The following is a 57,671-nucleotide window of genomic DNA, read 5'->3' as shown; positions in this document are numbered from 1 at the left end:
CGATCCAGAGCTTCGCGCCTTCGGCCTGCGCGCGCAGCCCCTTGCCGGCCAGCGCCTTGACGCGTTTGACCGGTGCATGGGTAATACCGCGCGCTTCGGCCTCGGCGAGGATCGCCCGGGCCAGCGGATGTTCCGAGCGCGCCTCGGCGCCTGCCGCGAGCGCGAGGATTTCCGCCTCGGGCAGGTCGGCGAGCGGCTCGAGATCGGTCAGGGCGGGGTGGCCTTCGGTCAGCGTCCCGGTCTTGTCGAAGCCCACGACCGCGACTTCCGAGAGGCGTTGCAGCGCGTCGCCACGGCGGAAGAGCAGGCCCAGCTCGGCGCCGCGTCCGGTGCCCACGAGGATCGAGACCGGTGTCGCCAGTCCCATCGCGCAGGGGCAGGCGATGATCATCACCGAGATTGCGGCGACGAAGGCGTGCGAGAAACCCATCCCGGCGATCATCCAGATCGCGAAGGTCAGGAGCGACAGCGCCATCACCACGGGCACGAAGACGCGGGTGACTTTGTCGACCAGTGCCTGCACCGGCAGTTTCGCGCCCTGCGCAGCTTCGACCATCGCGATGATCCGCGACAGGACGGTGTCGCCGCCGGTTGCGGTGACGCGGTAGCTCAGCGCGGATTCGCCATTCACCGTTCCGCCGGTGATCGGATCGCCTTCGGATTTCGCGACGGGCACGGGCTCGCCCGTCAGCATGCTCTCGTCGATATGCCCCGCGCCTTCGGCGATTACCCCGTCGAGCGCGACTCGTTCGCCGGGGGCGAGCAGCAGAATGTCGCCGGGCACGAGTTCCTCGATCGGCCGTTCCTCCACCCCGTTTTCGGTCTGCACACGCGCGGTCTTGGGTTGCAGACCGATCAGCCGCGAGATCGCCTCGCCGGCCCGGCCCTTGGCGCGCGCCTCAAGCCAGCGACCCAGCAGGATCAGCGTGACGATGGTCGCCGCCGCCTCGAAATAGACGCCGCGCGCGGCCTCCGGCAGAACGCCGGGGGCAAGCGTGACGAGGGCGGAATAGACAAACGCGGCGAGCGAGCCCATCGCGACGAGCGAATTCATCTCGGGCGCGCCGCGCAGCAGGGCGGGGACGCCGATGCGCAGGAAGACGCGGCCTGGGAAGGCCAGCACCAGCGCGGTAAGGATCATCTGCACCCACCAGCTTGCTTCGATCCCGATCGTGCTGGCGATCAGGTGATGCATGCCGGGGATCATATGCGCGCCCATCGCGAGCACGAAGACCGGGGCGGTCAGCGCGAGCGCGGTCAGGAACTGCCGCCGGAGCTGGCGCGCCTCCTGCAACTGGCGTTCGGCGGCGCTGGGGCCACTGGCCATCTCCTCTTTCAGACGGCCCGGATAGCCGGCCTGATCGAGCGCAGTTTTGAGGCTCTCGAGGTCGGCGGGCCCGTCGAATTCGACATGGGCGCTGCGCGCCATCAGGTTGGCCGAGGCGTTTTGAACGCCGGGTTGTGCCATCAGCGCGCGTTCGACCCGACCGGTGCAGGCCCCGCAATGCATGGCGTCGATTATGAAAGTGGCTTCGCTCATGGGACGTTATCTGATCCCGCGCGGGGCTGCGGTCAAGCGTCGCTAGACATATGCAAGCAATTGAATTTGTCTTGAGGAGATGCTATATTCTGTCTCAACGTAACCTTTTCGTGGAGTACCCTCGAATGAACCTCGACCGTGCGATTTTTGCCTTTGCTGGCGTGATGATCCTGATCTCGCTGCTGCTGGCCGTTTATGTCTCGATGTATTGGCTCTGGTTTACTGCCTTCATCGGCGCGAACCTGCTGCAATCGGCCTTCACCGGTTTCTGCCCGGCTGCAATGATCTTCGGCAAGTTCGGTGTCAAATCGGGCTGCGCTTTCGGTAAGTAATCGACAAAGCGGCAACGATTGGCGCTGGTCTTTTCCGGACCCGAGACCAAATCTTGAGAGGGTGGGGCGGCTTTGCTAGCCTCGCCCTTGGCTTTTCTTGAATGAAGCCACGGGATTTGCAGGAGTTTGAGATGGATCGCCGCGCCTTTCTTCTTTCGTTGGCCGCCTTGCCCTTCGCAAGCCTGCCCGCCTTTGCCGCAACCGAACCCGCGCAAAGCGTCGAGACCGGACCGGCCAAGCGCTGGCCGATCGGCTCGCAATATTACCCGACGAAAGTGGCGGTGAAGCCGGATCTGCCGGTGGGCTCGATCATCATCGTTTCCGACAAGTTCTTCCTCTATCACATCATCGCGCCGGGCGTTGCGATGCGATACGGCGTGGCGGTCGGCAAGGCGGAACTGACATTCCGCGGCAAGGCGACGGTAGCGCGCAAGGTCAAATGGCCGAGCTGGACCCCGACGCCAGAGATGATCGAGCGTAACCCGGCCTACAAGAAATACGCCGACGGCATGAAAGGTGGGCCGGAGAACCCGCTCGGCGCGCGGGCGATGTATCTCTATCAGAATGGGCATGACACGGCGATCCGCATCCACGGCACGACCGAGCCGCGGTCGATCGGGCATGCGGTCTCGAACGGCTGCATCCGGATGGTGAACGATCACGTCATCGAGCTGTTCAACAGCGTTCCCGTCGGCACGCAGGTTACTGTCTACTGATGAAACTTACCTCGATTGCCGAGGTCGCCGCGCTCGATTTCGACACGATCATCGATGTGCGCTCGCCTTCGGAATTCGCCGAGGATCATATCCCCGGCGCCATCAACCTGCCCGTGCTCGACGATGAGGAGCGCGCCCGCGTCGGCACGATCTACAAACAGGTCGCGCCCTTCGACGCGCGCAAGATCGGTGCGGCGCTGGTGGCACAGAACGCAGCCAAACATTTGCAGGGTCCGCTGGCCGACAAGGAAGGCGGCTGGCGTCCGCTGGTCTATTGCTGGCGCGGCGGACAGCGCTCGGGCTCTTTCGCGACGATCCTGAAGCAGGTCGGCTGGCGCGTGGAGCTGGTCGAGGGCGGCTACAAGGCGTTCCGGTCGCTGGTAGTGGAGGCTGGACAGGCGGCGATGCCCTGTCCGGTGGTGGTGCTCGACGGCAATACCGGAACCGCGAAGACCGACATTCTGAAAGCGGCACGGGCACAGGGCGCGCAGGTGATCGATCTGGAGGGGCTGGCCAATCATCGCGGTTCTCTCTTCGGGGCGATGGAGGGCGGGCAGTCGAGCCAGAAGGATTTCGAGACCAGGCTGATCATGGAGATCGCGGCGCTCGACCCGGCGCGACCGGTGCTGCTGGAGGCGGAAAGCTCAAAGATTGGCGATCTCCAACTGCCGAGCGGGATCTGGGCTGCGATCAAGGACGCGCCGCGTGTGCGGATCAGGGCGCCGCTGGCGGAGCGCGCGGAGTATCTGGCGCGGGCCTATGCGGATATCACGGCGGATCCGGATCGGCTGCTTGGGGTGCTCGATCAGTTGCGGCCCTTCCAGCCCGCCGAGCGGGTCGCGGCATGGCAGGCACAGGCGCAGGCCGGTGAATATGCGGCGCTGGCGGGCGAATTGATGCGCGACCATTACGATCCGCGCTACGAGAAACACCGCGCGCGTCATGTGGAGCAGGAGCGGGTGATCGAGGCTGAGAGTCTCGCTCCGGAGGCGATTGAGGGGATAGCTGCGCAGGTGGTAAGAGAGGCGCAGGAGATGGCGGAGCGCTAAGGGGCGTGAGCCCTTGGCACGGGCGACCAGCCTGGGCCGCGCCCGACCCTTCCCCCCGGGAGGGCACATTGGCAATGTCATCGCGAGTAGGCATGTCTTCCGGGCTTGCGAGATAAAGCGCCAAGCCATCTGCCGGTCAAAGCGCCCACCCAAGGGTCGGGCGCGTCCCGTCTCTCACCGCACCCGCAGGAACGCCGGGCCGTCCGCAATCGACCCGATCCGCGCGGCGCGGTAGCCTGCCGCTTCCAGCTTTGCCAACACCTCCGCCGTCTGCGCCTCCGGCACGCTCGCCAGCAAGCCGCCCGAGGTCTGAGGATCGTGCAACAACTCCGTACGCGGCCCCGGCGGCGCGGTCATCCGGCCCGCGCAATTGGCGATGTTTTGCGGCAGGAGCGTCGAGTGTTCGCCCGCTTCCGCCAAAGCTTCGGCGCCCTCCAGCAGCGGGATCGCGTCAAGGTCCAGCTCTGCCGAGACAGCCGACGCCTCGCATAGTCCCAGCAGATGCCCTGCGAGACCAAACCCCGTTACATCCGTCATCGCAGAGGCCACGGGCGCGAGGATCGCGGAGGCGTCGGCGGAACTGCGGGCCATGCTCTCCAGCGCGCCTGCCACCACGTCGCCGGGAGCATGCTTCGCCATCTCGGCGGCGAGGATCACGCCCGTTCCAAGCGCCTTGGTCAGGATCAGTGCCTCACCCGGACGCGCTCGGTCTTGGCCCAGCGGTCGCTCTGCCAGCCCGGTCACGGTGAAGCCGAGTGTCAGCTCCGCGCCCATCGAGGTATGCCCGCCGACGAGATCGCAGCCCGCTTCGCGGAACGCCTCCGACGCGGCACCCAGCATCTCGCGCAGGGCCCGCGCGCCCAGTTCCTCGGACTGGCGAGGCAGTGTGACCTGCGCCAAGGCCGCCTGCGGTGCCGCGCCCATCGCCCAGGCGTCGCTCATCGCATGCAGCGCGACGATCCGGCCCAGAAGCCAGGGATCTTCGGTGAAGGCGCGGACGTGATCGGTGGTGAAGACCTGTGCTTGCGAGCCGCAGGACAGAACGGCGGCATCGTCGCCCGGACCGCTCAGCACATCCGCGCGTGCAGGTGCGGGCAAGTCAGATAGCGCCTCGCGCAGCGCCTGACCGCCCAGCTTCGCGCCGCAGCCGCCGCACATCGGTTTGCTGCCCAGCACCTCCGCGATTCCCTGCGCGTGCTCGCGTGGCAGGGGGGGTGTCGGCATCGCGGGCAGATCGTGGACCTTCGCCATGAACTTGCGGTCAATCCGGTTCTTCCAGTGCCAGAGCCACGCGCCGTTCAACGGCAGCCCCCATTTATCGGCCACCGCCAGCTTGCCGCCTGCGGAGATCAGTTTCAGATAATCGCGCTGCGGCTGATAGGTCTTCATCTCTCCGCCCGAAGCGGCAGCGCGCAGGTTTGCGAACAGCGGCTTGGCCTCGCGCACCGCATAGACCCCTGCCTTGGGACGCGGCGCGTGGCTGAGATGGGCGATGTCGCCTGCGGCGAAGATCGCGGGGTCCGAGCTTTGCAGCGTCGGGCCGACCGTGACGAAACCGTCGGTCAGATCGAGTCCGGTTTCGGGTAGCCAGTCGGCGGGTTTCGTGGACCCCGTGCCGATGATGAAATCGGCCTCGGCTGTGCGGTCGCCTTCCAGAAGGAGCCGTCCTTTTTCCGCCCCGATCAGCGCCGCGTCGGTCTCGATCTTCACGCCGAGCCGTGCGCAGTGTTTCAGCATCGCATTCCGGGCGCCGGTGCCGAGCGCGCGCAACGCCTCGGGGGCGGCCTCATAGACCGTTACCTGGGCCTGTGGCAGACGGTGTGCACAGGCCATTGCAAGCTCCACGCCCGCCACGCCGCCGCCGACCACGGCGATCTTTGGCGACTCGGGCGGATTGGCGGCGAAGGCGTCCCAGGCATCGGCGAAAGCGTCGAGCGGTTTCGCGGGCACGACATGCTCGCGAAATCCCGGCAGCTGCGGCATCTCTGCCGTGATCCCGATATCGATCGAGGCCACGTCGTAGGCGATCGGCGCACGCCCCGGCACTTCGATCAGCCGCCGGGCCCGATCGATTCCCGTCGCGCGCCCCAGAACCAGCCGCGCGCCAGCATGTCTTGCGAGCTTCACCAGATCGAGCTGCAACTCGTCGCGGGTATAATGCCCCGCCACATGGCCCGGCAGCATCCCCGAATAGGCGGCGGAAGGCGCGGGGTTGATCACTGTCAGCCGCACGCCCGGAAGCGGCTTCATCCCCCACATCCGCAGCACCAGCGCGTGGGTATGACCGCCCCCGATCAGAACGATATCGCGTGTCAGGGGCAGGGCAGGGGCGGCGTGCATGGTCTCTCCTTTTCTCCTCCTGCCTAGCCTTTGCGCGCGGCTTCGCCAATTCCCAATATGCCGCAGCGAAATGGGGGCAATTTTCCCGCAAAACGTCCTTGACTGGACGATCCGCTTTGCCTAGTTAGCCCCCCAGTGGCTAGGTAGCTCAGCTGGTTAGAGCACACGACTCATAATCGTGGGGTCGGGGGTTCAAGTCCCCCCCTCGCCACCACTACTCCCCTCTTTCGGGAGAGATGCGAAAAGGGCGCCCCGCGGGGCGCCCTTTGCTTTTGTCTCTGGTTCAACCTTAGTTCGAGGCGGTGCGCAGAAGATCGGTGATCCGGCGCACGACGGCACGGCGGTTGGCTTCCGAGGGGCCTTCGGTCTGCACTTTCAGGTCCTGTTCGCCATAGCCCTGCACCACGAGGTTCTCGGCGGGCACGTCGAAATACTCGCTCAGTGCCAGCGCGACCGATTCCGCGCGACGGTCCGAGAGCGCAAGGTTGTAGGCGGCGCTGCCGACGGCGTCGGTATGGCCTTCCACGAGGAACAACTCACGCGGGTTCTCGTCGATGCGCTGTTGGATCGCCTGTCCCAGAGCCGAGAGGGCCTGCGCTTGATCCGGCTGGATCGCTGCCGAACCAGTCTCGAAGTTGATGTTCTCGACCGTAATTGCGGGCGCGAGTTCGCGGACCGGGGTGATGTTGCGCACCTGCGAAAGCGTGAAGGTACGGTCGACGCCACTCTGGCGGGTCAGCGCTTCGCGCAGTGCCTGTTCGTTGCTGGAAGACACCGTCGCGACGGGCTTGGGCTTGGGGAGCGCCGAGACATCTACAGGGTCTGCGCCCTGCGCGTCATTGACCAGCAGGTATTGCGTCCCGTCGGGCTGGACCAACGTCCGCTTGAGGATTCGGCGCTGCGCGTCATAGACGGTGACGATCTGGCTGCCGTCCGGCTTGGTCACGATCGTGCGCGACGAGCCGTCCGCGTAGTCCTGCGTGCGAATCTTCGACCCAGGCTGACGCAGAAGCGCGTTATCGTCCTTCACCAACTGATAGGATCCGTCGGGCTGCTGCACCACGACGCGGTCGCCCGAATTCACGGCTACTTTCGAACCGTTGTTCAGGATCGCTCCCACGGCGAGCGCACCGAGACCGGAGAGCGCTGCGGTTTCGAGCGTGCTCAGGCCGTCCTTTTTCTTCTTCGTCGAATCGGTCTGGGCCGTGGCCTGCGCCTGTGCGTCGGGCTTGGCGTCGACCGTGGTCGAGAAGTCTTCCGAGGCGCTGCGTGCAGTGTCCTCGGTCACCGTTTCTTCGGTGGCATTGGTGGTGTCGGTGCTGTCGGCCGGTGCGTTGAGCGCCTCGTTCTGCACAGCCTCGCCCTGGATCGCGGCCTTGGTGTCTGTCAGCGCGTTCTCGAGCAGCTTCGTCGCCTCGGCGGTCGAGCTGTCCTGCGTGTTCGCCTGTTGATCCGTTTGCGCCTCGGCACTCGCGTCAGCACTCGCCGCATCGGTGGTGTTCGCGTCGGCGTTCGTCGAATCTGCGGTCGTCGCCTCTTTCGGCTGGACCACCTTCGGCTCGACGTCGGAACCCGATCCGCCATTGCCCTCCTGCACGACCTGAGTGTCGGAGGTGGTATCGGTCGAGGTCTCGCCAGCGGGTTTCGCCTCGGGTTCAGCCGTCGCGGTGCTCTCCGGCTGATCCGCCGAGTTCTGCATGGCGTTTTCGGTGGTGTCGGTCACAGGGGCAGGGGCGTCCTGCGAGGTGGTGTCGGGGCTCATGGTATCCGTCGCCTCGGCATTCGTCTGGCCTTCTGCAGCAGTCGAACCGTCAGCGGTGGCGTCGGTCGAACCGTCAGCCGTCGCGCCGGTCGAGCCATCGGTCGCGGCGGTCGCGGACCCGTCGGTCGTCGCGGTCGTATCGGCTGAAGTCGTGCCCTCGCCGTTCGCGGTCGCGGCCCTGTCGGACTCGGCGGGCGCCGCGGCCTCGGGCTGCGCATCGGTCGATGCGGCGGCGTCGGGCTCGGCAGACGTATCTGCATTCGTGGCCGTATCGGTATCGGTCGTCGCGGCAGCGGCCGCGTCGGCGTTGGCATCGGTGCCCGTGGTCCCGGATTGAGTGGTCACATCCGCGCCGCCTTCGACTGCGGCTTTCGCGCTGGCGCTGGGGGTGTCACTGCTCGCGGCCGGGTCCTGTTCGGAGGGCGGGGCGGCGCCTTCGATCGCCGCTTTCGCAGCCTGATCGGCTTCGCTGTCGGACATCGGCGCATCTGCATTCGCCGGATCGGTGCCTGCGGCGGCTTCGGCGGAGCCGTCGGCATTCGCCGCATTGGCCTCGCAATCGGCTTTCGCCTGCTCCATCGGGGTGCCGTCTGCGACTGCTTTCGCAACGCATTCCGCAGCGGCGGTGTTACTGTCCTGGGCAAGCGCACTGAACGGCAGGATCGCCGGGCTCAGCGCGGCAAGGCCGGCAACGAGCGCAGTGGTCGTCTTCAACGTCTTCATGTCGTCTCCCTTTCATACGGCATCTGGCCGTGTATCGGGGGACCAAACGTTTCACGGAGGCGTGTGTTCCGGCGCGTCACCACCATCGGCGTGAATCAGCGCGGGGCGAGCCTGCAGGCCCGCCCCGTGAATTGAAAACAGAAATGGTTGCCGACCCGGCTCAGTGAGTCTTCTTCACGGCCTTCAACTTGTCGATGCCGAGCATCTTCATCGCGGTCTTCTCGTAGAACGGCTCCGAGGTGCCCTTGCGCAGCTTGCGCAGGAAATATTTCTCGAACCCGATCTTGGCGAGGTGGACCCATTTGCCCTGGCTCGACCAGTTGACGTTTCGCGGCGGAAGCTGAGGTTGGGCCACGAAGGCAATGCCACTGTCACCGAAATCGGCCAGACAGATCGCGTTCCAGGTGCCGGTCTCGTCGGGTTCTTTGCCGCGCACGATATTGCCTAGGTTATGCGCGGTGGCGGTGACCATCGACTCGATCATGAAGCCGGTTTTCGGCACGCCGCAGGGTACCGGGGTCGGCCCCATGGGCGGGATCGCGATGCCGACGCCGATGCCGAAGACGTTCGGATATTTCGGGTTGCGCTGGTGCTTGTCGACGATGACGAAGCCGCGCGGGTTGACGAGACCGTCCAGCCCCATGACCGCCGGGATGCCACGGAAGGGTGGCAGCATCATCGCGTATTTGAACGGCAATTCGTGGGCGGCCTTGATCGAGCCGTCATCGGCGATTTCCTCGACATGCATCACGCCGTCCTCGACCTTCTTCACACGGCTCGAGACCATCCACTTCATGTGCTTGTTGCGCATTTCGGATTCGAGAAGGCCCTTGGTGTCGCCCACACCATCAAGACCGAGATGGCCGACATAGGGCTCGGAGGTGACGAAGGTGATCGGCACCTGATCGCGGATCTTCGCGCGCCGCAGCGCAGTGTCGAGGATGAAGGCGAATTCATAGGCCGGGCCGAAGCACGAGGCCCCCTGCACTGCACCCACGATGATCGGGCCGGGATTTTCGCAGAAGCGTTTGAAGGCGGTGCCGGCCTCCTCGGCGTGATCGATGTGACAGACCGAATGCGTGAAGCCGTCAGGGCCGAGCCCCTCGATCTCGTCGAAGGCCAGTTCCGGGCCGGTGGCGAGGACGATGTAATCGTAGGAAATCTCGCGGCCATCCTCCAGCTCGACCTTGTTGTCATCGGGATGCAGGCGCTTGGCCGCGACCGGGATGAACTTGATGTTCTTTTTCTTCATCGTCGGTTCGAGATCGACGGTGATGTCCTTGCGGTCGCGCCAACCGACGGCGACCCAGGGGTTCGAGGGCACGAAGTGATACTTCGGGTCCTTGGTGATGACGGTGATCTCGTCTTCCTTGCGGACCTGGTCACGCAATTCATAAGCCATGATGGCGCCGCCAAGACCCGCGCCAAGTACCACGATATGTGCCATTGCCTTCCTCCCACTCCCTAACGTCAACCGCTCTATCTACCGATAGATGCAAGTTATTGAATGTGTCAAGTTGCTCGACACTTCAAATTTTGCGCCTGAATCCTGGGGGCGGCAACGATGACGGTCAATGAGAGGGGGGGGAGAGCGGCGCGAGCATGAAAAAAGGGCCGGCGCCTGGCCGACCCTTTCGTCTTTTCGTTCGTGCAATCGCTTACTTCGGCGGTTCCGCGGTAATGCCCTCGACATAGAAGGTCATCGAATGAAGCTGGTCGTCGGTCGCGACATCGCCTGCCTTGAGGAATTCGCTGCCGTCCTGCTTGTTGAGCGGACCCGCGAAGGGATGGACCTTGCCCGAGGCGATGTCGTCCTTGAGCTGCAGCGCCTCTTTCTTGACGTCGTCCGGCACCGCCGAGGAGATCTCGCCGATCTTCACCATGCCGCTGTCGATGCCGCCCCAGGTGGCTTCCGATTTCCAGGTGCCGTCCATGACGGCGCCGACGCGTTCGATGTAATAGGGCGCCCAGTTGTCGATGGTCGAGGAGACGCGCGGCATCGGCGCGAAGGACGACATGTCCGAGGCCTGACCGAAGGTGATGACGTTGCCCGCTTCCTGAGCTTTCGCCTGCGGCGCGGTCGAGTCGGTGTGCTGCAGCAGCACGTCCACCCCATCGGCGATCAGGGCTGCGGCCGCGTCGGCCTCTTTCGCCGGGTCGAACCACGAATAGGCCCAGACGACTTTCATCTCGACGTCCGGGTTCACCTTCTTCGCCGCGAGGTAGGCGGCGTTGATGCCCTGATAGACCTCCGGGATCGGGAAGGAGCCGATATAGCCGATCTTGTTGGTCTTGGTCATGCGACCGCCGATCGTGCCCTGAATGGCGCGACCTTGGTAGAACTTCGCGTCATAGGTCGCGAGGTTGTCGGCGAGCTTGTAGCCGGTGGCGTGCTCGAATTTCACGTCGGGGAATTTCTTGGCGACGTTCACGACCGCGTCCATGAAGCCGAAGGAGGTCGCGAAGATCAGCTTGTTGCCGTCCAGCGCAAGCTGGGTCAGCGCGCGCTCGGCATCGGGACCTTCCGGCACGTTCTCGATGAACGAGGTTTTCACCTTGTCGCCGTATTTCTCTTCGATCGCCTGACGACCCTGGTCGTGCTGGTAGGACCACCCCATGTCGCCGACGGGGCCGACATAGATGAAGCCGACTTTCAGCGGCTCGTCAGCGGCGAAAGCCGGGACGCCTGCGCCCGCGACAACGGCCGTGGCGGCGGTGGTTTTCAAAAAGGATCTGCGGTTCATCGCGTTACTCCAAGTTGGGTGGCGGGCCTCTTGATGGGGCCCTTCGAGATATGCCTCAGCTCGAGGCGTGGAAAGACTTGCCGAGGCTGGCAGGGGCGGCCTGCACGCCGTGGCGGTGAATGGCGGAGAGGATGACCAGCACCACGATGGTGATGACGTAGGGGGCCATCGACAGGATATGCACCGGGATCGCGTAGCCCGCGGCCTGCAGCTGCAATTGCAGCGCAGTGATGCCGCCGAAGAGATAGGCGCCGAGCAGCACGCGCCACGGCCGCCAGCTTGCGAAGACCACGATGGCGAGCGCGATCCAGCCCGCGCCAGCGGTCATGCCTTCGGTCCATTGCGGCACGCGCACGAGGCTGAGATAGGCACCGCCCAGACCGGCCAGCGCCCCGCCGAAGGCCAACGCGGCAAAGCGGACGGCGACGACGCGGTATCCCAACGCGTGTGCTGCGTCATGACTTTCGCCCACCGAGCGCAGGATCAGCCCCATGCGGGTTGAGCGCAGCACGTACCAGACCACGGCGACGAGGATCAGCGAGAGATAAACGATCCAGTCATGCGAGAACAGGATGCGGCCCAGCACCGGAATATCCGAGAGCGGCCCGAAATCGATCTTCGGCGTCGCGGGCGGCCGCACGCCCTCATAGCCCTTTCCGATCAGCGCGCTCAGGCCAAGTCCGAACAGCGTCAGTGCAAGGCCGGTCGCGACCTGGTTCGACAGCAGCTTCTGCGTCAGAAAGGCGAAGAGCGTCGCCAGCAAAGCGCCGGCAATCGCCCCCATCAGGAAGCCCAGAACCGGGCTTCCGGTGGCGACGGCGGCAGCAAAGCCCGCGACCGCGCCCATGATCATCATCCCCTCGACGCCGAGGTTCAGCACGCCCGATTTCTCGGCCACCAATTCTCCGGTGGCCGCTAGCAAAACCGGGGTCGACGCGCCCATCAGAGTCGCCGTCAGGGTGATGATGTCGATGCCGCCCACGATCATAGCGTGCCTCCATGTCCCCAGAACAGAACCGGCCCCCAGGCCAGATAGCCCCCGACGAGGCCGATGACGAGCCCGGCCATCGAGGCGTAACGCTCGCGTCCGTGCAGGGTGGGGCGACGGGGCTCTTCGCTGTCGGGGCGCGCGCCGATGCGGTAGATCACCGCCCGCGACGCGCCAACCGCCAGTTCGAAAACCACCATCATAACCACTCCGATCACGACGAAGGCCCAGAATGCCTGCGCCACGGCGAGCAGATAGTACAGGCCTAGCCCCATCACGACGCCGCCGAGAAAGATGACCGCCAGGCGCAGCGAGGGGAGTTTGCCCGTCATGCCGCGACCCTCCCGAAACGGATGCGGAAGTTGGTCAGCACATCGAAGGCCAGCAGGAAGAACAGCAGCATCCCCTGAAACACCTGGATCGCCGCCGAGGGCAGGCCGAGCATCAACTGCGCCATGTCGCCGCCGATATAGGTCAGCGCCATCAGCAGACCCGCCAGCAGGATGCCGATCGGGTGCAGGCGACCCAAGAAGGCCACGATGATTGCGGTGAAGCCATAGCCCACGTTGAAGCTGTCGGTGATCTGACCCGAGGGACCGGAGACTTCGAACATGCCCGCGAGGCCCGCAAAGGCGCCGCCCATGCCAAGCCCGAGGATCACCAGCCGCGCCGGCATCACGCCTGCGAAGCGGGCGGCGCGCGGGGCCTCGCCTGCGACGCGGATGCGGAAACCGGTGATGTGGCGATGCATCAGCCCATAGGTAAAGATCACCGCGATCAGCGCCGCGACGACGCCCCAATGCATGCCTGTGCCCGCGATCAGCTCGTGGTTGAAGGCAGAGGGGTAGTCCTGCAGGTTGCGCGATCCGGGAAAGCCGAAGCCTTCGGGGTTCTTGAGCGGCCCGAAGGCCATGTAGGCCAGCAGGTTCTCGGCCACGTAGACCAGCATCAGCGAGACGAGAATTTCAGAGGTGCCGAACAACACTTTCAGCACCGCGGGGATCATTGCCCAGAGGAAGCCGCCAAGCGCGCCGAGCACGATCATCACCGGGAACAGCCAGTGGCTTTCGGCCGGGTACATCTTCAGCGCCAGCCACGCCGAGAACAGCGCGCCCATGATGTATTGCCCCTCCGCGCCAATGTTCCAGATGCCCGCGCGAAAGCCCACGGCGAGCCCGCAGGCGATCAGGATCAGCGGCCCGGCCTTGACCAGCAACTGGCCACGGAAATAGGCCGCGTTGCCGCCGAAAAGCGGGTCCCAGAAGATTACGCGGATCGCCTCGACCGGGTGCTTGCCGAGCATCGCGAACAGGATGCCGCCCGCGATCATGGTGGCGATCACGGCGAGGATCGGTGTGGCGTAGGACCAGAAGCGAGACGGGGTGGGGCGCCGGACGAGAGTGATCATACCGCAGCCTCCTGCATCCCGTGCGCGCCACCGAGCATCATGCCGATCTCTTCGATCGTCAGCCCCTGCGTCGGGCGCGAGGCGCTCAGGCGGCCTTCGTTCAGTGCCGAGAAGCGGTCGGAGATTTCCATAAGCTCATCGAGGTCCTGGCTGATCGCGATCACCGCAGCCCCTTTCGCGGCCAGATCGAGCAGCGCTTGCCGAATCGACGCTGCGGCGGCGGCATCGACACCCCATGTCGGCTGGTTCACGACCAACACGGCGGGGTTTTGCAGCACTTCGCGGCCGATCACGTATTTCTGCAGGTTTCCGCCCGACAGCGCCCGGGCGGCCACATGCGCGCCGGGGGTGCGCACGTCGAAGGCTTGAATGATCTCGTCGGCGAAGGTTTTCGCCGCACCCTGATCTACGAAGCCGTTGCGGGTCAGCGGCTTGCGCATTGTCCCGGTGAGAATCGCATTCTCCGTCAGGCTCATCGCGGGAACGGCGGCATGGCCGAGCCTTTCCTCGGGGGCCGCCAGCATCCCCTTCGCGCGGCGTGGATTCGGCCCGAGGCCGGAGATGTCTTCGCCCATCAGGCTGACGGTGCCGGGGGCGGAGGGCCGTTCTCCCGACAGGGTCGCCAGCAATTCCTCCTGACCGTTGCCTGCGACGCCGCCGATGCCAAGCACCTCGCCCGCGCGCAGCTCGAAGCTGAGATCCTTCAGCGACGGACCGAATTGCGACATCGGCGCCAGCGACAGCCCATCGACCTTCAGCACCACATCGCCCAGTTTGCGCTCGGCTCGGTCGGTCACTTTCAACTCCGCACCGACCATCAGCTCGGCCAGTTCGCGCGCGGTCTTTTCGCTCGGGTTGCAGCTTGCCACCACCTTGCCGCCGCGCAGGATGGTCGCGCCTTCGCAAAGCGTGCGGATTTCCTCGAGCTTGTGGCTGATATAGAGGATCGCGGTGCCCTCGGCGGAGAGCTTGCGCAGCGTGTGGAACAGGATTTCCACCTCCTGCGGCGTCAGAACCGAGGTCGGCTCGTCCATGATCAGAAGCTTCGGGTCCTGCAGCAGGCAGCGCACGATCTCGACGCGCTGACGCTCGCCCGCGGAGAGGTCTCCGACCAGACGGGCAGGGTCCAGCGGCAGGCCATAGGCGGTGGAAATCTCGCGGATACGTTTGGCGAGTTGGCGCATCGGCGGCGGGTTTTCCATGCCGAGCGCCACGTTCTCGGCGACGTTCAGCGCCTCGAAGAGTGAGAAATGCTGGAACACCATCGCGACGCCTGCGGCCCGCGCCGCGCGTGGATCGGCTGGCGCGAAGGGTTGGCCGGCGAAATGCATCGTGCCGGAATCGGGCTTCACGAGCCCGTAGATCATTTTCACCAGCGTCGATTTGCCGGCGCCGTTCTCGCCCAGCAGGGCGTGCACTTCGCCCGGACGCACCGAGAAGCCGACGCCATCGTTGGCCACGACCCCAGGATAGGCTTTCGTCAGCCCGTCGATCTTGAGCAGCTCCGTCACCCGGCGCGTTTCCCTTTCCCCGTCGCCACCTTCGCGGCGTTCAGCTCCTTCACTAGCCCGGTCGCGACCCCAAGAGCAATGGCTTGAGGATGCTTCCCTAAGGTCGGATCGCCTATCGGGCAGGCAATGCGTGAAATTTGTGCATCCGAATGACCGAGGGCGGCAAGACGTTTGCGGAAGCGAACCCATTTGCTGTCCGATCCGATCAGGCCGAGCCCGCCGACCCCGTGAGCGAGCAGCCGGTGGCAGAGTTCGAGGTCGAGCGCATGTGAATAGGTCAGCACGAAATGGCGCGCTTCGGTCGGGGCTAGAGAGACAAGATCAGCCGGGTTCTCTGCGATCAGTGGCGTGACGCCCTCGGGGAGTGTCTCGGGAAACCTCTCGGACCCGCTATCGGCCCAGAAAAGTGCGAGGCCGGGCAGGGGGGCGAGCGCACCGATCAGCGCGCGCCCGACATGGCCCGCGCCCCAGATCCAGACCGGGGTGGCGGGTGGTGCGACCCGCTCGATCAGCCAGGTCTCCACCAGCAGCGGCGGTGCCTCGCCGCGATCCCGGGCGCGAGCCAGCGCGCGGGTGACGGCCAGCGGCTCGGGCGCGCCCGGCGTCAGCGGGCGCGCGTGCCAATCGCCTGTAATCTGCGCGACGGTGTTCCGGTCCATCCGCTCGTAGCCCAGCACCACGGCCCCGCCGCAACACTGGTTCATGGCCGGGCCGAGCGGGATTTTCTCGACCCCAGTCAGCCCGCCCCGCGCCTTTGCGATGGCGGAGAATTCCAGCGCGCCGCCACCGATCGTGCCCTCGACGTGATCCGCCCAGACCAGCATCTCCGCCCCGTCTTCGCGCGGGGTTGAGCCTTGGGCGCGCGCGACCACCACGCGGGTGAACGGTCCGCGTTCCGCCGCGCGGGCGAGGGCTGCGGGATCCAGACTCATGCGTCACCCCTTGCCCGGTGCACGGCAGCGAGAACCGCCTCGGGCGTCGCGGGCGCCTGCAGATCGGGCCAGTGCGGGCCGCAGGATTTGCACGCGTCCTGCAGCGCGAGGAAGGCCGAGATCGCCAGCATGAAGGGCGGCTCGCCGACCGCCTTGGAGCGATAGATCGTGTCCTCGCGGTTCGGCTCGTCCCAGAGCGCCACGTTGAACACACGCGGGCGGTCCGAGCAGGCGGGGATCTTGTAGGTCGAAGGCGCATGGGTGCGCAGTCGGCCTTTATCGTCCCAGACCAGTTCCTCGGTCGTCAGCCAGCCCGCGCCCTGAACGTAGCCGCCTTCGATTTGGCCGATGTCGATAGCCGGGTTCAGCGAGGCGCCCGCATCATGCAGGATGTCGGTGCGCAAGATGCGGTTCTCGCCGGTCAGCGTGTCGATCACGACCTCGGTCACCGCCGCGCCATAGGCGAAGTAGAAGAACGGGCGGCCCTGCCCCTTGATCCGGTCCCAGCTGATCTTCGGCGTGGCATAGAAGCCGGTCGAGGAGAGCGACACCCGCGCCTCATAGGCCAGCTTCACCAGCTTCGCGAAGGGCAGGGCATGATCGCCCGCGCGCACCTCGCCATTGGCGAAGCTCACGTCTTCGATGGCTGCGCCGGAGCTTTCGGCCATGAAGGCGGCGAGCCGCGCCTTGATCGTCTCGCAGGCGGCCTTCACCGCCATGCCGTTCAGGTCGGCCCCCGAAGAGGCCGCCGTAGCGGAGGTATTGGGCACCTTGTCGGTGGCGGTCGCGGTGATGCGCACGTCCTCGTCCGTCACGCCAAAGACCGAGGCCGCGACCTGACAGACCTTGCGGTGCAGGCCCTGACCCATCTCGGTGCCGCCGTGGTTCAACTGTATCGAGCCGTCGGCATAGACATGCACCAGCGCGCCCGCCTGGTTCAGCTGGGTCAGCGTGAAGGAGATGCCGAACTTCACCGGCGTCAGCGAGATGCCGCGCTTCAGCGTCGTGTTGGCGGCGTTCCATTTGGCCACGCGGGCTTTGCGGGCCGCGAACTCGGCGGATTGCTCCAAGCGCTCGGTGATTTCGGGCAGGATGAAATCCTCGACCGGCTGGCCGTAATGCGTGCTCTGCCCGCCCGCTGGGTCGTAGTAGTTGCGCTTGCGCAGATCGAGCGGGTCGATCCCCATCACATGCGCGAGGTGATCGAGCGCGGCTTCCGTTCCGATCATGCCCTGCGGGCCGCCGAAGCCCCGGAAGGCCGTCGCGCTTTGGGTGTTGGTGCGCAGCCGGTGGCTCTTGATCTTCACATTCGGCAGGTAATAGGAACTGTCGGTGTGCAGCATCGCGCGATCGCAGACCGGCAGGCTCAGGTCGGGCGACCAGCCGCAGCGGGCGAGATGGGTGAACTCGGCCGCGACGATCTTGCCCTCGGCATCCGCGCCAAGGCGATATTTGATCCGGAAATCATGGCGCTTTCCGGTGATGACCATGTCGTCGTCGCGGTCGTAGCGCATCTTGCAGGGCCGCCCGGTGGCCCGCGCGACGACGGCGCAGGCGATGGCGAGCGCGTTGCCCTGGCTCTCCTTGCCGCCGAAACCGCCGCCCATCCGGCGCATCTCCACGCGGACGTCATGCATAGCGCAGCCAAGCGCGTCGGCCACCTTGTGCTGGATTTCCGACGGGTGCTGCGAGGAACAGCGGATCACCATTCCCTGATCGTCGGGCAGCGCGAGGGCGGCCTGACCTTCGAGGTAGAAATGCTCCTGCCCGCCCATGTCGAAGCTGCCTTCGACGATATGTTCTGCCTGCGCGAAGCCCGCGCCGGTATCGCCGCGCGCCCAGGTGACCGGGCCGCCTTCGAAATGGCTGTTGGCCTCGAGCGCCTGTTCGACGGTCAGGATCGCCGGGCGCGGCTTGTAGTCGACATTCGCGAGCCGCGCCGCTTTGCGCGCGGCATGGTGGCTGGTCGCGGCGACCACGAAGATCGGCTGACCGACATAATGCACGACACCTTCGGCCAGAACCGGTTCGGGCTCGGGCGCGGGCGAGGCATTGTTGGCAAACGGCATGTCCTCGGCGGTGAGCACTGCGACGACGCCCGGAGCGCTGCGCACCGCGCTCAGATCGAGCGAGGCGATCTCGGCATGGGCCTCGGTCGAGAGGCCGAAGGCGAGGTGCAGCGTGTTGCCGGGGCAGGGGATGTCATCGACGTAGCGCGCCGCTCCGGTGACGTGCAACTGGGCGGAATCGTGGGGTTTCTTGGTGCCGACGCTCATGGTTGCACCTCCAGAATGGAGAGGGCGCCTTGGGCGTTGCGCACATAGCGGATCAACATCGCCTTGGCGGCCTCCATCCGGTAGGCATCCGAGGCGCGCATGTCGGTGAGCGGCATGAAGTCCTGCTCCAGCGCGGGCAGGGCGGCCGTGACCGCCTCCTCGGTGAAGGGCTGGCCCTCAAGCGCCGCTTCCAATTCCGTTGCGCGTTTCGGGATACCCGCCATGCCGCCAAAGGCGATGCGCGCGGACCGGATCGTGTCGCCCTCGCGCGGGATATTCAGCGCGCCGCAGACGGCGGAGATGTCCTGATCGAACCGCTTCGAGAGTTTGTAGCAGGCGAGATCGGGCACGGATTTCGGGAAGCTGACGCTTTCGACGAATTCGCCGGGCGCGCGGTCCTGTTTGCCGTAGTCGAGGAAGAAACTCTCCAGCGGGATCGTGCGGCGCGTGTCACCCTTGCGCAGCGTCAGCTCCGCGCCCATCGCGATCAGGACGGGCGGGCTGTCACCGATGGGCGAGCCGTTCGCGATATTGCCACCGATCGTCGCCGCCTGACGCACCTGTTCGGAGGCGAAACGGCGGAGCAATTCGGCAAAGCTCGGGAGCGTGTCGCGGATCGTCTCGCGCAACGTCGAGAGCGTGATGCCCGCGCCGACGATATAGCGGTCGTGGGTTTCCTCGATGTTCCGGAGGTCTTTGCAGTTGTTCAGGAAAGCGACTTCTTTCAGGTCTCGGAGCTGTTTGGTGACCCAGAGACCCACATCAGTCGCGCCCGCGATCAGCGTGGCGTCCGGATGAGCGAGATACCACTCCGCCAGCGCATCCGCGCTTGCGGGAAGGAAGACATGATCGGCCATAAGCGCGACGTCTGCCAGATCGGGCAGCGTGTCGTGCATCCACGCGGGCACGGGCGCGTCCTGAGCCGCCTCGGCGGCGCGGATGATCGGTGCGTAGCCGGTGCAGCGGCAAAGGTTACCCGCCAGCAGATCGTCGTGATCGCGGCGTCCATTGAGATGACCCGCCGCCATCGAGGCGATGAAGCCCGGCGTGCAGAAACCGCATTGCGAGCCGTGATGGTCGACCATTGCCTGCTGAACTGGGTGCAATTCGCCCTTCGGCCCCGCGACGCCTTCGACGGTGCGCAGCGCGCGCCCGTGCAGATGGGGCATCATCATCAGGCAGGCATTGAGCGGTTTGGCCCCGTCGGCGTCGGTCACGATGACCGAACAGGCACCGCAATCGCCCTCGTTGCAGCCCTCCTTGGTGCCGGTCAGGCCTTCGGCGCGCAGCCAGTCGAGCACAGATTGCGTCGGATCGGTAATCGCCACCGTCCGGGTTTCTCCATTGAGAAGAAACGTGATCTCCATAAGAAAAATCCGCCGCCTTACCAGTCGTCCCTGCGGTCCCCCTCGATGCGGCGTAGAACGGGACCTGCCCAGCAAAGCCGATGCGGACGGGCTTTGGCAAGGGATTCTCGATCATGCGCTGCTCGAATCTTGATCCGACGATCAAGATTTGGGCGTCGAGCGACGCCGAACGGTCGAACGCGAAGCGTCTGGAGGACGCGGCGAGAGGCTGGCGCGGGGCGACACGACCGGCTAAATCTGGTGGCATGACCAGCCCCCGATTCATTCATCTGCGCGTCCATACCGAGTATTCCCTGCTCGAAGGCGCCGTGCCCGCAAAGAAACTCGTGAAGATGTGCGAGTCGGCGGGGATGCCCGCCGTCGCCGTGACCGACACGAACAACATGTTCGCGGCGCTCGAGTTTTCCGTGACCGCGACGGGGGCGGGGCTGCAGCCGATCGTCGGTTGTCAGGTATCGCTCGAATTCGATCCCGCCAAGCCGGGCGAGCGTCCGCGCCTGCCTGCACCGATCGTTCTGCTGGCCCAGACCGAGCGCGGCTACGAGAACCTGATGAAGCTGAACTCGTGCCTCTATCTCGACAAGCACGGGGCGCAGATTCAGGTCACTCTGGAGGAGCTGGAGCGCCATTCCGAGGGGCTGATCTGTCTCTCTGGCGGTCCCGACGGTCCGGTTGGACGGCTGATCCGGAACGGCGCGAAGGACCGCGCCAAGGCGCTTCTGCAACAGCTCGCCGGCATCTACCCGAACCGGCTCTATGTCGAATTACAGCGCCACCCGGGCGAGGGCGGCACGCTGACCGAGGCCGAGATCGCGACCGAGCGGCCGTTCGTCGAATGGGCCTACGAGCTGGGTCTGCCGCTGGTCGCGACCAACGACGTCTATTTCCCGAAGCCCGAGATTTACGAGGCCCATGACGCGATGATCTGTATCGCGGAGGGCGCCTATGTCGATCAGATCGAGCCGCGCCGCCGTCTGACCCCGCAGCATTATTTCAAGTCCGAAGGCGAGATGGTCGCGCTCTTCGCCGATCTGCCCGAAGCGGTGGAGAACACGGTCGAGATCGCGAAACGCTGCGCCTTCTCGACCTACAAGCGGGCACCGATCCTGCCGAAATTCGCCGATGACGAGGTCGAGGAACTGCGGCGTCAGGCGTGGGACGGGTTGCGCAACCGCCTCGACGTGATCCCGCATGCAGCGCCGGTCGAGGATTACGAGGCGCGGCTGAAATTCGAACTCGACATCATCGAGCAGATGGGTTTCCCGGGCTACTTCCTGATCGTTGCCGACTTCATCAAATGGGCCAAGGATCACGACATTCCGGTCGGGCCGGGGCGCGGCTCGGGTGCAGGTTCGCTGGTCGCCTACGCTCTTACCATCACCGACCTTGATCCGCTGCGCTATTCGCTGCTGTTCGAACGCTTCCTCAACCCGGAACGTGTTTCGATGCCGGACTTCGACATCGACTTCTGCATGGATCGCCGCGAGGAGGTGATCCAATACGTGCAGAAGAAATACGGGCGCGAGAAGGTGGGCCAGATCATCACCTTCGGTGCGCTTCTGTCGAAGGCCGCCGTGCGCGACGTGGGGCGCGTGTTGCAGATGTCCTACGGCCAGGTCGACAAGCTGTCGAAGCTGATCCCGGTCGAAGGCGTGAAGCCCGTCAGCATCGAGAAGGCGCTGGCCGACGAGCCGCGTCTGCGCGAGGCGGCCCGCAACGAAGAGGTCGTGGCGCGGCTTCTCGATTACGCGAAGGCGATCGAAGGCCTGCTGCGCAACGCCTCGACCCACGCGGCGGGCGTCGTGATCGGCGACCGTCCGATCGACGAGCTGGTGCCGCTCTATCAGGATCCGCGCTCGGACATGCCCGCGACCCAGTTCAACATGAAATGGGTCGAGCAGGCGGGTCTGGTGAAGTTCGACTTCCTCGGCCTGAAGACGCTGACGGTGATCCGCTCGGCGATGGAACTGATTTTCAAATCCGGCCGGCCGCTGCATGTCGATGCCGCCGGCAACCAGCTTTACGAGCCCGCCGAGGGCGCGGAAAACCACATCAACGCGATTCCGCTGGATGATCCGAAGACCTACAAGCTTTACGCGGACGCGAAGACGGTCGCGGTGTTCCAGGTGGAATCGGAGGGTATGAAATCGGCGCTGCGCCAGATGAAGCCTACCTGTATCGAGGACATCGTGGCGCTGGTGGCGCTCTATCGCCCGGGTCCGATGGAGAACATCCCGGTCTATTGCGAGGTGAAGAACGGTCTGCGCGAGATCACTTCGGTGCATCCGACCATCGACCATATCCTCGAAGAGACGCAGGGCATCATCGTCTATCAGGAGCAGGTGATGCAAATCGCGCAGGTCATGGCGGGTTACTCGCTTGGCGGCGCGGACCTTCTCCGTCGCGCGATGGGTAAGAAGATCAAGGAGGCGATGGACGCCGAGCGTCCGAAATTCGAGGCGGGCGCGGCCAAGAACGGGGTCGACAAGAAGAAGGCCTCCGAGGTGTTCGACCTTCTGGAGAAATTCGCCAACTACGGCTTCAACAAATCCCACGCAGCGGCTTATGCGGTGGTGTCCTATTACACCGGCTGGCTGAAGGCGAACCACGCGGTCGAGTTCATGGGCGGCGTGATGAACTGCGATATTCATCTGACCGACAAGCTCGCGATCTATGCCGACGAGGTGCAGAAGAAGCTGGGGATCGAGATCATTCCGCCTTGCGTGAACCGTTCGCTCTCGACCTTTGACGTGGTCGATCAGAAGCTGGTCTACGCGCTGGGCGCGCTGAAGAATGTGGGCGTGGACGCGATGCAGATGATCGTGACCGCGCGCGGCGACGAGCCGTTCAAGGATCTGTTCGATTTCGCGCGGCGTGTCGACATGAAGCGCGTCGGTAAACGCCCGCTCGAGATGCTGGCGCGGGCCGGGGCTTTCGATCTGCTCGATCCGAACCGCAAGCGCGTCTTCGAGTCGCTGGAATCGCTGATGGCGTGGTCGGGCGCGGTGATCGAGGCGCGCGAGTCGGCGCAGGTGTCGCTGTTCGGCGAGGCGGGCGACGATCTGCCGCCGCCGCGTCTGGCCGATACCGACGACTGGCTGCCGGGCGAGCGTCTGGCCGAGGAACACAAAGCCATCGGCTTCTACCTCTCGGGCCACCCGATCGAGGATTACCTGCCCGCGCTCAAGCGCAAGAAGGTGCTGAGCTGGGAAGAGGTGCAGCAAAAGGCCGTGGGCGGTCCCTTCGTCACCAAGATCGCGGGCGAGGTCGCCTCGGTGCGCGAGAAGAAATCCGCCAAGGGCAACCGCTTCGCCTTCGTCGCGCTGTCGGATGCCTCGGGCCCCTACGAGGTGGCTTTCTGGTCGGAGGCGCTGGAAGCCTGCCGCGACGTGCTGGAAACCGGTAACCTTCTGGTGCTGACCGTGAAGGTCGAGGTGGATGGCGAGTCGGTGCGCATGGTCGCCAACGCGGCGCAGACCGTGGACAAGGCGACGGCGGATGCGGGCTCCTCCGGGCTGCTGGTGCATATCGACGACAATGATGCGGTCGCCTCGGTGGCGAGCCTCGTCGAGCGGGTCGCCCGCGAAGGGAAGGTCCATTCGCGCGGGCCGATCAGCTTCATGGTCTATGACAACGAGCGCGGCTGCCGCTACCAGATCACCGCGATGCCCGAGGCGCCGGTCAATGCGCAGGTGAAAGGAGCGCTGCGCAGCCTGCGCGGGGTCAGCGAGGTCGAAGAGGTCTGAGCCTCACAGGCTGCGCGCCACCCATGCCAGCCGCAGCGTGATCGCGGCGGCCAGGGCGGTGGCGAACTCGCCCCAGCGCAACAGTGCCACGCCGCGCAGCAGATCGGGCTCGTTGATCCCGTCGCGCACCGCACCGGAGATCATGCCCATCTCCAGCCACGCGGCCGCACCCAGCAGCCCTGTTGCGAGGAAACTCAACGAAACCAGAAACATCGTCTGCCGATGGGCGCGCGTCTGCCAGATCAGCGCGCTCATCAGCGGCACGGCGAAGAAGACCTGCATCGCGAGGATGCCGCTTCCCTGCCACAGCTCGAACCGATCGATCGTCGAACGGAGGTCGATGCCCGGGGGCCAGACCAGCAAAGCGGTGTAGATGAGCGCCTGCGCACTCACGAAAACACCGTTTAGCCCCCAGAGCGCCGCGTCCATTACCAGTGCGGTGGTTTCTGATCGGCCAGAGGGATAGAGCCGCCGCTGTCATATTCGCGCTCGGCCTCGCGCTCCATCAGCAGGCCCAGATGCCGCTCCAGCCGTTCGATCTGACGGGCCTGCGCGACGATGACATCGGACAACTCGTCCACCGTTTGCGTCAGATAGGCGATCTGTTCTTCCGCCCGTTCGAGCCGTTCCTGCATCTGCCGTTCCTATTGCTTGCCGGGGCCTGCCCCTTGGGCTACACCCTCGCGCGAGATAAGATCAGGTGCAAGCCGATGGCGAAACAGAAAAAGCAGCCCCGTCCCAAGGCCGAGACTCCGAAGGGCTTCCGCGACTATTTCGGCACGGAGGTGACCGAGCGCGCCGATATGCTGGCGAAGATCGCAGAGGTCTATCGCACGCATGGCTTCGAGGCGCTGGAAACCTCGGCCATCGAGACGGTCGAGGCACTGGGCAAATACCTACCCGATGTGGACCGCCCGAATGCGGGCGTCTTCGCGTGGCAGGAGGAAGACGACGGCAAGTGGCTGGCGCTGCGCTACGACATGACGGCGCCGCTGGCCCGCGTCGCGGCGCAATACCGCAACGATCTGCCGACACCCTATCGTCGCTTCACGATGGGGCCCGTCTGGCGCAACGAAAAGCCCGGCCCGGGCCGGTTCCGCCAGTTCTATCAATGCGATGCCGATACCGTGGGCGCGCCCTCGGTGGCCGCCGATGCCGAGATTTGCGGGATGCTTTCGGACGCGCTCGAAGCCGTCGGCATTCCGCGCGGCGATTACGTCGTGCGGGTGAACAACCGCAAGGTTCTGAACGGTGTGATGGAAGTCGCGGGCGTTCTCGACCCGGCCGATCCCACGAAGTTCGAGGAAGAGCGCGGCATCGTTCTCCGCGCGATCGACAAGTTCGACAAGTTCGGCGAGGAGGGCGTGCGCCTTCTGATGGGCGAGGGGCGTCTGGACGCCTCCGGCGACTTCACCAAGGGTGCGGGGCTGTCCGAAGCACAGGCCGATACGGTCATGGGCTTCATGGAGGCCAAGCGCGAAGACAACGCCACCACCGTCGCGCGGCTGCGCGAGCTGGTCGAAGGCTCTGCGCTGGGTGCGGAAGGCGTGGATGAACTGGAGCAGATCGCGTCGCTTCTCGACGCGCAGGGCTACGGCCCCGACCGCATCGTGATCGATCCGTCGGTCGTGCGGGGGCTGGGCTATTATACCGGCCCGGTTTTCGAAGCCGAACTGACCTTCGAGATCACCGACGAAAAGGGCCGACCGCGGCAATTCGGCTCGGTCGCAGGTGGCGGGCGCTATGACGACCTCGTCAAGCGCTTCACCGGTCAGGTCGTTCCTGCCACCGGCGTCTCGATCGGCGTCGACCGCCTTCTGGCCGCGCTGCGCGCCAAGGGCCGCATCGGCGGCTCTGCTCAGGGCCCGGTCGTCGTGACCGTGATGGATCGCGACCGGATGGCAGAATACATGGCGCTGGCGTCGACGCTGCGCGGGGCAGGGCTGCGCGCCGAGGTCTATCTGGGCAACCCGAAGAACTTCGGCAACCAGTTGAAATATGCCGATAAACGCGAAAGCCCGGTGGCGATCATCCAAGGCTCGGACGAGGCCGAACGCGGCGTCGTTCAGATCAAGGATCTGATCCTCGGCGCGAAGATTGCGCAGGACGCGACGGTTGAAGAATGGAAATCCCAACCGGCGCAATTCGAGGTTCCGACCGCGGAAATGGTCGCAAAAGTGCAAGAAATTCTTGCGCGCTATGGGGCCGAGTGATGGCGGACAAGGCGCAAGCGCGGGCACAGGCAGGACGTCTGCTGGAGCAATTCCTCAAAGCGGGTGCGGTCGAGGTCACGCCCGATATCCTGCAACCCGCCGAGGCGCTTCTCGACCTTTACGGCGAGGATATCCGCGCCCGCGCCTATGTCACCGCCGACCCGCTGCGCGGCGAGATGATGTTGCGCCCGGATTTCACCGTGCCGGTCGTGCAGGAGCACATGGCCAATGGCGCCGAGCCTGCGCGCTACGCCTATGCGGGCGAGGTGTTCCGCCGTCAGGATCATCGCGGCGCCGCGCGCGCCAATGAGTATTTTCAGGCCGGGTTCGAAATCTTCGACCGCGCCGACCCCGATGCCGCAGATGCAGAAGTCTTCGCGCTGTTCTCGGATATGCTCGCGAAGCTGAACCTGTCCGCCACGATCGGGGATATGGGCCTGCTGCGCGCCGCCGTCGACGGGCTGGACACGATGCCCGAGCGCAAGGCCGCGCTCGCCCGCCATATCTGGCGCCCCAAGCGGTTCCAGCATCTGCTCGCGCGTTATTCGGGGCAGGTCGAGGTGCCCAAAGCCCGCGCCGATCTGCTGAGCGGCCAACGCTCCGGCGCGCCTTGGATCGGGCTGCGCTCGCGCGAAGAGATGGAGGCGCGGATCGCCACGCTCGCCGCCGATGCCGCTGCTGCGCCGATCCCGACCGACGCGGTCGCCGCGATGGGCAAGCTCGCCGAGCTGCGCTGCGCCGCCGATCAGGCGCCTGCCGCGCTGCGCGCTCTCGGCATCCAAGCGATCGAACCCGCCATCGCGCGGCTCGAAAAGCGGCTCGACGCGCTTGCCACCCGCGGCATCGACCTCGCTGCGATCAATTTCGACGCGAGCCACGGTCGCTCGACCATGGAATACTACGACGGCTTCGTCTTTACCTTCACCGCCGCCGATCCGGCACTTCCGCCGGTCGCCTCCGGAGGACGCTACGACGCGCTGACCCGGCAATTGGGGCAGGGGCGCGAAATCCCCGCCGTGGGCGGCGTGATCCGTGCAGGGTTGATGGCCGATCTGGAGGCGCAAGCATGATCAAACTCGGCGTGCCCTCCAAAGGGCGTCTGATGGAGAAGACCTTCGACTGGTTCGCGGAGCGCGGCATCACGCTAAAGCGCACCGGGTCCGAGCGTGAATATGCCGGTGCGGTCGAAGGGGCGGACGGCGTGCAGCTCGTGCTCCTGTCGGCCGGAGAGATTCCGCGCGAACTGGCGGCGGGGCGTATCCATCTGGGCGTCACCGGCTCCGATCTCGTGCGCGAGAAGCTCGCCGATTGGGAAAGCCAGGTCGCCGATCTCGCGCCGATGGGCTTCGGCCATGCCGATCTGATCATTGCGGTGCCGGACTGCTGGTCGGACGTGGACAGCCTCGAAGACCTCGACGCCGCCGCCCACCGCTTCCGCGCCACCCACGGCTTCCGCCTGCGGATCGCCACCAAATATCACCGGCTGGTGCGTGAATTCCTGACCCGCGAAGGCGTAGCCGACTGGCAGCTTGTCGACAGCCAAGGCGCGACCGAGGGGACCATCGCGAACCTCACTGCCGAGGCCGTGGCCGACATCACCTCCAGCGGGGAGACGCTGCGCGCGAACCACCTGAAGATCCTCTCAGACGGGTTGATCCACCAGTCTCAGGCGACGCTGTTCGCATCGCGCGCCGCCGACTGGTCTGGCAAGGAAACCCGCCTCGCGGATCTCGCGAAGCAGCTCGGTCTCGACGCGCCCACGCTCTGATCTTCTTCTTGGCGTAAATATACCGGGGGATGAGTCGGGATCAGCAAGGACGCCCTGTCGAACGTCCGAAGCGCACGCGAAGGGCACGAGAGCGGTGCAGCGCCCCCTGCGCTCAATAGCCGCGCGAGCGATCCACGAGATAGAGGAACGGCTCGCCCGCCTCGCCCCTCCGGATATTTTCGGCGATCACTTCGGAGGCGGTCTCGGCCCGGCTCTCGGCGGCGATATGGGGCGTCACCGTCACCTGCGGATGCGCCCAATAGGGGTGCTCGGGGGGCAGAGGCTCGACGCGGAACACATCGAGCGTCGCGTGGCCGATCTGGCCGCGATCCAGCGCCGCTAGCAGCGCGTCATCGTCGATCAGCGTCCCGCGGCCCGGATTGACGAGCCGTGCGCCTTTCGGCATCTGCGCCAGCGTGTCCGCGTTCAGAAGGTTGGTGGTTTCGGGCGTGTCGGGCAGGATCGAGACGAGAATCTCGGCGCGCGACAGCGCCTCCGCTAGCCCATCGTCGCCGCTCAGGCAGGTTATCCCGGGGATGTCCTTCCGCGTCCGGCTCCAGCCCGTGACGGCAAAGCCCAGCCCCGCCAGCGCTTCGGCGCAGGCTTTGCCCAACGCTCCCAAACCCAGCATCACCACCGAGCGGTCGCGCGCCAAGGGCGGCACGCCGTCGTCATGACGCCAGACGCCGTCCTGCTGGGCCAGTGTCGCGTCAATTCCGAGGTGATAGCGCAGCACATGGCCGGTCACGTACTCGACCATGCCGCGCTCCAGCCCCGCATCCACCATCCGACACAGCGGCTGGGTCAGGGTGTCGTTGCCCACGACACGCTCCACCCCGGCCCAGAGATTCAGTACGGCTTTCGCGCCGGTATAGGCGGTGAAATCCTGCACCGGGCCTTGCGGTGAATAGACGACATAGTCGATCTGAGCCGGGTCGCTCTCGCCGGGCTGCACGATCTGCGCCTCGACGCCGGTCGCGGCGATCGCCTCGGTCAGCGGGGTTTCGTAACGGCCCCAGTTCTCGGGCTTGTCGGCGAAAAGGACGCGGATCATCTTTGCCTCGGTCTATGGATATGGGCGCTTTGCACCAACCCGAAGGCGGCAAGCAGGATCATCATCGCGGTGCCGCCGTAACTCACCAGTGGCAGGGGCACACCCACGACGGGCATCAGCCCCATCACCATCGCCATGTTGATCGCGAAGAAGAAGAAGAACGTCCCCGCGACCCCGAAACTGAGGAGTGAGGCGAAGCGGTCCTTCGTTGCCATCGCGGTATAGAGGGCGAAGCCGATGATCCCGGTGTAAAGCATCAGCAAGCCGAAGGCGCCGACGAAGCCGAACTCCTCGGCGAGCGTGGTGAAGATGAAGTCGGTGTGCTTCTCCGGCAGGAAGTTCAGCCGCGATTGCGTGCCCTGCATGAAGCCGCGCCCCGACCAGCCACCCGAGCCGAGCGCGATCTGCGCCTGCATGATGTTGTAGCCCGCGCCAAGCGGGTCCGAGCCAGGATCGAGGAAGGTGTCGATGCGCTTGTATTGGTAGTCGTGCAGTAGCTGGTATTCCGTGCCCCGGCTTTCCATCACGCCGAAGACCAACCCCACGACCAGCGCGATTACGGTGCCGAAATACCAAAACGACACCCCGGCCGCGAACATCACGAAAGCGCCGCCAAGCACCAGCATGACGGCGGTGCCGAGGTCGGGCTGGGCCAGCACGAGGAAGGTGGGCGCGAGAATGATCACCGCCGGGATGAAGACCCAGAGCGGGCGCGAGACCTTCTCGACAGGCAGCCAATCGTAATAGGCGGCGAGGAGCATCACGAGGGTGATCTTCATCAACTCGGAAGGCTGGATGCGCAGCGGGCCGATCTCCAGCCAGCGCTGTGCGCCCATACCGATTGCGCCGAAGAATTCCACCGCAACCAGCAACAGAAGCGCCACGAAATAGGCCAAGGCCGAGACGTTGCGCCAGAACCAGATCGGAACGAAGGCCACGGTGAACATCGCGATCATGCCGAGCGCGAAGCGCTTCATCTGCGGTTCGGCCCAGGTGTGGATATTGCCACCCGCAACTGAGTAGAGCATCAGGAAGCCGGCGCAGGCGACCGCCGTCAGCAGGATCACGAGCGGCCAGTTCAGGTAGAAGATCTTGCGCCAGCCGACCGGGACGGTCTTGAGGTTGCTCTCGAGATAACTCATGCGCGCGATCGCTCCTGCGGCTTCTGCACGGTGTCGGGATCGACGAGATCGAGCGTTTCGTTCAGCTCCTTGGCCTTCGCGCGGGCGAAGGACGGATAGGCATCGTCCGGGGGCAGGCCGCCCGCCAGCGCGAACAGCAACACGTCGCGCGCGATCGGGGCTGCTGCCGTCGAACCGCCCGAGCCGTGTTCCACCACGACCGAGACGGCGTAGCGCGGATTGTCGACGGGGGCGAAGGCCACGAAGAGTGCGTGGTCGCGACGGTTCCACGGCAGCTGGTCGTTGCGGATCACGCCACGGGCGCGCTCGGCCTTGGTGATGTTGCGGACCTGGGAGGTGCCGGTCTTGCCCGCCATCTTCCATTCCTTCATCGCGATGCGCGACCCGCGCGCGGTGCCGCGCGAGGAGTTCACCACTGCGGTCATGCCTTTGCGCACGCTGTCGAGATAGGCTTTCTCCACGCCGAGATCGTCGGTGACGCGGATCGGTTGCTCCACGCCGTCACGGGCGCGGATCAGGCGTGGCTCTACCTTCCGACCCGAGGCGATGCGCGCCGCCATGATCGCGAGATGCATCGGCGAGGCCAGAACATAGCCCTGACCGATCGCCGCGTTCGCGGTGTCGCCGATCAGCCAGTCCTTGCCGTAGCGCTCCTGCTTCCATTCCTTGGTCGGGGCCACGCCCTCTTTCACCGCGGACATCGGCAGGTCGGGCCGGACGCCCACGCCCAGGCGCTTGGCCATGTCGCTCATCTTGTCGATGCCGACGCGCTGCGAAAGCTCGTAGTAATAGACGTCGCAGGACTGCTCCATGCTCTTGGTCATGTTCACATGGCCGTGGCCGGCGCCCTTCCAGCAGTGGAAGCGGCGGCCCGCGATTTCGACATAGCCGGGGCACCAGATGGTTTCCTCCGGCGTCACCAGCCCTGCCTCGAGCGCGGCAAGTGCGGTGACCATCTTGTAGGTCGAGCCCGGAGGGTAAAGACCCTGGACGGTCTTGTCGGCGAGCGGCCGATGGTCGTCCTGCGTGAGGCGCTGGTAATCTGCGACGGAGATGCCGCGCACGAAGAGGTTGGGATCGAAGCTGGGCGCGGAGGCGCAGGCCAGCACGTCGCCATTGGTCACATCCATCACCACGGTCGCGGCGGATTCGTTCTCCAACCGCTGCAGCGCGTAGTTCTGCAGTCGATAGTCGAGCGTCAGTTGCAGATTCTCGCCCGGCTTGCCGGGCTCGCGCGAGAGTTCGCGCATCTCGCGCCCGGCGGAGTTCACCTCGACCCGGCGCTGGCCCGCCTGACCGCGCAGAACGCTTTCCTCTTTCGACTCGATGCCGGTCTTGCCGAGCTGGAATTTCGGGATCAGCAGCAGCGGATCGGGGTCTTCCATCTTGCTCAGATCGTAATCCGAGACCGGGCCGACATAGCCGATCACATGGCCAAAATCCTCGCGGCGCGGATAGAGGCGCGACAGGCCGACATCGGGGCTGACACCGGGCAGCGAGGGGCCGTTCACCGCGACGCGCGAGAACTCGTCCCATGTCAGGCGGTCGGCCACCGTGACCGGCGTCGTCGGCGGGCGGCGGCGGATATCGTGCAGGATGTCTTTCGTATCGCCATCGGTAATCGGGATCAGACGGCGCAGCGCAGCGAGCGTCGCATCGACGTCGTCTGTATCCTCGCGCGTGATCGTGACGCGGTAATTCTGCTCATTACCGGCCAGAAGCACACCGTTGCGGTCGAAGATCAGCCCGCGCGCGGGCGGGATCAGCCGGATTTTTACCGAGTTGCCCTCGGCCAGCAGCCGGTATTGCTTGGCGTCTTCGAGCTGCATCTTGCGCATCCGCGCCGCCAGCACGGCCACGACCGCCGCCTGCGCGCCGCCCAAGAGCAAGCCGCGTCGCGTGATGCGGCGGGTGCTGACTTCGGTCTCTTTCGGGGATCGTCTCATTCTGGGCCCCCTCACATTCGATGTCCGTAGGCGTCGACCTCGCCCGGTGCCGCGCGGCGCAGGCCGAAGGCCACCCGCGACACCAGCACCACCACCGGATAGGCGGCCAGCGTCACCAGCATCTGGAACAGCTCCAGCCCGAGGCTTGGCTGATCGACCATCGTGACAAGCAGGACGATGCGCTTCACCGACACCATAGCGAGCAGCACGCCCGCGACCAACGCCCATTCCAGCGCGAAGGGCAGATCGCGCAGGCTTTGTTCGCGGCGGCGCAGGAATTCGGTCGCGCCGAGGACGATCAGCGTCCAAAGTCCGATGGGCCGCCAGAACATGATGTCTTCAAGCAGAAAAACCAGAACGATCAGCAGGGCCGGGGCGTATTCGGGACGCCGCAGCACCCAGGCCAGCGTCAGCGCCAAGGTCAGGTCGGGGCCCGGCAGGCCGCCCGGCGAATGGTCGACCGGCATCAGGCGCACGAAGATCAGTACGAGGCCGATCACGACGAAAAGCGTGCGGTAGCTGACGCGGCGGCGGGTGATGGGGTCGATCATTGGCTGCCCCCGTTTCCGCCCTCCGACCCACCATCGGGTTCGAGTGCGCCCGCGGCGGCCTCGGCGCGCGCCTTCTCGGCCGCTTCCTGTTCGATGACTTTCGGGTCGGGCGCGATCAGCCCGCCCGCGTTCTCGATCCGCTCGGCCGGGTGCGAGCGCAACACGCGCAGGAAATCGAGCCGTTCGTAATCGGCGGCGAGGCGCACGCGCAGCCGCTTGTCGCGGCCCTGGAAGACCTGACCGACCAGCAGCCCCGCCGGGAAGACCCCGCCATCGCCGGAGGAGATCACGCGGTCGCCCGGGCGCACGCGGTCGGGATGTTCGAGGAAATCCACGAACGGGTAGGGGGAGTTGTCGCCCGCAAGGATCGCGTTCTGCCCCGAGGCCGGGATCGTAACCGGGATGCGGCTCGAGGCGTCGGTCAGCAGCAGCACCCGCGAGGTCGAGGAGCCCACGCCCGAGATTCGCCCCACGAGGCCCAGCCCATCCATCGTGGCCCAGCCATCAACAATGCCGTCGCGCTTGCCGACATTCAGCAGCACCGATTTCCGGAACGGCGAGCCGCTATCGGCCAGCACACGCCCCGACACAGAGGTGAGTTTCGGGTCGAGCCGCACCTTGTTCTGGGCAAGCAGCTTGGCGTTCTGCTGCTCCAGCTGAACGGCGGCTTCCTTCCACGCCTTCATCTGTTGCAGCTCGCGGCGCAACTCCTGGTTCTGCTCGTAGATGCGGGAATAGGACTGAAAGCCCTCGACCATGTCGGTGAGTTTGGTGACCGGGGCCATCACCCAATCGAAGCTGGGCACGAAGCGATCCACGAGGGCAGAGCGGAACCGCTCCATCCGCGGGCTGTCGATGCGCCAGACCAGGAAGAGAGCCAGTAGCACGACGACAAGAACCGCAACGCCCAGTCGGCGCAGCGGTCCGATATAGTCCTGATCGTCGCGATTTCTGGCCAAATCCGTCTCCGGTCAGATCACTGGCCGGGCGTGGTGCGATCCCGGGCCCGGCTCAGCTGTCGTAGTCAATGACGTGGCGAAGCTGCTTTTCATATTCAAGCGCCTTGCCGGTGCCGAGTGCAACACAGTTGAGCGACTGGTCGGCGATCGAAATCGAAAGGCCGGTCTGCTCGCGCAGCGCCAGATCGAGTTCGCCCAGAAGCGCACCGCCCCCCGTCAGCATCACGCCACGGTCGACGATGTCGGCGGCGAGGTCCGGCGGGGTGGTTTCGAGCGCCTGCATCACCGCGTCGCAAATCGACTGGACCGGCTCGGACAGCGCCTCGGCGACCTGGGCCTGCGTGATCTCGGTTTCCTTCGGCACGCCGTTCAACAAGTCGCGGCCGCGCACGTGAAGGCTCATCCCGCGCCCGTCATCGGGCATCCGCGCGGTACCGATCGTGGTCTTGATCCGCTCGGCGGTGGATTCGCCCACAAGAAGGTTCTGGTTGCGGCGCAGGTAGGAGATGATCGCCTCGTCCATACGGTCGCCGCCCACGCGCACCGAGCGCGCATAGACGATGTCGCCCAGCGAAAGGACCGCGACCTCGGTCGTGCCGCCGCCGATATCGACCACCATCGAACCCGTGGGGTCGGTGATCGGCATGCCCGCACCGATGGCGGCCGCGATCGGCTCTGCAATCAGGCCGGCGCGGCGCGCACCTGCCGAGAGAACCGACTGACGGATCGCGCGCTTCTCCACCGGGGTCGCACCATGCGGAACGCAGACGATGATCTTCGGCTTCGAGAAGGTCGAGCGCTTGTGCACCTTGCGGATGAAATGCTTGATCATTTCCTCGGCGCTGTCGAAATCCGCGATGACGCCGTCGCGCATCGGGCGGATCGCCTCGATAGAGCCGGGGGTCCGGCCGAGCATCAGCTTGGCGTCTTCACCGACCGCCAGCACCTGCTTCTTGCCGTCCTTGACGTGATAGGCGACCACCGAGGGCTCGTTCAGCACGATCCCTTTGCCTTTGACATAGACCAGCGTGTTCGCCGTCCCGAGGTCGATCGCCATGTCCGAGGAGAAGATCCCACCAACCATATTACGCCTGTCCCATCCCAAATTTCTTAGAAATACCGCGACTCGCGCCAAGCCACGGCCCGCGCCTCGTATAGTCAAAGCGGCCCTTACGGGGAAGCGGATTTGCGCCGTAGGCGAAGCCCCCTTGCGGTTATCCGCTGAGGCAAGGCCAAGCGATTGACCTTTTTCAACATTTCGGGCGGATTTCCCCGCGGAAATGCGCTTGAAATTGCAGATATGCGATGCGTCACGAAATCGTGCTGAAAACGGGAAAATCGCGCCGGGTCGACATGAAAACGGGCAGCCGTTCTCGGGCTGCCCGAAAGCTGTGCAACTGGCGGTGGGCTCAGAGCTTGTAGCTCACCGTTTTCACGTCCGCGTCGGGCGCGGTTTTCTGGCTGCGGAAGCGCAGGCGGTTGAGTGCGCCGACATAGGCCTTCACGCTCGCGAGGATCGTGTCGGTGTCCGACGCGGCCCCGGTGCCGATCCGCCCATCTTCCTCGAGGCGCACCGAAACGGTCGCCTGCGCGTCGGTGCCTTCGGTGACCGCGTGCACCTGATATAGCTTCAGCTTGGCTTGCGTCGGATAGATTTCCTTGACGCAGTTGAAGACCGCGTCGACCGGGCCGTCGCCCTGGCACTTGCTGGATTTTTCCTCACCATCGACGAGCATCTTCAGCTCGGCTTCCTGACCGTCCGAGCCACAGACCACGCGCAGCCATTTGACCTGCAGGTAGTCGTCGGCGGTGTTCGCGGCGCTGTCGGTCATCAGCGCGATCAGGTCCTCGTCGTAGATTTCCTTCTTGCGGTCGGCCAGCGCCTTGAAGCGGACGAAGACGTCCTTGAGCTGGTTATCGCCCAGCTCGTAGCCGAGATCCTTGAGCTTGGCGCGCAGCGCGGCGCGGCCCGAATGCTTGCCCATCGCGATATTCGCCTCGTTGAGGCCGATATCGGCGGGCTTCATGATCTCGAAGGTTTCGACATTCTTCAGCACGCCATCCTGGTGGATGCCGCTTTCGTGCAGGAAGGCGTTCTTGCCGACGATCGCCTTGTTGAATTGCACCGGGAAGCCCGACACCTGCGCCACGCGGCGCGAGATGTTCATGATCTTCGTCGTGTCTATATGGGTCTGGTAGGGCATGATGTCCTGACGAACCTTCATCGCCATCACCACCTCTTCGAGCGCGGTGTTGCCCGCGCGCTCACCCAGACCGTTTATCGTGCATTCGATCTGGCGCGCGCCTGCATCGACCGCGGCCAGCGCGTTCGCCGTCGCCATGCCCAGATCGTTGTGGCAGTGCGTCGCGAAGATGATCTCGTCGGCGCCCGGCACCCGCTCGAGCAGCATCCGGATCAGGTCGGCGGATTCGACCGGCGCGGTATAGCCCACCGTGTCGGGGATGTTGATCGTGGTGGCGCCCGCCTTGATCGCGATCTCGACGACGCGGCAGAGATAGTCATGCTCGGTCCGGGTCGCATCCATCGGCGACCACTGCACGTTGTCGCACAGGTTGCGCGCGTGGCTGACGGTCTCGTGGATGACGTCGGCCATCTCGTCCATCGTCAGGTTCGGGATCGCGCGGTGCAGCGGCGAGGTGCCGATGAAAGTGTGGATGCGCGGCGACTGCGCGTGCTGCACGGCTTCCCAGCAGCGGTCGATATCAGGCAGCCTCGCGCGGGCGAGCCCGCAAATGGTCGAGAACTTGGCGCGTTTCGCTATATCGCTGACGGCTTCGAAATCGCCCTCGGAGGCGATCGGGAAGCCGGCCTCGATGATATCCACGCCCATTTCGTCGAGCAGATCGGCGATCTCGAGCTTCTCGTCATGGGTCATCGTCGCACCCGGCGATTGCTCGCCGTCACGCAGGGTCGTGTCGAAAATCAGAACGCGGTTTTTGTCGATCATGGTCTGGGCCATCTGCTAGTCTCTTTCGTCTTGGCTCTTAGCGTTACTTGGGCCCGAAGGCCAGCATTGCGCGGTGGCTTTCGGGAGTTGTCCGGGCGCTGGCTACCCCTGAGCGTTCGCGCCCGAAGGCACGCTCAGAGGCTGCTAAGAAGAAGGAGACCACGGGGCATCGCGCCTTGGGCGAGCGCCCCGGCTGCGGTGAGTTGAATATGCTTAACCCGTGTCATGAGGGGCACTATAGGCGCCAAGTGATAAATGAAAAGCAAAAAAGGAACCGCTGGAGGCGGGGCCGCGTAGCCTTTGGGCGCATATAACGGAGGCGACAGTGGCAGGTCAGGCAATCGTGATCGGAGATACGGGCGGGATCGGCGCGGCGATCCGGGCGGAGCTGGAGGCGCGCGGCTTCGCAGTGACGGGGCTGTCGCGGTCGCGCGACGGGTTCGATGTCACGGATGAACGCGCAGTCGAGGCGGGGCTGCGCGGGATCGACGGGCCAGTCGATCTGATCTTCGTGGCCTCGGGCGCGCTCGGTACGCCGGAAAAGGCCTTGTCGCATCTGACCTCCGAGGAATTGCAGAGCCAGTTCGCCGTGAACGCGATGGGTCCGGCGCTGGTCTTGAAACATGCAGCCCGCCTTCTGCCCCGGGACAAGCCCGCACGGTTCGCGGCGCTCTCGGCGCGGGTCGGCTCGATCGGCGATAACGGTTTGGGCGGTTGGTATAGCTATCGGACCTCGAAAGCGGCCCTGAACCAGCTGCTGCATGGCGCGGCGATCGAGCTGGGGCGCTCTCACAAGCAGCTCGTGATCGCGGCGCTGCATCCGGGCACGGTAGACACCCCCTTTACCGCCGATTACCCGCGCGACAAGCTCGCCCCCGAAGACGCCGCGCGCCGGTTGCTGGATGTGTTGGGCGCGCTGACGCCCGCGCAATCGGGCGGCTTTTACGACTACGCAGGCAAGGAGATTCCATGGTAATCCGAAACGCCATCGTCACCGGCGCCGCGCGCGGCATCGGTCGCGCCATCACCGAGGCGCTGCTGGATCGCGGCTGGCAGGTCGCGGCGCTCGATCTGGATATCGGCCCGCTGGAGGCGCGCGAAGGCCTGCAGGCGATCCGTTGCGATCTGGGGAGCGAAGACGATGTTCGGTCTGCGGTGGCCGAGGCCGGGTTCGAGACGATCGATCTGCTGGTGAACAATGGTGGGCCGGCCGATCCCGAATGCGGACCTTTGGAGGAGCTGACGCTGGAGGCGTGGCACAAGTGGATCGACCCGCATCTGACCGGGACGTTCCTGATGGCGCGCGAGGCTTTGCCCGCCTTGCGCAAGGGTCGGGGGGCAGTGGTCAACATGGCCTCGACGCGCGCGCTGCAATCCGAGCCCGATACCTTCGCCTATGCGGCGGCGAAGGGCGGCGTCACATCACTGACCCATGCGATGGCGGTGAGCCTTGGGCCGGAGGTGCGGGTCAACGCGATCGCGCCCGGCTGGATCAATTCGAGCGGCGAGGCCTTGGGCGAAGCGGATCACGCGCAGCATCCCGTGGGCCGGGTGGGTGAGCCGAGTGACATTGCCGAGGCCGTGCTCTACCTCGCGGATGCAGGCTTTGTGACGGGTCAGGTGCTGGTCGTCGATGGCGGCATGACCCGGAAGATGATCTATGACTAAGCTGATCGCGGTGCTGGGCGATCAGCTGAGCCATGACGGCGCGGCTTTGCGCTGCGGCGACAAGAGCGCGGACGTGGTCGTGATGGCCGAGGTGCGCGAGGAAGCGACCTACACCGGCCATCACAAGCAGAAGCTGGCGCTGACCTTCGCCGCGATGCGCCGCTTCGCCGACGAGTTGGAGCGCGACGGCTGGCAGGTCCGCTACACCAAGCTGACCGATGACGACAACGCGGGCTCGTTGGTTGGCGAATTCGCGCGCCGCGCCGAAGAAGAGGGGGCCGACGAGGTCATCACACTCGCCCCCGGCGAATGGCGCTTGCGTCAGGCCTTCGAGAGCGCGCCGATCAAGATCCGGCAACTGCCCGACGACCGCTTCATCTGCTCGGAGAAACGCTTCGCCGACTGGGCCGAGGGGCGCAAGGAGCTCCGCATGGAGTGGTTCTATCGCGAAATGCGTCGCGAAACGGGGCTCTTGATGGAAGGTGACGACCCGGCGGGCGGCGAATGGAATTTTGACAAGCAGAACCGTAAGCCCGCCCAGCCCGACCTGTTCCGCGAGCCCGCGCCGACCTTCCGCAAGGATGCGCTCGTGCAGGAGGTGCTCGAGATGGTCGAGGCGGAATTTCCCGATAATTTCGGATCGCTCGACGAATTCAACTGGCCGGTCAGCCGCGCGCAGGCCGAACGCGCGCTGGAGCATTTCATCGCCCACAATCTGCACGATTTCGGGACCTATCAGGACGCGATGTTGGCCGGGGACCGGCTGCTGCATCACTCGATCCTGTCGTCGAGCATCAATCTCGGTCTGCTTTCGCCGCTGGAGGTCTGCAAGGCCGCGGAAGAGGCGTACAAGGCGGGGGACGCGCCGATCAATTCGGTGGAAGGGTTCATCCGGCAGATTCTCGGTTGGCGGGAATACATGCGCGGCATTTATTTCCTCGAAGGGCCGGATTACACCTCACGTAACGCGCTCAACCACAAGCGCGATCTGCCGTGGTTCTACTGGTCGGGCGAGACGGAGATGGTCTGCATGAAGGCCGCGATCGGGCAGACCCGCGATCTGGCTTATGCGCATCATATCCAGCGGCTGATGGTCACGGGCAATTTCGCGCTGCTGGCAGGCATCGACCCGCGCCAAGTGCAGGACTGGTATCTCGCCGTCTATATCGACGCCTATGAATGGGTGGAGGCGCCGAACACGGCGGGGATGAGCCAGTTCGCCGATGGCGGAGTGGTGGCCTCGAAACCTTACATTTCCTCGGGCGCCTATATCGACAAGATGTCCGATTACTGCGGCGGCTGCGCCTATGACGTGAAGGCGAAGGACGGGGAAAAAGCTTGCCCGTTCAACAGCCTTTACTGGCATTTCCTCGACCGGCATCGCGACCGGTTCGAGGGCAATCCGCGCATGGGGCTGGTCTATCGCAACTGGGACAAGCAGAAGACAGAGACCCGTGAGGCCAAGCTGAAGACGGCGGAGGCGCTGCTGGAGAAACTCGACAGGGGCGAGGCCTCGTAGGGCGCTCGGCCCGGTCTCGCGTCCGGATCAGTTTGCAGACGGAGCGGATTGCGCGTCCGGTTCGTTCGCCTTGGCTGGTGGAGTCTCGGTACTGGCATCGGGCGTCGGCTGCGTCGCAGGCGCGCTGGTATCCTGGAGCTTGTCATTCGACCACTCGCCGCTCGCGACGTTCCCGGAGGCGTAGGTCATCGTGCCTTGCCCCTCGCGCTTGCCATTCGCGAAGCTGCCCTCGTAGGTGTCGCCATTGGCATAGGTTGCGCGGCCTTGCCCGTCGATCGCACCGTTGCGCCACTGGCCCTCGTAAGTGAACCCGTCGGGCATGGTCAGCTTGCCGGTTCCGTCGCGCTGGCCGTTCTTGAAACCGCCCTCGTAGGTCGTGCCGTCGGCATAGCGCGCGACGCCCTGACCCTCGCGCTGCCCGTTCACCCAATCGCCCTCGTAGCTGTAGCCGTCCGGGTAGGTCATCTTGCCCTTCCCGTCATTGCGCGCGTTCTTGAACTCGCCCTCGTAGACGAGCCCGTTCGCGTAGCGCGCCGTGCCGGTGCCCTGTATGACGCCATGCGCCCAGCCGCCCTCGTAGCTGGAGCCGTCGGGATAGGTGATCTTGCCCTGACCGTCGGGCAGGTCGTTCTTGAAGCTGCCCTCGTAGACCGAGCCGTCGGGGTATTTCACCTTGCCCTGACCTTCGATCCGGCCTTCCTTCCACTGGCCCGTGTATACGTAGCCGTCCTTGCCGTGGAAGGTGCCGGTGCCGTGGCGCTTGTCGAGGAGGAACTCGCCTTCGTAAGTGTCGCCATTGGCATAGGTGACCTTGCCGGTCCCGTGACGCTTGCCGTTGGCCATCTGGCCTTCATAGACGTCGCCATTGGGTTGGGTGAGCGTGCCGCGGCCGTTCATCTGGCCGGCCTTCCACTCGCCGACATAGGTCAGCCCGTCCGCCATTGTGAGCGTGCCGGTGCCGTCGCGCTGGCCATGCGCCATCTGGCCCTCGTAGGTAGAGCCGTCGGGATAGGTGATCTTGCCCATGCCTTGCTTGACGCCGCCTAGCCAGTCGCCCTCGTAGCGATAGCCGTTCGCGCTCTCGAGCGTGCCCTTGCCGTCATGCATCGCGTTGCGGAACTGGCCCTTATAGACCGAGCCGTTGGCATAATGCGCGGTGCCGGTGCCGGTGATCTGACCGTTGAGCCAGTCGCCCTCGTAGGTGCCGCCATCGGCGAAAGTGATCTTGCCCTTGCCGTTGGGTTTGCCGTGGTCGAACTGGCCCTCGTAGACCGAGCCGTTGGGGAAGCGCGCGCGGCCCTCGCCCTTGATCTCGCCCATCACCCATTGGCCTTCGTATTCGTAGCCCGAGGGGAGCTTGTAGCTGCCGTAGCCGTCCTGCTTGCCATCGGTGAAGGTGCCCTTGTAGAGGCCGCCGTCGTCGTATTGCTTGGTGATGACCTCTTGCGCCGGCGCGATCTGCGCGGCGCATCCGATCAGAACTGCCAATGTCGCGATGCGAAGCTGCGCGCCTGCCATGGTGCCCCCTGATGGTGCTGCCTGTGCCCCGGTCTCGCGAGCGCGTGGATTCGCGCTCTGCCGGGCTTGGGGAAAGGTTAATTGCGCGGGGGTAGCCTGACAAGCGGGCAGGGCGGTCGTGTCGGGGCCGCATAAGGGAAGGGGTGGCGAATGCAGGGCAGCCATCCCCTTTTCACCCCATCGTTTTCTGCTAAATGAGGGGGCGATAACAGCCCCGAGGACGCTTATGGCCGATCGTTTCCGCCTCACCATGGCCCAGCTCAACCCCACCGTGGGCGCGCTGGAGGCCAATGCCGAGAAGGCCTTCGCCGCATGGCAGGAGGGCAAGCGCGCAGGCGCCGACATGGTCGTGCTACCCGAGATGTTCCTGACCGGCTACCAGACGCAGGACCTGATCGCGAAGCCCGCCTTCGTGCGCGACGCGGTCGCCGCGATGGAGGCGCTGGGCGCGCGGATTTCCGATGGCCCAGCGCTGGGCATCGGCGGGCCCTACTGGACGGAGCAGGGGCAGTATAACGCCTATTGGGTCTGGAAAGACGGCGCGCTGGTCGCGCGGATGCTCAAGCACGATCTGCCGCATCACGGGATTTTCGACGAGTATCGCATCTACGATACCGGCCAGATCTCCGGGCCCTACGCGATCAACGCCGTGCGCATCGGGACGCCGATCTGCGAGGATGCGTGGCATCCGGATGTGGCCGAGACGTTGGCCGAGACCGGGGCCGAGATCCTGATCGTGCCGAACGGTTCGCCCTATCACCGCAACAAGCTCGACGTACGGATGACCCACATGGTCGCGCGCGTGGTCGAGACCGGGCTGCCGCTCGCCTATCTCAACTCGGTCGGCGGACAGGACGATCAGGTCTTCGACGGGGCGAGCTTCGTGCTGAACCGTCACGGCCAGTTGGCCGCGCAATTCGCGCCTTTCGACGAAATCATCGACCATGTCGATTTCGAGCGTGACGGTGACGGCTGGGCCTGCGTTGCGGGCCGGGACGATCCGCAGCCCTCGGAATGGGAGCAGGACTACCGCGCCATGGTCGAAAGCCTTGGCGATTACCTGCGCAAGTCGGGCTTCTCCAAGGTCGTTCTCGGCCTGTCGGGCGGGATCGACTCCGCGCTGGTCGCGACAATCGCAGCGGACGCGCTGGGGCCGGAGGCCGTGCATTGCGTGATGCTGCCCTCGGAATACACCTCGCAGGGATCGCTCGATCACGCGGCCGATCTGGCGACGCGGCAGGGGATGCGCCTCGACACGGTGCGGATCGACGGGGCGCGCGATGCGGTCTCGGATGCGCTTGCCCATCTGATGGAGGGCACTCAGCCCGACGTGACCGAGGAAAACATCCAGTCGCGCCTGCGCGGGGTCATGCTGATGGCACTGTCGAACAAGTTCGGCGAGATGCTTCTGACCACCGGCAACAAGTCCGAGATGGCCGTGGGCTATGCGACGATCTACGGCGACATGGCGGGCGGCTACAATCCGATCAAGGATCTCTACAAGACCCGCGTCTTCGAGACCTGCCGCTGGCGCAACGCCAATCACCGCGACTGGATGAAGGGCCCCGAGGGCGAGGTGATCCCGCGCGCGATCATCGACAAGCCGCCCTCCGCGGAACTGCGCCCCGACCAGAAGGACGAGGACAGCCTGCCGCCCTATCCGGTACTCGATGGTATTCTCGAAGGACTGGTGGAGGGCGACGCATCGGTCGCCGATCTCGTTGCCGAAGGCTACGATCGCGACACCGTCAAGAAGGTCGAGCATCTACTCTATATCTCGGAATGGAAGCGTCACCAGTCCGCGCCTGGCACGCGTCTCTCGAGCAAGGCCTTCTGGCTGGATCGCCGCTACCCGATCGTCAATCGCTGGCGCGACCACCACTGAGGGCCACGGTCGCGCAGCGCCTCAGTGATCGTCAAGCCACGTCAGGCGGGCGACGCGCGGCCGGGTTACGATGAAATTGTCGAACGAGATCGCGTCGTGGAAGCCCACGAAATGCTTGCTCGGGTCTTTGCCGATCGATGCGAGATAGGCCTTGTAGGCCTCGGACAGCTTGAACGGCAGGTCGTAGGCGTAGGAGGTCTCCACGATCAACGCCTGATCGCCCGCGGCGAGGATCGGAATGCGATCCGCTTCCAGGTCGAGCGCTTCTTGCGTGTAGCTTTGCGCCAACCCGGTCGCGTAGGAATCTTCCAGCTGTACCTTCTTCGCGTCGCTGCCTTCGGCAGGATCGTTGCAGGTGTGGCCCAGATCCAGCGGATCGTCCCAGCATCTCACCAACGTCACGCGAATCCAGCTGCGCGACGGGTCATTATTGCCGGTCGTGAAGTCGAACACTTTCTTGATGCCCGCGACATATTTTGGGCCGATCGGATCGCGCTCGCGCGAGATCAGGTCCGAGACCGTCACATTGGCCCGGGTCGCGGCGCCGCGGATCTTGAATACGTCATAGATTTCGATCGACAGGATCAGCCAGCCCGACAGCATGATGAAGGCCAGAAGCCCCTCGATCGGGATGGAGCCGGCTTCGTCCTTGCGGAAACGGTGGAGCAGATTGCGCAACTTTGGCATCAGCATCGCTCAGGTTCCTCCACTGCCAGCGGTTGAAGCGACCGCCGGTTCGATCACGATCGCGGTCGTTGCAACCAGAGCGTAATCGCCATCCGCGCCGACCGGCGATGCCTTCAGGAAAGCCTGGGCGATGAAGTCTTCCAGCATCATCGGTTTCTCGCGCAAACAGACCCGCACGAGGATCAGTTGATCGGGAATGGCGGCCTCCAGCGTGCCGGCAGGTGGCGGCTTGGTCACGTCCGAGAAATCCTCGCAGCGCACCGGATGGTTGGCGATGGAGGACGTCCAGTCGGTCTTGTCCACCTGAAACATCTCGACGGAAACCCGATTCATGCAGGTGGTGCCGAAGAAGCCTGCCTGTTTGCAGATTTCATGGCGCAGCGTCTTTTCGTCGATGCTGGAATAGTTGCCGATACGGACGATGCGGCTCGTGGCTTCGGTCGCGCGGGTCAGCAGGGTCTGCTTGATGAAGATCACGCCCAGCTCGATCCCGGCGAACATGAAGAAGATCAGGAACACGATCCAGAACAGGGCGGGGATCGTCACCGCCCCGTCCTCCGCCCTCAGGAAAGCTCGCTTATGTCTCTGCCTCGATGCCATGCTCTGCGTTCCCCGGTCAGTTGGTCAGGCGCAGAGTCGAGATCTGCGTCGCGATCGAGGAAAACGCATCCGCGAGATTGGCGGAGTCGACGTCGTATTGGTAGCTCGGGCCGGAGCTGCAGTCGGCCAGTGCGGTCTTGCCGCTCTGGGGAGCATCAACGGCGACGGTAAAGACGATGATTTCCTTGTCTTTCGCGGCCTTGCAGACGTCGTGCAGGTTCCTGTCCTTCTCCGAGAACATCGAAGAGATAGCCATCTCATCGTAAATCGACGCCACGGATTCCTCCGGATCGAGGCGCTGGCGCGGCGGCAGGAGGAAGGTCTGAATTACGTATTGGAGCGACCATCCCTTGCTCCAGATCGTACGCCAGTCGATCGCGTTCAGGTCGCGGTGAACGAACTGTTTTTCCTGGTACCAGCCATACGAGCAGGATTCGCGCCCCCAGTAGTCGGTGGTGCAATAGCGTCCATAGACCCACTTCGTGGTGGTATCGCCGATCTCCTCGGGCGCATACCAGTTGCGGTCGGCGAAAGAGTAATAAGGCTTTTCGCCCAGATCCTGACGTTCCTGAGAGAACCAGTACATTTTCGACATGGTCGTGTAGTCATCGTTGAACGACGTCGAACTCACCGTCGAATAAAGGCCGGAATTGCCGGTCCGATACTGCATCCGTGTCGAGAAGGAGCGCGTGTTCTGACCATCGGTCATCAGAATCATCACCTTCATCGAGCGTTCGTCGACGCTCAGCCCGGTGGCGGGATAGGGCAGGGGGCGGTCGGCCACGTCAGACGAAATCGTTCCAGCCTCGACCAGCGCCGTGGCGGCTGGTTTCGCCGACGGGTCGAGCAGCGCAAAGCCCCAGCGGGCCCCGATGTCGATCGCGGTGTCGCCGCCTGCGCGCAGCGAAGAGATCTTGTTGAGAATATCGCTCTGGTTGTCCTCAAATGCCATGATGTCGCCGTAGCTGTGCTCGTAGCAGTTCTCGCCTGAATCGCTGATGCGCTTCTGGACATACATGTTCTGGCCGACGAAATCGTAGCTCCAGCCATACATGGTGCGCTGCAACCCGGAGGTCGGCAGGCTCACGCTGTTGAAGCCCTGAAGTTGCACGTCGGCGCAGGTGTTGTAGCTGTGATCGGTCGAAAGATTATAGGCCGAGGCCAGATCGGGGCCGAGAGAGACCTGCTGGTTGTAGGGCACGATCGAGATGGAAAGGCGTCCGGCGGGCGCCCCGGGCGGTTGCACGTTGTCAAACATCTTCTTCGTGAAATTCGTCGCGGCATCGCGCAGCGATGCGATTTTCGTCACGCCGTAATAGGAGCCGGAATCGGTCTGGCCCATCGAACCGGACACGTCGAGCACCATCGAAATCTCGACATTGCCGATCGATTCCTCGGCTTGCGCGTGGGTGTTCGAGCGGAAGGATTTGACGCCGAAGCCGATCAGGTCGCCGAAGATCGTCGGCATGTCATCCTGCGCGGTCATCGACACGCGGCGATATTCCTTCTGCGCGCCCTCTTCGACTTCGGGTTGGATGTTGAGATAGTCGAGGCCGCTCGTGGAAAGGTAATCCTTTGCCACGAGCGCAGGGTCGAGCGTCTGATCCAGATTGGCTGCCGCGAGAGCGGCTCGGTCGAGCGAACTTTGGATGAGCGTACGGCGTTCGTCCTGGCGCACGAAGTCGATCGCGATGCCGCCAATGACCATCAGCACGATCAGGACCTGCAGACTGAAGATGAAGACCGCTCCATCTTCATCCTGCGCGAACCGCCCCATTCGAGCGCGCGCGTTCTCGATACGGCGTGCCAAGCCGTTCTGTCCGTATTTGTCCCTCATCCAGACCTCCTTCTCCATGTCAGTTGGCCTCGCCGCCAGCGGAGAAAACTCGCAAAAAAACACCGAACTAAGCTCCGTAATTCCTACGGCGAAATTAAGGCAAAACCTTGTCTAACTTCATGGAATTGTTGTGCTTTAACTGTGAAATGCGACTTCCGGGGCGCCACCGTTTCCCAAAAGTGGGTCAATCGCGCGGCCCTGAGAGGGCAAGCCCTGTCTTTGGAACCGAGTCGTTTAAACTAGGTTAACTTGTCTGAAATTATGCGGTCTGCGGCTTTCGCTGACGCAAAGTTCATGGCCGCGAGTGGCGCGAAAGCTGTGGGTAGCTCTGCGCCTCCTCTCGACTCTGCCGGGCTTGGGGCCAATATAGAGGCCATGAGTTTGCCGCCCGGATTTCTCGACGAATTGCGCAGCCGTTCCTCGATCGCTCAGGTCGTGGGGCGCAAGGTCATTTGGGATATGCGCAAGTCGAACCAGGCGAAGGGCGACATGTGGGCGCCATGCCCGTTCCACCAGGAAAAATCGGCCTCGTTCCATGTCGATGATCGCAAGGGCTATTACTACTGCTTCGGCTGCCACGCGAAGGGCGACGCGCTGAGCTTCGTGCGCGAGACCGAGAATGTCAGCTTCATGGAGGCGGTGGAAATTCTCGCCCGCGAGGCCGGGATGCAGATGCCCGCCCGCGATCCGATGGCGCAGGAGAAGGCCGATCTGCGTACTGAGCTGGCCAACGTGATGGAAGAGGCGGTGAAGTATTTCCGCCTTCACCTGAACACGCAGGCCGGAACCGCCGCGCGCGACTATCTGGCCGGTCGCAGCCTGAACAAACCCGCCATCGACCGTTTCGAGATCGGCTTCGCCCCGCCCGGTTGGCAGGGGCTGCGCGATGCGCTCAAGGCGAAGGGAATTTCCGACGACCTGATCAAGGGCGCCGGCCTCGCGAAGGAGAGCCAGAAGGGGCGCGAGCCCTTCGACGTCTTCCGCAACCGTATCATCTTTCCGATCCGCGATCCGCGCGGTCGCTGCATCGCCTTCGGCGGGCGCGCGATGGATCCGAACGATCCGGCGAAATATCTCAATTCGCCCGAGACCGCGCTCTTCGACAAGGGGCGCTCGCTCTATAACCACGGCCCTGCGCGTGAAGCCTGCGGCAAGGGCGCGCCGCTTGTTGTCTGCGAAGGCTATATGGATGTGATCGCCATGGTCGAGGGTGGCTTCGGCGGGGCTGTCGCGCCGCTGGGCACCGCGATCACCGAAGATCAGCTGCGCCTGATGTGGCGCATCCATGACGAGCCGATCATCGCGCTCGACGGCGATACGGCCGGTCTGCGCGCGGCGCTGCGGGTGATCGATCTCGCCCTGCCGTTGCTGGAGGCCGGGAAGGGCGTGCGTTTCGCGATCATGCCGCCGGGGCTCGACCCCGACGACGTGATCCGCAAGCAGGGGCGCGAGGCGATGGAGACGATCCTGTCCGAGGCAAAGCCGATGGTCTCGCTGCTGTGGCAGCGCGAGACCGAGGGCAAGGTCTTCGACAGTCCCGAACGCCGCGCTGCCTTGGACAAGAGCCTGCGCGCCGCGATTTCGCGCATTCAGGATCCCTCGATCCGGGGCCATTACGGCGACGAAATAAAGCGCCTGCGTTGGGAGCTGTTTGGCACCGGTCCCCAAGGCGGTCCACAGGGGCATTCTCCGGGCGGGGCGCAGCCTTCGCGTGGCGGTTTTATCCCAGGCGGTTTCGGCTCTGGCGGCAAGCGCGGCAAAGGCCGTTTCGGTGCGCCGCCGCCTGCCTTGCCCGAGACGCGCTCCTCATTGCTCGCGACAGCGCCGAACGACGTGGCAGAGCATCTGCGCGAAGCGATGATCCTCGGCATCTGCGTCACGCATCCGGCCCTGATCGCGGAATTCGAAGCGGAACTCGAAGCCGTTCCACTGCGCGATGAGACACATGACCGGCTACGACACCGGATGCTTATGCATGTGGCCGCACCCGCCCCGGAAATCGCGAAAAACCTGTACGCGGAAATGGCGGCTGACCTTGAAAAGCTGTTGAACCTGCCCCATTTGCGCTCTGCCCCCCCGGTTCGCAACGCCGAGAACCTCGATTTGGCACGCATGTGCCTGACCGAGGAATTGGCCAAGCTGGACGCCGCTCGCGCCGTGCGCGAAGAGGTCGCCGACGCTATGGAGGATCTGGCGGGGCTTGCCGACGAAGGCGTGACATGGCGTCTGGCGCAAGCAGCATCGCTGCGCCATCGCGCCGAGAGATCGAAACTGGAGGACTCCTCCGATATGGGCGAAGATCAGGCGGCGCTGTCCGCGACGCTTCAGGCCATGATCGACGGGGAAATCTGGCGTAAGAAACAATGAGCCGGATGGCAGCGGGCCTTCGGATTATGGGAAAGCGAATTGTTGCGGACACATTCAGTATCAACTTTATGTCCACAGCCCCTCGCGCCCCTGTGATTCGCCGCTGCGATTCGATACACAGACGAGATATGATTCGCTTTCGTCATAGCTTGAGCACAACCAAGCCCTGACCGAGGAGCCCACATGGCCGCCAAAGACATCGACGACAATAAATCCGACACCCCGAGCGACGACGCGACGTCCTTCGACATGAGTCAGGCCGCCGTGAAGCGGATGATCGCCGAGGCGAAGGAACGTGGGTTCATCACCTATGACCAACTCAACAAGGTGATGCCGCAAGATCAGGTCTCCGGCGACCAGATCGAGGATGTGATGTCGATGCTCTCGGAGATGGGCATCAACGTCATCGAGGCGGAAGAAGCCGACGAGGAAGAGGGCAGCAGCCAGGGCGGCCAGGTCGCGACGACCGGGTCCGGATCGCGCGAAGTCGCGGTGTCGACCACCTCCTCGGAAACGCTCGATCGCACCGATGACCCGGTACGGATGTACCTGCGCGAGATGGGCTCGGTCGAGCTGCTCTCCCGCGAGGGCGAAATCGCCATCGCCAAGCGCATCGAGGCTGGCCGCAACACGATGATCGCGGGGCTTTGCGAAAGCCCGCTGACCTTCCAGGCAATCACGATCTGGCGCGATGAACTTCTCAACGAAGAAATTCTCCTGCGCGACGTGATCGACCTCGAGACCACTTTCGGCAATTCGCTCGAAGGAGTCGAAGGCGAAGAGGAAGAGATCGAAGGGCCCGCCGTCGAGGGCGAGCCGAAATCGGACGACGACAGCGGCAAGTCGGAGCCCGAGCTCGACGCCGACGGCAACCCGATCCAGTCCGACGATGACGACGAGGATGAAGGCGCGAACCTGTCGCTCGCCGCGATGGAAGCCGCGCTGAAGCCGCGCGTTCTCGAGACGCTCGAACTGATCGCTGGTGATTACGCGCTGCTTGCCGAGATGCAGGACCTGCGGATGTCGGCGACGCTGAACGAGGATGGCTCCTTCTCGGTCACCGAGGAAGCCGCATATCAGAAACTGCGCTCCGAGATCGTCGAACTGGTGAACTCGCTTCACCTGCACAACAACCGGATCGAAGCGCTGATCGACCAGCTCTACGGTATCAACCGCAAGATCATGTCGATCGACAGCGGAATGGTGAAGCTCGCCGATCAGGCTCGCATCAACCGTCGCGAATTCATCGAAGAGTATCGCGGCTACGAGCTCGACCCGAGCTGGTCCGAGCGGATGCAGGCAAAGTCGGGCCGCGCATGGCAGGCCCTGTTCGAGCGCTCCGCCGACAAGGTCGAAGAGCTGCGCGCCGAGATGGCTCAGGTCGGTCAGTATGTCGGCGTCGATATCTCCGAATTCCGCCGTATCGTGCAGCAGGTCCAGAAGGGCGAGAAAGAAGCCCGTCAGGCCAAGAAAGAGATGGTCGAGGCGAACCTTCGTCTCGTGATCTCGATCGCGAAGAAATACACCAACCGCGGCCTGCAATTCCTCGACCTGATCCAGGAAGGTAACATCGGCCTGATGAAGGCGGTGGACAAGTTCGAGTACCGCCGCGGCTACAAGTTCTCGACCTATGCGACGTGGTGGATCCGTCAGGCGATCACCCGCTCGATCGCGGATCAGGCGCGCACCATCCGTATCCCGGTCCACATGATCGAGACGATCAACAAACTGGTCCGCACCGGTCGCCAGATGCTCCACGAGATCGGCCGCGAGCCGACGCCGGAGGAACTGGCCGACAAGCTGCAGATGCCGCTCGAGAAGGTCCGCAAGGTAATGAAGATCGCCAAGGAGCCGATCTCCCTCGAGACGCCGATCGGCGACGAGGAAGACAGCCAGCTTGGCGATTTCATCGAGGACAAGAACGCCGTTCTGCCGCTCGACAGTGCCATTCAGGAGAACCTGAAGGAAACGACGACGCGGGTTCTGGCCTCGCTCACCCCGCGCGAGGAGCGGGTTCTGCGGATGCGCTTCGGCATCGGCATGAACACCGACCACACGCTCGAAGAGGTTGGCCAGCAGTTCTCGGTCACTCGCGAACGTATCCGTCAGATCGAGGCAAAGGCACTGCGCAAGCTCAAGCATCCGAGCCGCTCGCGCAAGCTGCGCTCGTTCCTCGACCAGTAAGCCAAACTATTTTGAAACGCCCCCGATTTTAGGGGGCGTTTTCATGTCATCCGGGGGAGGGGCGTATGAAAACCTTCATGACGTTTATCGTGACCGCGCTGCTGGCTGCCGGTTCCGCTCATGCGGCCGAGCGCGCGCAATTCTACATTCCGGACAAGCCCGCGAAGCTGGTCTATCTCTTTACCTGCGAGGCGGATAGCCGAGACGAAATCGACGCGAATTGGGAAAAGGCCAAGGCGATCTTCGCCAGCGACCATCAGGCCGAGGCCGCGCGCCTCGAGACCGAGACCAAGGCGCAGCGCGAGTCCGGTCACGCCCCGAGCCAAGCGGCGATCGACGCTCATAACGTCGAATACAACACGCACAAGGCGGCAGTCGAAGCCGACCTCGCGCCGCTGGGGTGCACCATGAACGGTTTGATGCACATGCCTTGAGCTGACAGGGTCGGGTGATCGCCACTTTCGCGTCACGCAAGCAGTTGCTAGGCTTGATGAAACTTCGACGGAGCCACCCATGAGCCGCCTTCTTCTGCTTACCCCTCTCGTTCTCGCCGCCTGTCAGGTCGGCACGATGCAACCGGGCGCGCCGCGCATGGATCAAGCGGGCACCTGTTTCCTCTACGTGCAGGAAGAGGGTGGCGGCACCTATTCGGTGGTGTCCGGGGTGGGGGATGGAACGCCGCAGCCCAAGGCCATGGTCAAGCGCGGCCTCAGTGCATCCGAGGCAGACGCCGTCTGGGCAAAGGAGCGCAAGATCATGAACATCAATCCCGAATGCCTCGCGATCGTCGCGACCGATCGGTCCGAGGCGCGTCCGGCGCCGAAAAGCTGATGCATCATCGGTTCGAGATCGCGACGACGGGCCCGGGTCTTTACGAGTTCACGCGCGACGTCGCGGCTTGGGTCGCGCGGGCCGATGCGGAGGAGGCGTTGCTCACGCTGTTCATCCGCCACACCTCGGCGAGCCTCGCGATCCAGGAGAATGCCGATCCGGAGGTCCGCACCGATCTGACCGAATTCTTTCATCGGTTGGTGCCGCCCTCGACCGACCCGAGCATGTCCTACCTCACCCATACCTATGAGGGCCCGGACGATATGCCGGCGCATATCAAGTCGGCGCTTCTACCCGTAAGCTTGCAGATTCCCGTCATTTCCGGGCGTATGACGCTCGGAACGTGGCAGGGAATTTACCTTTTCGAACATCGAAGCCGTGCGCATCGTCGCGAGGTCATGGCGCTCCTGCGCTGAGTCTCATTCGCCACAGCCTGCCGCCACATCTGGGGGCGGCAGATTTTTCCTACCCAAACGATCGACGCTGGGCTAAGGTCTTGTGGATAAGGGGGGCATGCAGACCCTATCGTGAGGCGGGACAACGAACGGGGGAAAGCGAATGCGCTGCCCATTTTGCGGAAATGTCGATACTCAGGTGAAGGATAGCCGCCCGGCGGAAGATCACGTCGCGATCCGGCGACGTCGGTTCTGCCCGGCCTGCGGCGGTCGGTTTACCACCTACGAACGCGTTCAGCTGCGCGATCTCGTGGTGATCAAGACCTCTGGCAAGCGTGAGGATTTTGACCGCGACAAGCTCGAACGCTCGATCCGGATCGCGATGCAGAAGCGCCCCGTCGAACCCGAGCGGATCGACCAGATGATCTCCGGGATTGTGCGGCGTCTGGAAAGCATGGGCGAGACCGACATCTCCTCGAAGGTGATCGGCGAGATCGTGATGGAGACGCTCGCGCGGATCGACACGGTCGGCTACGTCCGGTTCGCCAGCGTTTACAAGAACTTCCAGGAAGCGGACGATTTCGACAAGTTCGTCTCCGAATTGCGTCCGCCGGGGGCGGGCGACCCGGAGTGACCCAGAACGACCGGCGGTTCATGTCCATGGCCCTGACGCTCGCGCGCCGGGGCCTTGGCAATGTCTGGCCGAACCCGGCCGTAGGCTGCGTGATCGTGAAGGATGGCCGCGTCATAGGGCGCGGCTGGACCCAACCGGGCGGGCGGCCCCATGCCGAGGTGCGTGCGCTCGCGCAAGCGGGGGAGGCGGCGCGCGGCGCGACTGCCTATGTCACGCTGGAACCTTGCGCCCATTACGGAAAGACGCCGCCCTGCGCGCTGGCTCTGTCAGAGGCCGGCGTGGCGCGGGTCGTCTCGGCGATGGAAGACCCCGATCCGCGGGTCTCGGGCGGCGGCCATACGATGCTGCGCGACGCCGGAGTCGCAGTGGAGACCGGGCTCATGGAGGCGGAGGCGCGTGAGCTGCAGGCCGGCTTCCTGTCACGCGTCACGCGCGCCCGGCCGTGGCTCGCGCTCAAGCTCGCCAGCAGTTTTGACGGACGTATCGCCACCTCCACAGGTGAGAGCCAGTGGATCACCGGGCCAGAATCGCGTGCGCTCGTCCATGCCATGCGCGCAGAATTCGATGCGGTCATGGTGGGCGGCGGCACCGCGCGGGCCGATGATCCGCTGCTGACCGTGCGCAGCTTCACGCCCTTGCGCCAGCCGCTGCGGATCGTGGTGTCTGCAAGGCTCAATCTCCCGCGCGATCGGCTTGCTGGGTCACTGGACGCCGCGCCGCTCTGGCTGATCCACGGAGGGGCGGCGCCCAAGGAGGCGAAAGCCTTCTGGCGCGATGCGGGGGCGGAACTGATCGAAGTGGCCGAGACAGTTGGCGGCGGTCTCGATCCGCTGGCGCTGATGGAGGCTCTGGCCGGGTTCGGCCTGACCCGCGTGTTCTGCGAAGGCGGTGGGAAGTTCGCGGCCTCTTTGATCAATGCGGAGCTGGTGGACGAGTTGATCGGCTTCACGGCGGGCATGGTGCTGGGCGCGGATGGTCGCGCCGGGGTTGGCGATATGGGGGTGAGCGAGCTGGCTTGTGCACCGCGCTACCGGCTGGTCGAGAGCCGCCCGATTGGCGACGACCTGCTTCACCGCTGGCGGCGCCAGACCCACGCGTAGGACGCGAACACCCCCTGCAGCTTCGCGCCGATCCGGTTGAGCGGTCCACGGGGCAGGGCGCGGCCCTCGCTCAGGCGATCCAGAGCGACCTCGACCGGGCAGGGAAGGCCGCTGACCGGGTCGAGGTAGCGCGGATAGGCGATCAGCGCGGCATGGGCGAGGTGCAGCAGATCGGGGCGCGCCGTTCTGCGCGCGGGCACTGGCCCGAGATCGCGCGTCAGCCCCCACCCGGCATAGAAGGGCGCACCGAGCGTCGTGACGGCCTTGCCGCGCAGCAACGCCTCGAAGCCGAGACCGGAGGTCATGGTCCAGACCTCGTCCACCGCTTCGATCAGCGCGGCGGTGTCGGCGTCGGGCAGGATCAGGTCGGCGTAGGTCTTGGCGACATCGTCGGGTACCGCGCCGGGGCGGAGGCCAGCGACGACATCGGGATGAGGTTTGAAAAGGATGACTGAATCGGGGTTTTCGGCCTTGGTCCTCTCCAAAAGCATCGCATTGGTGCAAGTCTCCCCCCCGCCGAGTCGGATCGAGGCGTCGTCTTCGACTTGCCCCGGCACCAAGATTTTGTGGCCTTCTGGCAGATTGGGAAGCGCGCCGCCGAGATTATATTTCGTCAGCTTGTTCGCGGTGATCCGGTCGATGAGCTTGCGCGCGCGGGCCTCGCCGCTCGGGGGCAGGGCCCGGGCGATCAACGCTTCCAGATCACTGGGCCGGGTCGGGTCGTAATAGATGCCGGTCCGATCCGCGATCAAAGATAGCGGCGGCACGAGTTCGGCTCCGAGGCCCCGCGAGCGGAGGAAGCCGTCTTCAACACGGATCGGTGTGCTGTTGGCAGGTGCCTCACGCGAAGCCCAATACAGGAAGGGACGCGCAGGGTCGGGCGTCTCGCTGAAGCGCAGCGGTCCGTGGCGGCCGAAAAATTTGCGCAGATGCGGACGTTTCCAGATCGACATGCCGCCCGCGACATAGCCCCGCCGATCCTCGCGATAGGCCCGGGTTTCGGCCTCAAGCTGATCCACCGCTTCCTCAAAGCTGCACTGGCGCTTGCGACAAGGATCGAACCAGATCGGCGCGAGGATATGCGACACTGCGAAGATTTGCGCGCGGGTCAGGCTACGCGACCGGCGCGGCACGGGGGTTTCGTCCTGCGTGAGGCCCCAGCTTGCGTAGAATGGTTGCCCGAAGACGCGGGGCTTGTGGCCTGCGAGGATCGCCTCGTAGCCCATCAGCGACGAGACGGTATAGACCGCGATGGCGCCCTCGAGTAGCTGCCAAGGGGATACGGGCGCGTCGTAAATCTCGGAATTCGCGTCGCAATCCTCCCGGCTGTAGTGGCCCGGGCGAAGGCCGGCGCGGGTTTCGGGGTGGGTCTTGATCAAGATGCGCGCGCCGGGGTTTTCGATCCGAGCATAGGCCAGCATCTCCCGAAATGTCGCCGCTGTCGCCCTGCCATGGGCGATCGAAGCATCGTTCCGCGTCTGGTCGATAACCAGAACGTAGCCCGGATCGGGGACGGGAAGGTCCGGGTCGGAATTGTTGTATTTCGACAGGTCTGAGGCCTTCAGCCGGGCGATCCCGTCGCGGGCCCGCTGCAAGATGGCGCTATCGTCGAGCGGCTCGGTCGCAAGGAGATATTCGAGCCGCGAGGGCTGGGCGCTGTCGAAGTGCACGCCCATCGGATCGAGGATCAGGCCCAAAGGCGGCGCGCCGGTCCGGCCCGGCTGGATCGAGCGCAGGAACGCATCCTCCACCCGGATCAGCGGCACACCGCGTTTTGCGGCCACCGCCTCGCCGCGCGCCGCATAGGGCGACCGGCCCCAGACGATCACGCCGTCTTGGGGGCCGGGGACGCCAAGGCGCGGGGCGTGGCCCGCAGCCCGCAAGATCTGGCGCAGGCGCGGCTGTCGCAGCATGCCGCCATTGTAGAAAAAAAGCCGCCGGGGAATCGTCCCGGCGGCCTCGTGTTCGCTGTCGCGGTGCATCAGTTCCCAGCAAGCGTGTTGAGCGTGTTCACCGTTCCCAGCGGCTGGGTAAGGGCCGAGAGCGTCTTCTGCCACTGCACGAAGGGCGCCTCGGTGACGTAGACTGTGTCTCCGTCGCGGATCGCGAAATCGCGCGCCATGAACATGCCGTTGGGCTGGGTCAGGTCGAGCACGTAGATCATGCGCTGATCGCCGACCAGATCGGAGCGCCCCAGAACCTTGTCCGCGATCTCGGCAGGCTCGTTGCGAAGGACGAAGACACCGGTCGGATCGGCGAGGTTCGACTGCAGCCCCCCCACGGTCGCGATCGCCTCGAGCGCCGAGAGGGTCTGGGTCTCGAAGGGGACGCGCGATTGCGTGCCTGTCGCGCCGAGCGCGGTGAAGGCGCGCTGGTCTTTCTCGACCAGAATCACGTCGCTATTGCGCAGCGCGATATCCATCTTCGGGTTCTCGTAGAGGTCCTTCAGCCAGACCGATTCCGAGCGGCTGCCCCGTTTGACGGTGACACGTGCGACTTCGGCGGGGATGCCGACACCACCGGCGCGCGCGATCATCGCCGAGAGCGTGCGCGTCGGCCGCTCGATCGGGTAGACGCCCTGACCGTTGATTGCGCCCATGACCGACACGGTCGCCCCGTCACCCGCCACGCGGGACACCAGAACCTGCGGGTCGGGGGTCTGCGCATCAAGCTTGGTGGTGATGATGCGACGCAGCCCGTCGGGCGTGTTGCCCGCGGCTTTGATGCGGCCCGCATAGGGCACGAAGATGAAGCCCGCTCCGTCGACCTGCACCTGCTGCAGCTGGGTCGCGTTGGCGCCTTTGCTGGCCAGAAGCCCGTCATCGACGTTTTCCCAGATCGACAGCGAAAGCGTGTCGCCCGGGCGGATTGTGTCGGAGCCGATCTGGCCCGCGTTGACGAAATCGGAGGTGAAGCCGAGAGCCGGCTGCACGGCGGTTGCGCGGGTGACGAAGTCGTTCACCTTGACGACGAACGCATCGCCCTGGCGCATCACGGAGCCTGCGAAGAGTTCGCGCTTGTTGGGGCCGGAGCGCGGAAGGCTACAAGATGCAGTCAAAAGAGTGGCGGAAAGGCCCGTCAAAACGGCCCTGCGGGAAGGGGTAATGGTCACTGCTCGAGCTCCTCGTTCGGGATGCTGCTTATCATTTTGTGATCAAGCTACCGAAGCCCCGGGAAAAAAACGAGAAAAATTATCGCACCACCTGCAACTGTTGCCGTGGGGCCGCGTTGCCCGCGACCAGCGCATCATAGGGATCTTCGGCCGCCAGCATCATGTCGACCACCTGTCTCAGCAGGGCGCGGCGGCCTTTCGCAGAGTAGAACCCGCCTGGAACCTGGCTCGTTTCCAGCAGGTAGTGGCGGTAGTCGCGATAGGCGCGGCTGTCGGGGCGGGCCGGGCTTGCGAAGAAGGCTTCGAGCGGTTGGGCGGAAGTGAATTCCGGCTTGTCGAAGATCGCGCGGCCCAGCGATTTCAGCGGCAGCCCACGCCACAGCGCCTGTTGCGCCGCGGTGGAATTGACCGTGACCGCAGAGCGCGCTTGCGCCAGCAGCCCCGCCAGCTTGCCGCCGCGCACGAAATGCACGCGCGACGCCAGCCCATGCGCGCGGGCCGCCTTGCGGATCGTGTCGCGGATCGGCGCGCGCCCGTCTTCGAGCGGATGGGCCTTGAAGACGAGATGATGGTGGGGCGGCGCGCCTTTTGCGAAATTCTCCATCACCAGATCGATGAACTCGGTCTGGCTCGCGAAGGGCGAATGCATCCGGAAGCTGGAATCGTGTTCGAGCTGCAGCAGTACGAGATGATAGGGGAAACCGCCATTCCGGATGCGCCGCGTCGCGCGTCTGCGCTCCAGCATATGCAGCGGCATCAGCAGCAGGCGGCGCAGCCAGAGCCGGAATTCCTGAAACACGGTGATGTCGCGATGCGGGCGGAAACGGCGATAGGGGCCGGGGCGGAGCATCACGAAGAAATGGTAGAGCGCGCCGTAGAACACGTGGTGGCGCATATCGCCCCAACGGGGCGGCGCGTCGGGAAACTCGATTTCGGACTGTGCGAGAGCGGTGCGCATCTGCGCCACCGACATCTCCATCAGCCGGGAATGTCCGTTCGAGCCGCCGCGCTCGTAAGTGACCCAGTAGGGGCGGACGTAGCCCTCTTCGAAGACATGCACGCACAGGCCCATAGCCTTCGCGACCTCGACGGCCTGCGCATGGATCGGGCGGGTGTCGCCATAGAGCACGAGATCGGTGATGCCTTTCTCGGCGATCAGGGCGCGCAGGTAACCGACCCACTCCTCCGGCGGGGCGTCGAAGCGCAGATAGGAGGCGCTGTCGAACCAGAAAACTTCGTCCCCGCGATTAAACCCCACGCGCCAAACCGTCGCCCCCGCCTGCCGCAGCATCGCGCCA

At 64.7% G+C, this 57,671-nt stretch carries 46 protein-coding genes and 1 tRNA gene (2 of these 47 only partly in view); 19 read left to right on the top strand and 28 right to left on the bottom strand.

All coding sequences use genetic code 11. From position 1 onward, the window contains the following. Positions 1-1,540, bottom strand: partial view of a heavy metal translocating P-type ATPase gene (locus tag BMG03_RS15915; protein ID WP_075774177.1) — the 5' portion only. It extends 689 nt beyond the left edge of the window; 1,540 of the gene's 2,229 nt are visible here — the first part of the coding sequence; the start codon lies at positions 1,538-1,540; its stop codon lies off the left edge, out of view. A gap of 125 nt (positions 1,541-1,665) precedes the next feature. Here BMG03_RS15915 and BMG03_RS15910 point away from each other — a divergent pair, with 125 nt between their 5' ends. From BMG03_RS15910 to mnmH, 3 genes are all read left to right on the top strand, one after another. Beyond that, on the top strand, positions 1,666-1,872 hold the full coding sequence (locus BMG03_RS15910; protein ID WP_075774178.1) for a YgaP family membrane protein: 207 nt from the start codon (positions 1,666-1,668) through the stop codon (positions 1,870-1,872). Positions 1,873-2,003: 131 nt separating this feature from the next. Further along, on the top strand, positions 2,004-2,588 hold the full coding sequence (locus BMG03_RS15905; RefSeq protein ID WP_075774179.1) for a L,D-transpeptidase: 585 nt from the start codon (positions 2,004-2,006) through the stop codon (positions 2,586-2,588). Next, entirely contained in the window at positions 2,588-3,637 is a 1,050-nt protein-coding gene (gene mnmH, locus BMG03_RS15900) for a tRNA 2-selenouridine(34) synthase MnmH (RefSeq protein WP_075774180.1), read from the top strand. The genes BMG03_RS15905 and mnmH overlap by 1 nt, the downstream gene beginning before the upstream one ends. 174 nt (positions 3,638-3,811) lie before the next feature. On the opposite strand, the gene selD is transcribed toward mnmH, so the two are convergent. Next, on the bottom strand, positions 3,812-5,977 hold the full coding sequence (gene selD / locus BMG03_RS15895) for a selenide, water dikinase SelD (protein WP_075774181.1): 2,166 nt from the start codon (positions 5,975-5,977) through the stop codon (positions 3,812-3,814). A gap of 137 nt (positions 5,978-6,114) precedes the next feature. Here selD and BMG03_RS15890 point away from each other — a divergent pair. Beyond that, positions 6,115-6,191: transfer RNA gene (locus tag BMG03_RS15890), tRNA-Met, on the top strand. A gap of 75 nt (positions 6,192-6,266) precedes the next feature. On the opposite strand, the gene BMG03_RS15885 is transcribed toward BMG03_RS15890, so the two are convergent. The 10 genes from BMG03_RS15885 to xdhA all read right to left on the bottom strand — a co-directional run bounded on the left by BMG03_RS15885 (position 6,267) and on the right by xdhA (position 19,688). Next, the gene (locus tag BMG03_RS15885) at positions 6,267-8,462 is read right to left on the bottom strand and encodes an OmpA family protein (protein ID WP_075774182.1); all 2,196 of its coding nucleotides are present in this window, start codon (positions 8,460-8,462) and stop codon (positions 6,267-6,269) included. Positions 8,463-8,622: 160 nt separating this feature from the next. Next, the gene (locus tag BMG03_RS15880) at positions 8,623-9,909 is read right to left on the bottom strand and encodes an NAD(P)/FAD-dependent oxidoreductase (protein WP_075774183.1); all 1,287 of its coding nucleotides are present in this window, start codon (positions 9,907-9,909) and stop codon (positions 8,623-8,625) included. A 211-nt stretch (positions 9,910-10,120) separates the two neighbouring features. After that, positions 10,121-11,206, bottom strand: a complete 1,086-nt coding sequence (locus BMG03_RS15875; protein WP_075774184.1) for a BMP family ABC transporter substrate-binding protein — start codon at positions 11,204-11,206, stop codon at positions 10,121-10,123. 55 nt (positions 11,207-11,261) lie between these two features. Next, positions 11,262-12,194, bottom strand: coding sequence for an ABC transporter permease (locus tag BMG03_RS15870; RefSeq protein ID WP_075774185.1), 933 nt, complete (start codon positions 12,192-12,194; stop codon positions 11,262-11,264). Beyond that, the gene (locus tag BMG03_RS15865) at positions 12,191-12,526 is read right to left on the bottom strand and encodes a hypothetical protein (RefSeq protein WP_075774186.1); all 336 of its coding nucleotides are present in this window, start codon (positions 12,524-12,526) and stop codon (positions 12,191-12,193) included. The genes BMG03_RS15870 and BMG03_RS15865 overlap by 4 nt, the downstream gene beginning before the upstream one ends. Further along, on the bottom strand, positions 12,523-13,602 hold the full coding sequence (locus tag BMG03_RS15860; RefSeq protein WP_075774187.1) for an ABC transporter permease: 1,080 nt from the start codon (positions 13,600-13,602) through the stop codon (positions 12,523-12,525). Before BMG03_RS15860 ends, BMG03_RS15865 begins: the two co-directional genes overlap by 4 nt. After that, on the bottom strand, positions 13,599-15,113 hold the full coding sequence (locus BMG03_RS15855; protein WP_075774188.1) for an ABC transporter ATP-binding protein: 1,515 nt from the start codon (positions 15,111-15,113) through the stop codon (positions 13,599-13,601). Before BMG03_RS15855 ends, BMG03_RS15860 begins: the two co-directional genes overlap by 4 nt. Continuing rightward, positions 15,110-16,045: a xanthine dehydrogenase accessory protein XdhC gene (gene xdhC / locus BMG03_RS15850; RefSeq protein ID WP_075774189.1), complete on the bottom strand. Its 936-nt coding sequence runs from the start codon at positions 16,043-16,045 to the stop codon at positions 15,110-15,112. Before xdhC ends, BMG03_RS15855 begins: the two co-directional genes overlap by 4 nt. Beyond that, a complete protein-coding gene (xdhB, locus tag BMG03_RS15845; protein ID WP_075774190.1) occupies positions 16,042-18,321 on the bottom strand; it encodes a xanthine dehydrogenase molybdopterin binding subunit in 2,280 nt (759 codons plus the stop codon). The genes xdhC and xdhB overlap by 4 nt, the downstream gene beginning before the upstream one ends. Beyond that, complete coding sequence (gene xdhA / locus BMG03_RS15840) at positions 18,318-19,688, bottom strand: xanthine dehydrogenase small subunit (RefSeq protein WP_075774191.1); 1,371 nt, start codon at positions 19,686-19,688, stop codon at positions 18,318-18,320. The genes xdhB and xdhA overlap by 4 nt, the downstream gene beginning before the upstream one ends. A gap of 245 nt (positions 19,689-19,933) precedes the next feature. Here xdhA and dnaE point away from each other — a divergent pair, with 245 nt between their 5' ends. Further along, the gene (gene dnaE, locus BMG03_RS15835) at positions 19,934-23,434 is read left to right on the top strand and encodes a DNA polymerase III subunit alpha (RefSeq protein ID WP_075774339.1); all 3,501 of its coding nucleotides are present in this window, start codon (positions 19,934-19,936) and stop codon (positions 23,432-23,434) included. Between the two features lie 3 nt (positions 23,435-23,437). Here dnaE and BMG03_RS15830 read toward each other — a convergent pair whose 3' ends face one another. Both BMG03_RS15830 and BMG03_RS15825 read right to left on the bottom strand, forming a co-directional pair. Beyond that, the gene (locus BMG03_RS15830; RefSeq protein ID WP_075774192.1) at positions 23,438-23,863 is read right to left on the bottom strand and encodes a hypothetical protein; all 426 of its coding nucleotides are present in this window, start codon (positions 23,861-23,863) and stop codon (positions 23,438-23,440) included. Beyond that, positions 23,863-24,069, bottom strand: coding sequence for a SlyX family protein (locus BMG03_RS15825; protein ID WP_075774193.1), 207 nt, complete (start codon positions 24,067-24,069; stop codon positions 23,863-23,865). Before BMG03_RS15825 ends, BMG03_RS15830 begins: the two co-directional genes overlap by 1 nt. A 75-nt stretch (positions 24,070-24,144) precedes the next feature. Between BMG03_RS15825 and hisS the strand changes: the two genes are divergently transcribed. The 3 genes from hisS to hisG are packed head-to-tail and all read left to right on the top strand — an operon-like array spanning position 24,145 to position 27,415. After that, on the top strand, positions 24,145-25,647 hold the full coding sequence (hisS, locus tag BMG03_RS15820) for a histidine--tRNA ligase (protein WP_075774194.1): 1,503 nt from the start codon (positions 24,145-24,147) through the stop codon (positions 25,645-25,647). Then, complete coding sequence (locus BMG03_RS15815; protein ID WP_075774195.1) at positions 25,647-26,717, top strand: ATP phosphoribosyltransferase regulatory subunit; 1,071 nt, start codon at positions 25,647-25,649, stop codon at positions 26,715-26,717. Before hisS ends, BMG03_RS15815 begins: the two co-directional genes overlap by 1 nt. Beyond that, a complete protein-coding gene (hisG, locus tag BMG03_RS15810) occupies positions 26,714-27,415 on the top strand; it encodes an ATP phosphoribosyltransferase (RefSeq protein WP_075774196.1) in 702 nt (233 codons plus the stop codon). Before BMG03_RS15815 ends, hisG begins: the two co-directional genes overlap by 4 nt. A gap of 112 nt (positions 27,416-27,527) precedes the next feature. Here the strand turns inward: hisG and BMG03_RS15805 are convergent, their stop codons facing one another. The 7 genes from BMG03_RS15805 to BMG03_RS15775 form a co-directional block, all read right to left on the bottom strand. Further along, positions 27,528-28,469 carry a 2-hydroxyacid dehydrogenase gene (locus BMG03_RS15805; protein ID WP_075774197.1) on the bottom strand — a complete coding sequence of 314 codons (942 nt, stop codon included), beginning with the start codon at positions 28,467-28,469 and terminating at the stop codon, positions 27,528-27,530. Then, the gene (rodA, locus tag BMG03_RS15800; protein ID WP_075774198.1) at positions 28,466-29,611 is read right to left on the bottom strand and encodes a rod shape-determining protein RodA; all 1,146 of its coding nucleotides are present in this window, start codon (positions 29,609-29,611) and stop codon (positions 28,466-28,468) included. Before rodA ends, BMG03_RS15805 begins: the two co-directional genes overlap by 4 nt. Continuing rightward, positions 29,608-31,557 (bottom strand): penicillin-binding protein 2, encoded by a 1,950-nt coding sequence (gene mrdA, locus BMG03_RS15795; protein ID WP_075774199.1) that lies wholly within the window; start codon positions 31,555-31,557, stop codon positions 29,608-29,610. The genes rodA and mrdA overlap by 4 nt, the downstream gene beginning before the upstream one ends. A gap of 11 nt (positions 31,558-31,568) precedes the next feature. Beyond that, positions 31,569-32,108, bottom strand: coding sequence for a hypothetical protein (locus tag BMG03_RS15790; protein WP_075774200.1), 540 nt, complete (start codon positions 32,106-32,108; stop codon positions 31,569-31,571). Then, positions 32,105-33,067 carry a rod shape-determining protein MreC gene (gene mreC, locus BMG03_RS15785; protein ID WP_075774201.1) on the bottom strand — a complete coding sequence of 321 codons (963 nt, stop codon included), beginning with the start codon at positions 33,065-33,067 and terminating at the stop codon, positions 32,105-32,107. The genes BMG03_RS15790 and mreC overlap by 4 nt, the downstream gene beginning before the upstream one ends. A 52-nt stretch (positions 33,068-33,119) precedes the next feature. Further along, a complete protein-coding gene (locus tag BMG03_RS15780) occupies positions 33,120-34,151 on the bottom strand; it encodes a rod shape-determining protein (RefSeq protein ID WP_038064670.1) in 1,032 nt (343 codons plus the stop codon). Positions 34,152-34,476: 325 nt separating this feature from the next. Continuing rightward, positions 34,477-36,036, bottom strand: coding sequence for a 2-isopropylmalate synthase (locus BMG03_RS15775; protein ID WP_075774340.1), 1,560 nt, complete (start codon positions 36,034-36,036; stop codon positions 34,477-34,479). 325 nt (positions 36,037-36,361) lie between these two features. Between BMG03_RS15775 and BMG03_RS15770 the strand changes: the two genes are divergently transcribed. From BMG03_RS15770 to BMG03_RS15760, 3 genes are read left to right on the top strand one after another with little or no spacing between them, the layout of a single operon-like run. Then, positions 36,362-37,012, top strand: a complete 651-nt coding sequence (locus BMG03_RS15770) for an SDR family NAD(P)-dependent oxidoreductase (protein ID WP_075774202.1) — start codon at positions 36,362-36,364, stop codon at positions 37,010-37,012. Further along, positions 37,006-37,704: an SDR family oxidoreductase gene (locus BMG03_RS15765; RefSeq protein WP_099049369.1), complete on the top strand. Its 699-nt coding sequence runs from the start codon at positions 37,006-37,008 to the stop codon at positions 37,702-37,704. The genes BMG03_RS15770 and BMG03_RS15765 overlap by 7 nt, the downstream gene beginning before the upstream one ends. After that, the gene (locus BMG03_RS15760; RefSeq protein ID WP_075774203.1) at positions 37,697-39,223 is read left to right on the top strand and encodes a cryptochrome/photolyase family protein; all 1,527 of its coding nucleotides are present in this window, start codon (positions 37,697-37,699) and stop codon (positions 39,221-39,223) included. The genes BMG03_RS15765 and BMG03_RS15760 overlap by 8 nt, the downstream gene beginning before the upstream one ends. A 27-nt stretch (positions 39,224-39,250) precedes the next feature. On the opposite strand, the gene BMG03_RS15755 is transcribed toward BMG03_RS15760, so the two are convergent. After that, a complete protein-coding gene (locus BMG03_RS15755) occupies positions 39,251-40,741 on the bottom strand; it encodes an MORN repeat-containing protein (protein ID WP_075774204.1) in 1,491 nt (496 codons plus the stop codon). A gap of 226 nt (positions 40,742-40,967) precedes the next feature. On the opposite strand from BMG03_RS15755, the gene BMG03_RS15750 reads away from it, so the two are divergent. After that, positions 40,968-42,626 (top strand): NAD+ synthase, encoded by a 1,659-nt coding sequence (locus BMG03_RS15750; protein WP_075774205.1) that lies wholly within the window; start codon positions 40,968-40,970, stop codon positions 42,624-42,626. A 21-nt stretch (positions 42,627-42,647) separates the two neighbouring features. On the opposite strand, the gene BMG03_RS15745 is transcribed toward BMG03_RS15750, so the two are convergent. The 3 genes from BMG03_RS15745 to BMG03_RS15735 form a co-directional block, all read right to left on the bottom strand. Then, positions 42,648-43,319, bottom strand: a complete 672-nt coding sequence (locus BMG03_RS15745) for a TadE/TadG family type IV pilus assembly protein (RefSeq protein ID WP_075774206.1) — start codon at positions 43,317-43,319, stop codon at positions 42,648-42,650. Positions 43,320-43,322: 3 nt separating this feature from the next. Further along, positions 43,323-43,859 carry a hypothetical protein gene (locus BMG03_RS15740; protein ID WP_075774207.1) on the bottom strand — a complete coding sequence of 179 codons (537 nt, stop codon included), beginning with the start codon at positions 43,857-43,859 and terminating at the stop codon, positions 43,323-43,325. 70 nt (positions 43,860-43,929) lie between these two features. Then, positions 43,930-45,750 carry a TadE/TadG family type IV pilus assembly protein gene (locus BMG03_RS15735; RefSeq protein ID WP_075774208.1) on the bottom strand — a complete coding sequence of 607 codons (1,821 nt, stop codon included), beginning with the start codon at positions 45,748-45,750 and terminating at the stop codon, positions 43,930-43,932. Between the two features lie 375 nt (positions 45,751-46,125). On the opposite strand from BMG03_RS15735, the gene dnaG reads away from it, so the two are divergent. The 7 genes from dnaG (at position 46,126) to ribD (ending at position 53,261) form a co-directional block, all read left to right on the top strand. Next, positions 46,126-48,117 carry a DNA primase gene (dnaG, locus tag BMG03_RS15730; RefSeq protein ID WP_075774209.1) on the top strand — a complete coding sequence of 664 codons (1,992 nt, stop codon included), beginning with the start codon at positions 46,126-46,128 and terminating at the stop codon, positions 48,115-48,117. A 183-nt stretch (positions 48,118-48,300) separates the two neighbouring features. Continuing rightward, complete coding sequence (gene rpoD, locus BMG03_RS15725) at positions 48,301-50,301, top strand: RNA polymerase sigma factor RpoD (RefSeq protein ID WP_075774210.1); 2,001 nt, start codon at positions 48,301-48,303, stop codon at positions 50,299-50,301. Between the two features lie 65 nt (positions 50,302-50,366). Next, positions 50,367-50,735 carry a hypothetical protein gene (locus BMG03_RS15720; RefSeq protein WP_075774211.1) on the top strand — a complete coding sequence of 123 codons (369 nt, stop codon included), beginning with the start codon at positions 50,367-50,369 and terminating at the stop codon, positions 50,733-50,735. A gap of 79 nt (positions 50,736-50,814) precedes the next feature. Next, positions 50,815-51,132: a hypothetical protein gene (locus BMG03_RS15715; RefSeq protein ID WP_075774212.1), complete on the top strand. Its 318-nt coding sequence runs from the start codon at positions 50,815-50,817 to the stop codon at positions 51,130-51,132. Further along, positions 51,132-51,548 carry a secondary thiamine-phosphate synthase enzyme YjbQ gene (locus BMG03_RS15710; protein ID WP_075774213.1) on the top strand — a complete coding sequence of 139 codons (417 nt, stop codon included), beginning with the start codon at positions 51,132-51,134 and terminating at the stop codon, positions 51,546-51,548. Before BMG03_RS15715 ends, BMG03_RS15710 begins: the two co-directional genes overlap by 1 nt. A 142-nt stretch (positions 51,549-51,690) precedes the next feature. Further along, on the top strand, positions 51,691-52,161 hold the full coding sequence (gene nrdR, locus BMG03_RS15705; RefSeq protein ID WP_075774214.1) for a transcriptional regulator NrdR: 471 nt from the start codon (positions 51,691-51,693) through the stop codon (positions 52,159-52,161). Beyond that, complete coding sequence (gene ribD, locus BMG03_RS15700) at positions 52,158-53,261, top strand: bifunctional diaminohydroxyphosphoribosylaminopyrimidine deaminase/5-amino-6-(5-phosphoribosylamino)uracil reductase RibD (RefSeq protein WP_075774215.1); 1,104 nt, start codon at positions 52,158-52,160, stop codon at positions 53,259-53,261. Before nrdR ends, ribD begins: the two co-directional genes overlap by 4 nt. Here ribD and BMG03_RS15695 read toward each other — a convergent pair. From BMG03_RS15695 to BMG03_RS15685, 3 genes are all read right to left on the bottom strand, one after another. Next, positions 53,231-55,174 carry a capsular polysaccharide biosynthesis protein gene (locus BMG03_RS15695; protein ID WP_341865714.1) on the bottom strand — a complete coding sequence of 648 codons (1,944 nt, stop codon included), beginning with the start codon at positions 55,172-55,174 and terminating at the stop codon, positions 53,231-53,233. The two genes, ribD and BMG03_RS15695, sit on opposite strands and share 31 nt — an antisense overlap. A 68-nt stretch (positions 55,175-55,242) precedes the next feature. After that, entirely contained in the window at positions 55,243-56,373 is a 1,131-nt protein-coding gene (locus tag BMG03_RS15690) for a polysaccharide biosynthesis/export family protein (RefSeq protein ID WP_075774217.1), read from the bottom strand. Positions 56,374-56,452: 79 nt separating this feature from the next. Next, positions 56,453-57,671 carry the 3' portion of a capsule biosynthesis protein gene (locus BMG03_RS15685; protein ID WP_075774218.1) on the bottom strand. The gene runs 68 nt beyond the window's last position, so the window shows 1,219 of its 1,287 coding nt (coding positions 69-1,287); the start codon falls outside the window, past its right edge — the gene reads right to left on this strand; the stop codon is at positions 56,453-56,455.

This window comes from Thioclava nitratireducens, assembly GCF_001940525.2.
GTDB lineage: Bacteria > Pseudomonadota > Alphaproteobacteria > Rhodobacterales > Rhodobacteraceae > Thioclava > Thioclava nitratireducens.
Note: the sequence above shows the minus strand (reverse complement) of the source record. Positions and strands in the feature narration are given on the sequence as shown.

Coding starts and splice junctions, on each gene's coding strand:
- BMG03_RS15830 (WP_075774192.1), bottom strand. CDS start 23,863: ATGGACGCGGCGCTCTGGGGGCTAAACGGTGTTTTCGTGAGTGCGCAG.
- BMG03_RS15860 (WP_075774187.1), bottom strand. CDS start 13,602: ATGATCACTCTCGTCCGGCGCCCCACCCCGTCTCGCTTCTGGTCCTAC.
- BMG03_RS15875 (WP_075774184.1), bottom strand. CDS start 11,206: ATGAACCGCAGATCCTTTTTGAAAACCACCGCCGCCACGGCCGTTGTC.
- rpoD (WP_075774210.1), top strand. CDS start 48,301: ATGGCCGCCAAAGACATCGACGACAATAAATCCGACACCCCGAGCGAC.
- BMG03_RS15695 (WP_341865714.1), bottom strand. CDS start 55,174: ATGCTGCGACAGCCGCGCCTGCGCCAGATCTTGCGGGCTGCGGGCCAC.
- hisG (WP_075774196.1), top strand. CDS start 26,714: ATGATCAAACTCGGCGTGCCCTCCAAAGGGCGTCTGATGGAGAAGACC.
- BMG03_RS15815 (WP_075774195.1), top strand. CDS start 25,647: ATGGCGGACAAGGCGCAAGCGCGGGCACAGGCAGGACGTCTGCTGGAG.
- BMG03_RS15910 (WP_075774178.1), top strand. CDS start 1,666: ATGAACCTCGACCGTGCGATTTTTGCCTTTGCTGGCGTGATGATCCTG.
- BMG03_RS15775 (WP_075774340.1), bottom strand. CDS start 36,036: ATGATCGACAAAAACCGCGTTCTGATTTTCGACACGACCCTGCGTGAC.
- rodA (WP_075774198.1), bottom strand. CDS start 29,611: ATGAGTTATCTCGAGAGCAACCTCAAGACCGTCCCGGTCGGCTGGCGC.
- BMG03_RS15870 (WP_075774185.1), bottom strand. CDS start 12,194: ATGATCGTGGGCGGCATCGACATCATCACCCTGACGGCGACTCTGATG.
- xdhB (WP_075774190.1), bottom strand. CDS start 18,321: ATGAGCGTCGGCACCAAGAAACCCCACGATTCCGCCCAGTTGCACGTC.
- dnaE (WP_075774339.1), top strand. CDS start 19,934: ATGACCAGCCCCCGATTCATTCATCTGCGCGTCCATACCGAGTATTCC.
- BMG03_RS15780 (WP_038064670.1), bottom strand. CDS start 34,151: ATGGTTGGTGGGATCTTCTCCTCGGACATGGCGATCGACCTCGGGACG.
- BMG03_RS15720 (WP_075774211.1), top strand. CDS start 50,367: ATGAAAACCTTCATGACGTTTATCGTGACCGCGCTGCTGGCTGCCGGT.
- mrdA (WP_075774199.1), bottom strand. CDS start 31,557: ATGAGACGATCCCCGAAAGAGACCGAAGTCAGCACCCGCCGCATCACG.
- BMG03_RS15805 (WP_075774197.1), bottom strand. CDS start 28,469: ATGATCCGCGTCCTTTTCGCCGACAAGCCCGAGAACTGGGGCCGTTAC.
- xdhC (WP_075774189.1), bottom strand. CDS start 16,045: ATGAGTCTGGATCCCGCAGCCCTCGCCCGCGCGGCGGAACGCGGACCG.
- xdhA (WP_075774191.1), bottom strand. CDS start 19,688: ATGGAGATCACGTTTCTTCTCAATGGAGAAACCCGGACGGTGGCGATT.
- BMG03_RS15715 (WP_075774212.1), top strand. CDS start 50,815: ATGAGCCGCCTTCTTCTGCTTACCCCTCTCGTTCTCGCCGCCTGTCAG.
- selD (WP_075774181.1), bottom strand. CDS start 5,977: ATGCACGCCGCCCCTGCCCTGCCCCTGACACGCGATATCGTTCTGATC.
- BMG03_RS15765 (WP_099049369.1), top strand. CDS start 37,006: ATGGTAATCCGAAACGCCATCGTCACCGGCGCCGCGCGCGGCATCGGT.
- BMG03_RS15760 (WP_075774203.1), top strand. CDS start 37,697: ATGACTAAGCTGATCGCGGTGCTGGGCGATCAGCTGAGCCATGACGGC.
- dnaG (WP_075774209.1), top strand. CDS start 46,126: ATGAGTTTGCCGCCCGGATTTCTCGACGAATTGCGCAGCCGTTCCTCG.
- BMG03_RS15745 (WP_075774206.1), bottom strand. CDS start 43,319: ATGCTGATGCCAAAGTTGCGCAATCTGCTCCACCGTTTCCGCAAGGAC.
- hisS (WP_075774194.1), top strand. CDS start 24,145: ATGGCGAAACAGAAAAAGCAGCCCCGTCCCAAGGCCGAGACTCCGAAG.
- BMG03_RS15755 (WP_075774204.1), bottom strand. CDS start 40,741: ATGGCAGGCGCGCAGCTTCGCATCGCGACATTGGCAGTTCTGATCGGA.
- BMG03_RS15880 (WP_075774183.1), bottom strand. CDS start 9,909: ATGGCACATATCGTGGTACTTGGCGCGGGTCTTGGCGGCGCCATCATG.
- BMG03_RS15735 (WP_075774208.1), bottom strand. CDS start 45,750: ATGAGGGACAAATACGGACAGAACGGCTTGGCACGCCGTATCGAGAAC.
- mnmH (WP_075774180.1), top strand. CDS start 2,588: ATGAAACTTACCTCGATTGCCGAGGTCGCCGCGCTCGATTTCGACACG.
- BMG03_RS15865 (WP_075774186.1), bottom strand. CDS start 12,526: ATGACGGGCAAACTCCCCTCGCTGCGCCTGGCGGTCATCTTTCTCGGC.
- nrdR (WP_075774214.1), top strand. CDS start 51,691: ATGCGCTGCCCATTTTGCGGAAATGTCGATACTCAGGTGAAGGATAGC.
- BMG03_RS15905 (WP_075774179.1), top strand. CDS start 2,004: ATGGATCGCCGCGCCTTTCTTCTTTCGTTGGCCGCCTTGCCCTTCGCA.
- BMG03_RS15790 (WP_075774200.1), bottom strand. CDS start 32,108: ATGATCGACCCCATCACCCGCCGCCGCGTCAGCTACCGCACGCTTTTC.
- BMG03_RS15750 (WP_075774205.1), top strand. CDS start 40,968: ATGGCCGATCGTTTCCGCCTCACCATGGCCCAGCTCAACCCCACCGTG.
- BMG03_RS15710 (WP_075774213.1), top strand. CDS start 51,132: ATGCATCATCGGTTCGAGATCGCGACGACGGGCCCGGGTCTTTACGAG.
- BMG03_RS15885 (WP_075774182.1), bottom strand. CDS start 8,462: ATGAAGACGTTGAAGACGACCACTGCGCTCGTTGCCGGCCTTGCCGCG.
- BMG03_RS15825 (WP_075774193.1), bottom strand. CDS start 24,069: ATGCAGGAACGGCTCGAACGGGCGGAAGAACAGATCGCCTATCTGACG.